This is a genomic window from Vibrio methylphosphonaticus (genome assembly GCF_023634655.1).
GTDB classification, from domain to species: domain Bacteria; phylum Pseudomonadota; class Gammaproteobacteria; order Enterobacterales; family Vibrionaceae; genus Vibrio; species Vibrio methylphosphonaticus.
In genome coordinates this window covers 230,686-288,356 of record NZ_JAMKMS010000002.1, presented here as the reverse complement: position 1 = coordinate 288,356, position 57,671 = coordinate 230,686, and the positions used below count along the sequence as shown (strand labels likewise).

Genomic DNA, 57,671 nt, shown 5'->3' with positions numbered 1-57,671 from the left:
CGCTTTTTGTCTGAGATAGCGATAGTGCCTCGGAGCAAGTCACTGAGTTCAAAAATAAGCTCTTGAGCGAGTTCGGGACGTTCTGGGATCTCACTGTGTAGCAGGTTTAGCGTGTTGAACAGAAAGTGCGGATTGGTTTGAATGCGAAGCAGAGAAATCTCAGACTCTTTTAATGACATCTCAAGCTCCAACGCCCTTTGTTTAAGCTGCCAACTGTGGACGACCATAGTGTAGATGGTCACTTGCAGTAATAGATTCAAATGAGTAAGCAGCTTTAGCCGGACGAGTTGAAAGACGGTTACGGTGTCAAACGTCTGCGGCGTCGGGAGACCGCCGGAGGTAAAGGCAATCGCTAATGAAGCCAAAACCAAGTTGATCAAGATTTGATATGGCAGTTTGTGGCGATAAATGGCGCCAAATTTGGCATCAAATAGTCGTCGTAATAGCCAAAATAGGGCGCATATTGAAAAGATGCCTGTGAGGGCACGAAAGACCATGTTCAAGGTGAGTGGCTTATCCAACGCAATCATCACGTAGTACAGAGACGAGTAGAGAATCACAGAGTTGATGAGTGGCCATACAACCAACAACAGTAAATCCTGTCGTGAGAACGACAACTTGGATAACAGTGACTTTGAGAACAAAGACTTTAGGATAGGAGGTTTCAAAATAGACGCTCTAGGAACAAGATGCTGATAGTATAAGTGAAGCGACGCTATCTGTTGACCCACTCATAACCGAAATAGACCCAATCGTACATTCTACCATTTTTCGACACGCTCAACTCATTACTATGGCTCGAAATGAAGTTGTAATGGTTAACAAAATGAAAGTGTCACACAGTTATAAAAATGGATTGACTACCTTGATCGTCGCGCTGAGCCTATTTGGGTGTAGCAAAGATGAGGTACCACAAGCTAAGTCTGCGCCAATTAAACCGGTCAAGACGCTGGTCGTTAGTCAAAGACAGTATCAAGTACGGCATTTTACCGGGATCCTTGAAGCGAATAAGATCATCGACATGAACTTTCGAATCCAAGGTGAGTTAACAGACCTTCCTATCAAATCGGGTCAAAAAGTAGAAAAAGGACAGTTACTGGCGCAACTAGATAGTAGCCAACAGCTTATTAACAAAAAATCGAGTAAGGCTTCTTTAAAACAAGCGAAAGCAGAGTACGAACGAGCACTGTCACTTATCAATAAAAAGGCAATTAGCCAGGCGAACTTGGATGCGTTGGAATCGCAATATATTTCAGCCCAAGCCGCATTTGAGCGAAGCGTAAAGGATGTTGAGTATACCTCTTTACTCGCTCCCTTTTCTGGCATCGTAAGTCAGCGCTATATCGACAACTTCTCGAAAGTTACCTCGTCGACCAAAATCCTCACGTTGCAGGATGTTGAACAATACAAAATCACCATTACGGTGCCGCAATCGCAGTTTGTGAAAATTCAAACCGCAGACGCCGTGAAGCTAAGCGCAGAAATCGAAGGATTTTCACAGTCATTTCCCCTTAAAGTTGATGAGCTTAGTGTCAGCCAACAAAGCAGCCAGCAGCTACACGTTACCTTAGTGTTGCAACCTCCGTCTGAGCGCCGATTGTTTACAGGGACGTCAGTCAAAGTGAAAGCCGAAGCGTTGGGTGTCAGCAATGGGATGGTACTACCTAGTCATACCGTACTCAGCGATGGTGATGAGCATTATGTTTTTGTGGTACATCCAACAAGCAACATATTAGAGAAACGCATCGTGCGTGTCGACGGCGTCAGTGAGCAAGGCATCAACATTGTTGATGGACTATCGGACGGCGAGCGCATCGTGATTGCCGGAGTGAGCCTGGTTCATGACGGACAACAGGTAAGAGTGGAGGCAAAGTAATGTCGATGACTGCCTTTTCTATAAACAACAGTCGCATCACGCTGCTCATTATTGCGATATTGACGTTTTTGGGTATCCAAGCCTATACCACGATCCCAGAAGCGTACGATCCTGGCTTTACGATTCGAAATGCCCAGGTCATTACTCAGTTTCCTGGTGCCAGTCCAAAGAGGGTTGAAGATCTGGTGACGGATCCGCTTGAAAAAGCGGTGCTAGAGCTTGCGGAATTGGACTTTGTTAAGAGCCAATCTAAAAATGGTGTGTCGATACTCACAGTTGCTATCAAAGAGGATTACTCAGACCTTCAGCCAATTTGGGATAAGTTGCGGCGTAAGATAGATCGTGCTGCGAGTAAACTACCTGAAGGGGTTGGAGTGCCTGTAGTCAACGATGAATTTGGCGATGTGTACGGCATTGTTCTTGCGATTCACGGCGAAGGCTTTTCTTATCGTGAGCTCAAGCAAACTGCGGAAGATCTTCGTAGTGGACTGTTTCTGCTTGACGATGTGGCTAAGGTTGATCTTCATGGCGTGCAGCAAGAGCAAATTAAACTTAAATTCGATGCCAACGCGTTAGCGGCCTATGATTTAACGCCCAATCAACTCGCAGATATTTTGTCAAAACAGAATATCGTCTTGAGTGGGGGTAGTGTCGTCTTTGGGCAAGAACGCTTGCCGATTGAGCCGAGTGGTAACTACAACAGGCCTGATGAGGTGAGAAGCACGTTAATCACACTGCCAACGAGCGGAAAAACAGTAAGACTAGACGGTTTGGTAAGTATTGAGTCGGGTTACGAGTTTCCTATCAATAACCCAGTCTATTTTAACGGAAAGCCATCCGTTAACGTTGCGATTGCGATGGTCGAGACCGGTAATAACGTGCGTTTGGGCGAACAAGTCGACGCTTATGTAGAGCAGTTCACTCGTCAGTTACCGATTGGCTTGGAGATCAGCAAGGTCAATTTTGCGCCTAAGGAAGTAGAAGACAAGGTTAATCAGTTTGTCTCGAGTCTAGTGCAGTCAATGACAGTAGTTGGCTTGGTCATGTTTATCTTTTTAGGCTGGCGAACAGGGTTGATTGTGTCTCTACTGGTGCCTATCAGTATGCTACTCACTATTTTGGTGATGTCTAAAATTGGGGTTGGTCTGGATCAGATCTCTCTTGCCGCGCTTATTATTGCACTCGGTATGTTGGTCGATAATGGCATTGTGATGTCGGAAAATATTCTGGTTCGCATTAATCAAGGGGTGAGCAAAAAGGTCGCAGCCATTGAGAGTGCTAATGAGCTGAAACTTCCTTTATTAACGTCATCCTTAACCACGTCCGCCGCTTTCTTGCCGATCTTCTTGGCAAAGTCGACTATGGGTGAGTATACAGGCGCACTGTTTGTGGTCGTAACGATTACGCTTTTGGCCTCTTGGCTGTTGAGCTTGGTGATGATCCCATTGCTTTGTGTACTGCTTTTAAAGCCAACTAAACAGGTAAAGGAAAAGTCAACTACCCAACTCGCGTGGTATGCCAAATTACTGACCAAGCTTATCCGTTTTCGCTGGTTGACGGTTGTGGCGATGCTGTTGGCTACGGTGTTCGCTTTTCAAGCGATGAAGTGGTTACCGAATATCTTCTTCCCGCCATCAGAGCGAACCTTTTTCAAAATGGAAGTGACGATGCCAATGGGCACCTCCATTGAGCAGAACCAAGCCATGGTCGCTGACATTGAGCAGTACTTACTAACCCTAAAAGCTAAGAGCGCTTCGGATGCTAAACCGAGCGATAACTTGGGTATCAAAAACCAAGGAATAAAAAACTGGTCTGTGTATGTTGGCTATGGCGGCCCACGTTATATTTTGCCGCACAGTTCTCGAACGTCGAGCCCAGAGTACTCATTCTGGATTATTAACACGCATGACTATCGTGATAACTCAGAATTGATGCAACGCATAGAGTCTTACATCAATGAACATCACCCAGATGCCATTGCCACCACAAGGCTTATAGAAAATGGTGCGGCAATTTTAAACCCGGTTGAAATCCGATTAAATGGGTTGGATCAGGACAAGGTGTTTGCGATTACTCAAGAAATTAAGGCGAAACTAGCGAGCATTGATGGCCTTAAAGACATCAGTGATGACTGGGGGCAAAAAACCAAGACGATTCGTATTGTCATTGATCAACAAAAAGCCGCGCTCGCAGGCGTGAATAACCGAGATATCGCACTTAGCTTGCAAACGTCATTGGTTGGCAAAAACTTGAGTGAGTTTCGTGACGGCATCTTGAGTATCCCAATCGTGCTTTCTAATGAAGAGCGTGAGGAACTTAATGTTGAGCAAATTTTGGCGCTGCCAATCTATACTCCTGCAGGAAGCGTGACGCTCGCGCACATTGCCGACGTCGATATCGTATGGCAAAACGCCAAGATCTATCGTCGCAATAGTTACAAATCGGTCACCATTGGTGCTCAGTTGGAGCCCGGCTATACCGCGAGTGAAGGACTGAATGCGATTTTACCTTGGCTCGAGGCAGAGTCTCAAACTTGGCCAAACAGCATCTTCTATGAAATTGGCGGTGAAGAAGAGAAGTCGAAAAAGTCGACGGGTAGTATCAGTGAAAATCTGCCACTGGCGCTGTTTGTCATTATTGGTTTGCTGGTGGCGCAGTTTAACTCATTTAGAAAGCCCATCATCATCCTTTCAACGATTCCAATCGCGTTTGTTGGGGTGGTGGCAGGTCTACATATTGGTAATAGTTTCTTTGGCTTTATGACGTTCTTGGGCGTGATATCGCTGGCGGGGATCGTGATTAATAACGCCATTGTTTTACTAGAGCAAGTAGACATAGAGATTGCCTCTGGTAAGCGAGCGATTGATGCGTTGATTGCTGCGGGTAAGAGGCGTATGAAACCGATACTTCTCACTACCTTGACGACGGTACTGGGCATGATACCGCTGCTAATTACAGGTGGAGCGATGTGGCAGACGATGGCGATTGCCATTATCGCTGGGCTTACTTTCTCTACTTTACTGACGCTGATATTTGTTCCTGTACTGTACAGCATCTTCTATCGAGTAGAGGTTTAACACAACTCTCAGTTGGTTAAAGAATAAAGGGGGGAGTCAGTTCCCCTTTTTAAAAGAGATTAGATAAACAAGGGTTTCAAAATGAAAATACTAGTCACACTTTTTTTTACCTTGTGGTCGATGACGACGTTTGCCAATTCGACCTTGATTGAAGGTCTATGGCTGGCGGAAAACAAATCCACACACGTTGAAATTAGCCAAACCGAACCAGGGCGTTGGCAGGGAGTCGTGACAAGCGATCCGTTAAAACCGGAGTTGGAAGGTACGCAATTATTATCGGCCATAGTAGAAGCACCAGATGGTTATGAAGGAAAAGTGTACGCGATTAAGAAAGCGAAACACTATGATGCCGAGATCAAGCCTATGGATAGCACATTGCAAATAGAGGTTACGGCCGGATTTTTCTCGAAAACCATTATTTGGACACGAATTGAATAAAATCGTCGTTGCGATGCGTGTCAACTTGGAGGGAGTCATAGATAAATTGACCCATTGACTCCCGATTTGTACCCATTGGTACGTAAATATGTCGCGTTGTTGCTAGTAGAGCATTAGCTTGGTATTGAAAATAATATCAATAGGATACGCTCTCTATGAAACGGATTTTTACAGCTCTAGTCATGTTGAGTTTTCTCAATGTCGCCTACGGCGAAGAGACGTCAAGCTGCCAACTTAACCAAATCGATAGACTAAATGATGCCACAACATTAGGTGAGGTAAGACGCTACTGCAATAAAACAGACTCGGTTTCATCCATAGCAACGCGTGATAAGTCCCAATCAGGGGCGATCAGTCAGCGTTTGAGTCAGGAAAGAGAGGCCGAAAGAGGTGCTTTTGTTCTGACGCCTCATAGAATGAACTACCTATTACCAGTTTATACAACGTCGAGCCTTACCCCAACCAAAAACCAAAGTTCAAGCGATGTTTATCAGGGGCTCAAAACCGTCGAGGCGCAATTCCAAATAAGCTTAAAGTTTCCTTTGACGTTCGACTCACTCTTTGTGCCTGGGGATAAAATCTATGGAGCGTTTACGCTTGAAGCTTGGTGGCAAGTTTATGCAAAAGACATTTCCAGCCCCTTTCGAGAAACCAATTATCGACCAGAGATATTCTACGCGATGCCACTTGACTGGAATCCCTTAGGTGGCAATACCGGAATGGCGGTAGGCCTAGAGCATCAATCCAATGGTCGTGCTGGCGTTCAGTCGCGTTCCTGGAATCGAGTGTATCTAAATCTCGCTTATGAACGCGATCGAATCGTCGCTTATATTCGGCCATGGTATCGCTTGCCAGAAGATCCTAAAACGGACACAAACGGTGCTCAAGGTGATGACAACCCCGATATTGAAGACTACTTTGGTCACGGAGAGATTGGGGTCGGTTACGATCTAGATAAGTACAAAGTGTCGATGTTCGGGCGCGGAAATGTCAAAACTGGCAAAGGTGCGGTGACACTCAATGTGACAACCCCGCTTTATGGTAAGTTGCGTGGCTATATCAAGGTATTTCATGGCTATGGGGATAGTCTAATTGACTATAACCATAGTCAGACTCGCCTTGGTATTGGCGTGACGCTCAATGATCTGTTCTAAAAGGACATTTCATACCGGTTTAATACCCATTCATTCTCTACAAACTTACTCAATAGTTTGACTGCGTTAGAGTAGCAAGCTCTTTGAATATCACACATTGGAAGTAGAATGCGTACACTAATTATCATGGGCTTGATTGCGACACTCACGGCGTGCAGCGCTGTTTCTGAACGCTCTAAGCACAACGATTTCACTTATCAAGTTAATGCAAACACAGACTCTTGGCGATATGTGTGGTTGCCCGCAGAGTATTCTGATCAAACATTACTCAAAGAGAAGTTCTCCACGTATTCCAATTTTTATATCGAGCCAACACGATTGGAAGTTCAAGATTCTGAGTTTTCCGAGCAGGAGTTGAGAGAGTTCGCCGACTACCTTGAGTCTGAAGCGCAAATTACGTTGACTCGTTACAAAGTGCCAGCCTTTTCTCCTCAAGCGAATGGCCTGACCGTCCAGTTTGCAATCAGTAACGTTGCTACGCCAAATTCGATACTTGCAACAACGAGTTCAGTGCTTCCGATTGGACTTGCGATTTCTTATGCGTCTATGCTGACAACAGGGGAGCATACCAATGTAACGACGGCGAGGATCGAAGTTTTAATCTCTGATAGTCAAACTAAAGAGCCGCTCTTCTCTGCGATTGACATCACTGCGGGTGAAAAAAGCCTGGATAATATCCTAGAGCCAGAAGAGGAAATTAAAAACATACTTAGAGGTTGGGTAAATAAACTGGAACAAACGTTGAACCAAATACCCGAAAACGCCAAATAAGGATTACTTATCATGTATTTTGACTTTAAATCGATACTCCCTAAGGTGATAGATAACAACTATCAAGGAGCAAAGTTGAGCCAATATTTCTTCTATTGCTTAACTGCTGTGACGTTGTGGCGTAGTCAGCATCACTTACTGGCCGCAGATGGCGGTGCGCAAAGTATTGCAACGATCCCGCTAGACACGTTTAGTTCTGGGGCGGCGTCCACCATTGTAGGTGTCTTTGCATTGTGGGGGTTATCGCAACTGTTGATTGCGTTTATCTATCTTTTGGTTTCTATTCGTTATCGAAGCTTAATTCCTTTGATGTACATCATTATGATCGCTGAGTACGCAGGAAGATTAGCGATTGGCATGTATAAGCCAGTAGTGACTGCTGGGGATGCACCAGGAGCGTTGATTAATTTGCCTATGGTGCTGGTGTGCTTTGTTGCGCTGCTGGGTTCTATTTATCGCTGTGACAGCCGTTAGCTCACCATTGTTATTAGTAGCGACCACTTTGATGAACAGTGGTCGCTATCGCAGGCGCTATTTTTTCTTTCCATGTCCCTTACCTGGGTTATCTTTTCCGTGAACACTTCGATCATTCTTTCCTTTGCGATGCTTGCTATCACATTCTTCTGATTCAATTTTAACGCGTTTTGATTCATAGTTAATGCAGTCTTCACTTAGCTCAAGGTGATCGCCTTTAATAGAGATACTCGCATAGCTGATTGATACAGGAAGTAGCATGGCCGTTAGTATAAAGATAAGTTTGCGCATTGTATGGGTGCCTCATTGTGGTAACGATTGGATGAGGCGTAGTGTAGGGGAATACTTGATGGGGATTTGCCATTTTACGTCAGCATGCACAAGTGTTTAGGTTGTTATTGTGAATGGATGTATTTGTCCATGTAGCTAAAATGGCATTAGCCGAAAGTTCGGACTGTTGGTCATGGGTTCGTTACTTGTACTCAATGGATTTATTACGAAGTGGTCAATCGGTAAAAGAAGTTGCATTTACCTTGGGTTATAACCAAGCCAGTCCGTTTATTAGTATGTTTAAAAAGTACGCAGGCCAAACGCCTGAGCAATATAAGAGCAAACTGCTGTAAACGAACAGTTTGCTCTTATGGCAATACGTTGCTTTATGAGGTAGCAGCAAGTTATGCCTTAATGCCGCTTAGGTGCTGGTGGGCGTGTTATTGCGCTAAGTAAACCTTGGTACTAAGTCAACCTTGATATTAGGTAAACCTCGGTGCTAAATCTTCATGATTATTGAGAGTCTATCGCTATTCAGATTCTATGGTCATTCAGAGTATCGGGTGGTTAAGTACCGATGCTGGTTAAAGCCCATGCTTGTTACGAACCCAAGATACTCAATAATCTGTTATGTTCGGGCTCGACGGCGACCTAGCCCCAGCAGTAATAGACCCAATATCGCGAAGGGGTGGGCACTGCCACCGGCTCGGCTCACTGTTGATGTATCCTCTTCTCTTGAATAAATATCAGCACTCGTCGCCCCGTTTATGGGCATTAATTTCACGGCGACGACCGTCTCGGTCTCCGTACCTTCGCCGCAAGTGGCAAAATGGTCAGTGGTATCGTAGCCCGACGCACACTTGATGGCGGTAGCGGCAATCACCCCCGCATCGTTGATGTCGGACGCACTGGTAATGCGATAGGCATTGTTGCTGTTACTGTACTCACCGCCATTCGTTAGATCGTCAAGCCACCATGCTCGATTGTTCATGACTGCGCGGCGTTCTACGTCGCTGCCCGTTCCGTTGTAAGGGTAGATAAAACCACGACGACGACGTTGTTTACTGTCTATTTCCGAATGATTTTCCGCATCTACTTCGCCGACAATTTCATTGTAGTTATTGATTGCATTGACCTCACCCCCGGCGCTCGTAAAGAAAATACTCTGCGATAAACTGGAAAAGTAGACCGCTGTTGGTGAGCTTTGACTGGCGTCGGCGATAAACATTCTATTGGCTGCGGTTCCGCTTTCCGGCACGCTGCCGGATCGTTTTGCTTCACCAACCACCAATAAATGTTCGTTGATGTCTTTAGCAAGAGAGTTGCTATAAATATACGTATCGTCGCTTTCAAGTTTGGCGTTGTTAATAAATACGGATTCCCATGCATTTTCGGCGACGACAAAATTAGCGGTATCAATAGGACGAAATATCGCGGCTTGTATGAGCATATTGTCGTCGGCAAGTTCGGTATTAAAGCCAACCAACACCGGAAGCTGATCATAAACACTATTCTCGCTGTCAATGATGGCAGCCGCACGAATACTCGCTTGCGCTGTGGCATAGCTGTAACTGTCGTAGCTCGTCGCCCACGAGGTTGCTGGGAATCGGGTGTCGCCATTATCTTCTAATGACCAGATAAACGCTTGGCTTGAGAAACCAAAATTTTGACAAGCCGCATTGAGTACTGGCTGATCTAAATCAACACAGCCGCTAAGATCAAGCCCAGCATAGTATTTGGATGAATCGGAGTAATCGAACGTTGCGACAGCGGCATTACCTACGACATAGGTTTGGCTATCACTGCCGCTTGTTGGGTAGGTAAAGGTATCGAATGCGAGTGTGCCGCCCATTTCTTCGATGAGTAATTGCTCACCTTCGGAATCAGCAAAGCTTAAACTGTCATCTGCCAAAGGCAGTAGCGTCGTGACCGTCGCGCCGTTAATGACTATGCCCCGATGGCGATACGCTTGAGCGTAATAACCTTGGTAATCAAAGTAGCCGCTACTGGCATTCGCCAAGATATTTCCCTGAGAATCTTTTTTTAACACCTTAAACTCCATTGTGTCGAGGGCGATACTTAGCGTATCCGAATAATGGGCTGGCAGATAAGGTTCAACAGTCAATGTCGATTGGCTTTCATCGAATGAGCGGTAAAGTGGCGTATAACTGGCGGTGTAATAGGCATCACGTTCATTTTGTAATCCCCCGATGCCATTGCTTGAATCGCCATACCAACGACGACTCGTCCAAGCGTCACAAGTGGCGTAGCCGAGCTCACTGTAGCAGTATGACGACAGATCATCATAATCGAGATAGTAGAAATATTTATCGACACCAAACGCCACTTCTTCATCAAGCGGCAAGCCTTCCAACCCATTCATGCTGTAGCCAATCATTGGGTGATCGGTTTCGATGCATTGTTGCGAAAAGCAAGAATTGGAGTCTGAAGGAAGAATACTTGCAGCGTGAAATTCTGAAGCGGCTTCATAACTTGAGGTCTCGACCTCAACAATACGATAAAGCGCGGAGTGACTTGGGTACGATGTAATAATGCACAACGATATCACAGATAATGGTAAGCCTTTGAGCACAGGTCGTCCTTGGTTGTATTTATCAAGCTGGGAGATAGGGAGATAGGGATATGCGGGAGTGACAAAGTCATGACAGAAGCTAGGTCTCGCTGCTTGTGCAGCGATAGAGATACATATCACTAACTTCCTGACTGCCTTCCTTGAACCAACTCCCTTGAATGGCCTCTCTGGGTATCGATCAGTTGCGTTCGCGCTTTCTTTTCGGCTCAGGAAGTTCGTCCTCCGCTAGCGTACCGCTGCCATCACTATCAAATTGGTCAAAATCTTCTAACAATGGACCTTTGACTTCGTCTCGGCTTAACTCACCATCACTATTGCTATCTAACTCAGTAAATGAGGGAGGTCGACGGTGCTCACGTTCTTCGTTAGCTTGGGCGGGCAAGAGTGCGCTTGATAAAAGTAATGCCGTCACAACGAGGACGATTTTCATAATGAGTTCCTTAGTTCGGTCAGCACATTTTGTTAGAGCTAGGTGCTGGGTTATTCGAAGTAGGTGACATTATTGGTGACTAAATTGGAGGAAATATGGATAAAATGTGGAGAATGGGCCTTAGTTGAGAGGTTGTCGTCAGTGGGCTTGGTTAAGTCCTAATTCTTGCTGCATTTTCTTTGTTAAACCAAGAGAGACCAATCGGTGAGACTCTTGAAGGTAATACGCCAGTTCTTCATCCAATTCTGCGTGACACTCGATACACTGGATCCACTTCATACCTCGCGAAGCAAAATATGGGGCTGGAATATAGCCAGATTTATCACTCAAAAAATCGAAGTTTAGAGTTGATGTTTTAAACGTAATTGCAGGGACGTCCCCTTTGTTACTGCCATTCTGCGTTGGTTGTTTACCCAACCCGCTGATGGCAAAAACTTTGCCGCCTACTTTCCAAACATGGGAGTTATTCCACTGTACAACATAAGTTGTGGCAGGAAGGTTTTTACAAAACTGGTTAAATTCTTCATTTGTCATTGTCAATTCCTTCCGTGCTTTGAGCAGAGCTCACATTCGTGTGCGGTGGTGCCCGTAGGTTTTAGTTTATCAGTCGTTTTTAGGCTGGCCCCTAGGTTTATTTTACCAGTCGTTGCTAATAAGTAAAAAAAACACTTTACCTCAACTTAACTTGAGGTATTAGAGTTGAGATAAACCCAAGGCATACCACGCTGGTTGTTGATTATCGTTGTGATCATCGTTGATGCAATTGATGTGAATGCGTTGGAATACTCGGTCAACAATAAAAAGGAAGATATTATGAACAGTTATGTAGAACACGCCAATATTGCCGTTATCAACGTAAGAAAAACCGTCGATTTTCTTATGGCAGCCATTCCAGAGTGGACGATTCGCGGGCAGGGTAAATATGAAGATTCATCTGGTCATGACGTGGAATGGTTTCATGTTGGAACGGATGACTCTTATCTTGCTTTAGCTTCCAATGGCAAAGGCCAAGCGCCCGACTGGCAGACCAATTACACCGGCGTAAAGCATGTTGGTATTGCGGTTCCGGATCTTGAGTCGCTTGAAAAGCGCTTGGAGGAAGTGGGGTATCTGTTGGATCATCGCGGTGCCGATCATCCTTACCGCAAAAACGCCTACTATATGGAAGATCATAATCTGCAATTTGAGTTCATTGAGTATTTATCTCAACGGCCTTCTGAGAAAAATGACTACAGCTTATGATGGCGCTAATAAATTGGCCGCTTAAAAATCAGCATTAATGCCATGGTTTAAGAGGAATGGTTTAAGGGGATAGACTACGGCTTTACGCTGGTATTGAATACGATTTTTAGGTCTTGTTTACCGCTAGATCTAAAAATCAAATTTATATCCGATCCCGTAAACAGACTTAATGTAATCGCATTGTGAGTTCACATGCTGAAGTTTCTTTCGCAAATTTTTGATATGGCTATCAATGGTGCGGTCGAATACTAGCCGGTTGTCTGGATAGATATGGTTCATGAGTTGTTCTCGGCTGTAAACAAAACCGGCATTATCATGTAAAAAAGCCAGTAGCTTGAATTCAGCTGGGGTAAGCGATAGCGGATGTTGCTGATAAGTCGCGACCATTTTATCTGTGTCTATATGAAGCGCAGCTAACACGGGCGTGGTTTGTGACGCTTGTTGAGAACGTCTCAAGACATTTTTAACGCGCACGACAACTTCTCTAACGCTGTAAGGTTTACAAATATAATCGTCCGCCCCTAATTCTAAGCCAAGAAGTCGATCTATTTCATCAACACGCGCCGTTGCCATAATGACAGGGACTTGCGTAAACGTCCGAAGTTCTCGATAAATGTCTAAGCCATCTCGATGCGGTAGCATTAAGTCTAAAATGATGAGGTCAGGTTGGTGAGCTTTGACCCAATCAATCACGTCTAATCCATCAGAGATGAGTTGTGTCTTCATACCCGATTGCTGTAAGTATTCACACACTATTTGCCCAAGCGTGGGTTCATCTTCAACGACTAATATTTGAGTGTTATTCATGATCATTTGGCTTATGTTTATTCAAAGACACGATGACAATAATGCCACCAAGTTCAGATGGCTTAGCACTGATTTTCCCATTATGCATGTGCACAATGCTGGCGCAAATGGAGAGCCCTAACCCAGCGCCGCCATACTGCCGACTGCGTGATTTGTCGATTCGAAATAAGCGGTCAAATAAATAGGGTAAGGCATCCTTGTCTACTGAAGGCGAGGAGTCTTCAATGTGAAACTCTACACGTTGATCAAAGTCTTGCATCGAAATTCTAATTTGACCATTCGCGTCGGTATAGCGAAAGCTATTCTCTAGTAAGTTACCTATCAACTGTGACAGGCTTTTATCATCTCCCCAAACGATGACTGGTGATTCTGCGTGGTACTCTCTTGTTAGTTTTAGCCCTTTATCTGAAATTCGGTGCTCGTAGTTCCTTGATTGCATTTCTAAAAGGTGGGTCAGGTTAGTGTCGGAGAAATTCATTCTAAATGCGCCTGAATCAGATAGAGAAAGTTGGTATAAGTCTTCCACTAACTTACTGAGAACACGAACTTGATGATGCATTGAGTCGATGTGCTTTGGCTCTGGTTGTCGAATACCATCTTGAATCGCCTCCAGCTCCCCTTGTAAAACCGAAAGAGGGGTACGAAGCTCATGAGAGATATCGGTAATCCATTGCTCTCGGGTCTTTTTTTGTTCTCTTAAGCTGGTGGTTAATAAGTTAAATGCTCGACTTAGTTTGGAGAACTCATCATGGCCTTGAGTGGGGATCTGACAGGTGAAATCACCTTTAGTCAGAGCGACTGCGGTTTTATTTAATTGCTTAAGAGGCATCAAAAAATGGCGAACAAGCAAAATAGCAATGATGAATGAACCAAAGCCTGCTAACGAAATAATCCAAACCATATTCTTCATTTGCTGGGCATAAAAACTCTCGACCAACCTATCGGTGATGGTATTAGGGTGCTGAATGTTGAGCCACCCGATCGTAGTGCCAGACTCGGTGATAGGAATGGATGTGACTGGGTCATCGTTAGAAGTGGGGGGAGAGTCATGACCAATTACCCAATCATGGCTCTGGTCGGTTAAATAGACGCGATGGCTGAGTGGTCTTTGGGACACTGATGGTTTCTGACGATTTGGTCTAGGTTCATCGAACTCCATGAAGGGGCGGCGACGAGGGGGTGGTTCGCCAATTGCAATGAACAGCTCATGCCATAAGTAAGGATCAGACTCTAATTCACGCCAGCCAGCTTGTGAGTCGTAGTACTGAGGGAGAGCAGTGGCAATGACAGCAATTTTTTCGGTTTCTTTTTCATTGATGTACGACTGAAGTCCGATTTTAAAACTGTGATTGATCATCCAAGACATGCCGATGACCATGAACAGGCTGCCCAATAAGATAGAAATAAAAAGCTTTGAAAATATCGTTATTCGCACGGGTAGTCCTTGGTATAAAAAACCATTCGGTATCACTATATATGGCATTTTAGCGAAAAAATGTGGAGAAAAAATGGAAAAAACGACTGAACTGGTTATATAGATTGTGTGGATACGTTGTAGGTTGATAGTTTTGACAATTATATTGACAGAAATAATGGTTTTGTTGCGCTGAGTTAAAGAATGTTCACACAATATTGGTATAAAAGAATTCAATGACAAATTGATACAGATATTTATGCCGATTAAAAAGACGCTTTTCAATGTTTTTCTGATTATGATTTACACTTGGCTGCTTGGTTCTATTTATCATGTAATGACATTTCGAGATAACTTGAGAGATGATGTAGAGCAGATTGTGACAAGAATTGACGCCCACCTTTCTACTGTCGAGCAAGAGTTGCGACAATTACCAGTATTACAACAGTGCGATTCAACTTATATGACTCTACTTCGGGAGCGAGTGTTTAATAGCGTGACATTACGCGGTCTGATAGTGGGAGAACTTCAAGGGCCATTCCCTAATTTGTGTAGTAACTTTGGCTTATATAGCCGTCATGTAGATGAAAGAGATTGGGACTATTCATCACGAGGTGACTTGCTGTTTGGCAAAGTTAAATTTTCTAAGTATCGGCGAGACAGCTCTTTTGCGCTGGCGGTTAGAAGAAACGATGGATTGGTCATCGCGTTGGTTAATCCAAAGGCGATTCTAGGTTGGTGGATTGGCCCCAATAATAAAAAGTCGAATATTACGCTCTCGTTTACCGACGAAGAGGCTATTCGAATAGAACGGTTTGGTTTTTCACAAAGTGATTCGACATTAACCTATTCGTTTGGTTTGTCGTCCGATGTATTCCCTTATCAAATTTCGGTGCACCGTTCTTCGACAGAGTTTCTTAGTCAGTTAGTGACATTTTCGTACCGTTTGATTGGGTTATTCACCGCAATATACGGCGCGTTATTAGGGTACTTATTAATGGTTAAGCATCGTAATCGGGGAGACAATGTTGAAAGGTCCATATAGTAAGGTAGCGTTGATACTACTCGTGATCTTGGCTGTCGCAGTAATAAGCTTTTTTCATGCAAACATGATTGTAAAAAGAGAAATGAAGCACAGTGCAGAATACAGCTTGGATAAAATAGAAAGTCATATCAGTGCTATTTCTCATGCCATTATCTCTCTGCCATATAATCCTAATTGTCCTTTATCCTTGCAGAGAGAATATGCAAATCTGACCTACGAAAATGAGGAGGTGAGGGCGTTAGGGGTTGTTGAAGAGTCCTCAGGTTCATGGTCGGCTTGTAGTATTTTTGGACCGGTTAATAGTAAAGAGCAATATTGGCAAGGTGATCAATTTGCGGATCTTTTCTTAGGGTGGTCAAAGCATACTGACTATTTCCCAGAAACATCATTTGTGATCTCGATTCAGGAGGGAGAGCGTCACTCGTTTGCGTATGTGAATCCAAGAAGAATGGTTGGGTCTTGGATTGCGCCACGATTGGACTTTGCTGATTATGAAATAAGGCTGCCGAACCAACGCGAGCAACGTGCTTCCATGGCACGTCACAACGACCATGAAACTTGGTTTGGTGCACCTGTGCGTCAACAGGTGACTTCACAGGCCTATGGTTTTGATATCACACTTACCACCGCTTATAGCACGGTGATCAGGAGAGCCTGTGTTTACTTTTTGCGAGGTCTTTTGTTAGTCACATTTATTGGGTTCACGATTTGGATGTTAAGTACACCCTACGCCTTATTGAAAGCGAAGAGTATTCGTGATCAACTTTAATTATTACGAGTAAGTTTAACTATTTCTAGCAAATATTCGCTTCTAGCAAATATTAGCCAAAGTGAGCGAATTTATTGAGTTCGCTCCCTTTGACTGACACATCTTAGCGCTTCAAATCTGAGTTATTGAGATCGTAGCATACGGGGAGATTTCAGGTTTTTGCCAAATACATTGATCATGGCGCCCATGACAATCAAAGCGCCGCCCGCATAGGTCCAGAAGGAAGGCGTTTCACTAAAGAAAATAGCACCAAGGATGATGGAGAAGACAATTTGCACGTACGCATACGCAGAGGCTTTACCTGCCGCTTGCGTTTGCATTGCTTTGGTTAAGCCTAATTGCCCAATCTGAGTAAATATTCCCACCAACACCAACAAAAACGTCAGCGTGAGATCTGGCATAACAAACTCATCACCAATCAGCAGTATCGACAAAGGGAGCGCCACCAATGGGAAGTAAAAAATAATGACTGAACTATCTTCTGTCACACTTAGCTTTTTGACGATGACATAAGCGATAGCACTGCCAAATGCTCCTAAAATGGCGATGCCGACGTTAAATAGTGGCAGGTCACTGACACCATTTGAGCTGAGGGTTGGATACACCATCACGTACAAACCCAGCAGACACAGTAAAATACATAAGACGGTTGAGAACTGGACGCGTTCTTTTAAGAAAATAAAGGCGAGAAACGCGGTAAATACTGGGTGGGTATATTGTAAAATGGTTGCTTCAGCAAGAGGTAGTGTGGTGATGGAATAGTACACGCACATTAACGCCATGGTGCCTACCGTGCCGCGTGCAAGGAGGAGCTTTTTATTGTTACCCCACACCGAAATCTTTTTACGTTTTACATCACCATAGCTAATGATCAATGACACTAACGCTCGCGCAGCAACAATTTCAAAAACGGGCAGTCCAAAAGTGCTGACGTACTTAACGCATGCTGACATTAAGGCAAAGCCCAGAGCCGACAGCAGCATAAAGCGGACACCAACAGGGAATAATTCAGCTAGACGAGAGTTCATAGGGCGCTCTTAGTTTAAAGTACACGTTTCGTTAAAGGTGTATTCCGTTTAATAAAGAATTCGATTTAATTTCAATTACTACTGTAACGTGAATTAACTTTGCATCTCAGCGTATTTACGTAAGAAATTATCAACAGACGCTTTCGGTGTTTTGGATAGTTTCTGTATTAACTCAAAACTTGGCGTGGTGATTTGATGCTGCTGGTGTAGCGTATTGAGCAAGACCATCCACAAAGAGGCGGTGACTTCCGCATCTGCCAACGCACGGTGAAATACTCCATCGTTTTCAATATGATGGTAACGGATGAGATCACCCAGTTTATGTGATGGTGCATCTTGCGTTAATCGACGTGAAGCCAGCAGCGAACAGGCAAATGTACCCTGATAGTTGGCTTGAATTCTATCCAGTTCTGCATCTAAGAAGCGTTGATCAAATGATGCATTGTGCGCCACGAGGTTACTATGCTGAATCCAATCTGAAAACTCTCGCATGACCTCTTCACAGCTTGGCGCACTCGCCAGCATGTGGTTGCTGATTCCCGTGTAGTTTTCGATAAAGCCACTGACCCTAAAGCCCGGATTCATCAAAGATTGAAAGCGATCAACGGCAATGCCATTTTCGAGTTTCACTGCACCAATTTCTATGGCTCTATCGCCTTGATTTGGGGATAACCCCGTGGTTTCAAAATCGAGCACAATAACGGAATGGGCAGGTGAAGACATCAATAAATCTCTAATAAACAAGCAAGGTGGCAAAGTCTAACTTGAAGTACGAAGTAGGGGAATATGTTGGAGCGGAATTCTGACATAAAAAAAGAGGAATCTACTGATTCCTCTTTCATAATGATGCTGTGACTATCTAAGGCGTGATTGCTTATAGTTTCTTAGAAAGGAAACCTGTTAGCGCAATGATACCGATACCCACTAACATGATTGGACCTTTACCACTGTCAAAGCCGCTTGAAATACCAGCAAATGCTACGATTGCTACTGCTACTGGGATAACGTATTTAACTAGGTTGTACCAAAGACCAAATAGTGGGAATTTTACTTCGCCATCGTTGGTGATTTCTTTCTCTAGCTCTTCGCGAGTCAGTCTCCAGCCTGCGAAGATACATACCAACATACCGCCAACAGCTAGGAAGATTTTGTCAGTAAGCAAGTCGAAAATATCAAATGCACCGGTATCAAACAGCGTTGGACCTAAACCACCTAGTGATAGGGAAGCGAAGATACACAGCACAGCCATGACTGAAGCTGCAGAAAGTACTGCTGTAATACGTTTGAAGCCTTTCTCATCTATTAGGTAAGAAACGACAACTTCCATTAGAGAAACAGAAGACGTTAGTGCCGCGACTGACAAGCCAATGAAGAAGAGTAGTGCGAACACCACACCAACGCCGCCCATTTCAGCAAATAGCTGAGGAACAACAACGAATACTAGACCAGGACCTGCCGCTGGTTCCATGCCAAGAGCAAACATCGCAGGGAACATCGCGATACCAGCAAGGATTGCAACACCTGTGTCCATCGCAGTAACCATTGCAGTGGTTTGAACAAGATTTTCTTTCTTTCTAAGGTAGCTACCGTAAGTGATCATACAGCCCATACCTAGGCTTAATGAGAAGAAGGCTTGCCCAAGTGCTGCTAATACCACGCCGCTGTCTACTTTCGAAAAGTCAGGGCTAAACAGGAATTCAACACCCGCCATTGCGCCAGGAAGCATCAAACCTTTTATTGATACGATGATTAGAATCAGGAACAGGATTGGCATAAGAACCTTACCTGCTTTTTCAATACCACCAGAAATACCGCGACTTACGATGATTACGTTAAGTAATAGATAGCCGCCCATCCACATCAGTGGTTGGATTGGGTTAGTGATGAAGCCACCAAAGCTGTCGCCAATTGCTTCTGGCGTGCTGAGTAGACCGGTAGACACTTTCTGAACGTAAGCCAGTGCCCAACCACCTACAACTGGGTAGAAGCCCATGATTAGCAAGCCACTTAGAACGCCGATTACCCCAACGAACGTCCAGCGACCATCTGTTGACTTAAAAGCACCAACGGCACTGCGACCGGTCTTACGACCTACCGCAAACTCAGTTAGCATAACGCTAAAGCCGATAAAAATAACAAAGGCTAAGTAGATTGCGATGAAAGCACCACCGCCGTTTTCGCCTGCTGTGTAAGGGAACTTCCAAATGTTCCCCAAACCTACAGCAGAACCTGCTGCAGCCATAACGAAGCCTAGCTTCGATCCCCAATTATCACGGGGCGCTGTGTTTGTATTGCTCGTTGCCACGGTAACTCCAAAATTATTCTGTTGTGTTTGTTTATACTAGGCGCCGAAAAATGTGATGTAATTTTTTATATACACTTTCTAAAGTTTTACTAGGCGCTGTAATCGTGACAAGTAAACCAGTTTGTGGTTATAGATGGAAGTGTGAATAGTGCATTTTTCTAACATTTGTCATTAAAATGTTGTTAAGTGCTGATTTTTTGCTCTTGTTTTCATTGGGGAGCTGTTTTAAGCGTAATATCCAGAAGCTTAACTGGTCGGATTTTACTCGTTTAGATGCATATTTTACAAATTGAATCGATACTTTACGTTATCTAGTGATATGAATGGATAGCTATTCTTGTCTGTGACTTTGCATCAAAAAACGTGGCTTCGTACATTAGTTGTGCGACTTAGCGAAGCAATTTACGTTTTTTTGTTAATTTACGTTTTTTTGTTAATAGGTGTCGTGCATTTTAATGAGCTGGTTGTCAGTTTGGTTCTGTCAATGGGTAGCGCCAGTTTATGTGGGATGTTAGGTGTAAGGTTTTATTGTCACCTATTGTTTTCAAAGATCGTGCATGGTTTAAAACGCATTGACAAAATAGAGATAACTAGAGAGGCTTAACGGCAGAAATCGTATGAGCGATACCTGTATTTTAAGAAGATAAATGAAATGACCGATCTTACCGAAGACCAAGAACACGCACTAGCCACATTCAAAGCGGCCCTTCACCTCCCTAAAGGCGGGTTTCATGTCCTAATTGTCGAATTGTGCAAACAGTATCAATTGCCTTTTCAAACGTGTCGTTCGGTACTAAAGAAAGCACAAAAATCGATAGAGTCAAAGATACGTCTGAACTTCCAAGATATCGACAATAGCGATCTCACTCAGAAGAATTGGTTGAGCCTAATTCACGCGACCCTGACCGATCTGGCTAAAGACAATCAGCCATTGATGGAAAGTATGACTGGCGGTACACGCTATCGAAAATTGATCAGTGACATGCAGCAATCTTCTGACGACAGCGATCGTGAGATGCAGCGGGATAGGCTCCTGACGATCTATGAGCAAGAGGTTTACAAGTCTTTGGCAGCGATGCTACACACTTCTGCACTCTATTGGGAATTGAGGGACGATCTATTTGAAATGAGTGATGAGCGGTTGGCAAAGTTTGCCGACTATACACAACACGTTGAAGCCATTAGGCATCTACAACAATTATCACTGCAGATGAAAGCCAGTTGACCTGCTAAGTTGGCGATCAATAGTCTAAAAACCAAATAAGCAGCGCTACCACTATCGCTGCTTATTTTTATCGCTCTATTTGTTACTGAACTGAACTGAACTCAATCGAAGTGAGCTTAGATAGGTACAACTAGAATATCGATCGGAGACTTATTAATTAGGTGTCTAGAATAAGAAACAATACGGCTCCAGAAATCATGGTGATGACCGCAAATCAAGAGGTCAATCTCGTTTTCTGTGACCGTATCTTCAAGTTTATCACCCAAGTCACCAGTGCCGACTAAGAAGCGTTTGATAGGGAAGTCTGTGTACTGTTTAAAAGCGATGAGCTTTTCATTTGAAGTCGCGCTTAGCGGTTGACGTTCAGGCTCTGCTTGAATATCGACTAAATCTGGGTAGATTTCTCCATGACTCCCATCAATATGAATAAACGACACTTCAGCATCCAGAAGCTTGGCAAAGGATACTGCTTTATCAATGACTACATGGCTATCATCCGACAGCTCTAACGCTACTAAGATATGCTTATATTTCATCACTATACCCTCATGTTTTTGTGCCTACCTTAAGCATAGTTTTGGATCGGCATAAAAACTATCTCAGTGATCGCATAATTCATAAATGACGGCAACTTTGCTGCCTAGTGACGGCTTTACTCTGACGACTGCGCCGTCATCGCTAGGCTATGCTTACTTAATAATGTGATTAGCTAGTCTAGGTTTTGCGAGTTCACACCTCAAAAAAAGGTCAGTTGCCTTATTGGTCTATTTGGGTTTAGAATTTAGCCATCATATCAAGCGGAGCGAACGCCATAATGAAGTACTAACATCCTGACATCCATTTTCTATCTAATTAATTGGACTCTCGGGGTTAGTGGGCGTTACTTCGTCATTTCTATCTGCATCATTGTATTATCTTGGCTGGTTAGCCAAATCCATTGTCGTTGTACTTCGTGTGTTTAGATACTTTGCGCTTAAAGTGGCGTTATGGTTCTTTACAATATAAACGTGTTCGAGCGAATTTGGACGTTGTGATAATACGGTCAAAGTAACGTTTAGCCATTCGGTTCGAAAGGCGCAACCCCTTTTGCATTTATCGTAAAAGGAGGCGGATATGCCTGCACGTAATACACGTCAAAAAACAACGAAAACGCACCCATCATCAATGCAAACTCTACCATCGAGTTCGTTGTTGGTGGCGCAACAACTGTCATTCCAACTGGATACGGGTGAATGGCTATTCAAAAATATACATTTTTCATTGGCAGATCGGTTTACCGGGTTGGTGGGGAGGAACGGGGTAGGTAAATCAGTATTGCTGTCGTTGCTACTGGGAAAGAAGCAACCGACGGAAGGCCAAATAATACGCCATGGCCAATTTTCGTATTATTCACAACAGCCTTCGATACTGTTAAATCGTGACGTGAGTGTTGTTGAATTCCTAGGTATTTCGAAAAAGCGTCAAGCGTTACGTGCTATTAGCCAAGGGGAGTGCGAACAACGCTACTTTGATATCGTCGGTGAAGACTGGTCACTGGAAAGTGATGCCCAGGAGGTACTGAAGTCACTTAGAATTGAGCCTGACTTAGACGCGTATTGCCACTCGTTAAGTGGTGGGCAAATAGCGAGGTTGCAATTGCATCAGTGTTTTCAATCTGGCGCTGACGTGCTTTTGTTGGATGAACCATCCAATCACCTCGATGAAGACGGTCGACAATGGCTGATTGAACAGTGTCACCATTTTGATGGTCAGATATTATTGGTTACCCATGATCGAAATTTACTCAATCAGGTGGATGCTATCGTACAAATGACGCATTTAGGGTTGGATTATTTTAAAGGAAACTATGATCATTACTTGGCGCAATCGACATTGCAGACGACGGCACTCAACAAGAAAATTGCTCAGGTGAAATCTGAGCAAAAAAAGTGTGAGCGTCAGGCACAGCTTAGCCAAGAAAAAGCGCAGCAGCGCGCTGCACAAGGAAACCGACTAAGGCGTTCAGGGAGTCAGCCGAAAATACTGTTAGATGCCATGAAAAATAAAGCCGGACAAAGTCAACGCTCGGCAGTCAAACAACAAAGAAACCAGCAAGATAGCCATAAATCGAAGTTGCAGTCCCTAAAGGCGGAACAGGTGAGTGTCGCTCCTCAAGCGTTCTATTTCTCTTCCTTAACATCCTTTAAGAAAAAGACCTTACTCAATATCGAAAACTGCGTATTAAAGTATGGCGGTATGGGACCGTACTCTTTTGCGGTCAAGCAGGGCGAACGCTATCACTTACAAGGCAAAAATGGATGTGGAAAGTCGACCTTGCTAAAGGCGATACACGGAAGTCATCCTCACCTGTTGGGCACTATCTCTTGCCATGTTCAAACCGTATATCTTGACCAACATTTCAGTTTACTTAACGAACAGCAGTCAATTCTGGACAGTTTGCTCACATATACTCGCGGTATCACGTTAGGTGAGGCGAGAACGCTCCTCGCTGGAATTGGGTTTCGTCGAGATAATGTTCATCGCAAAGTGGCGCACCTAAGCGGTGGAGAGAAGATGAAACTCTCCATGTTGATCGTGACACAAAACGATGATGAGACGGTTTTGTTATTGGATGAACCAGATAATCATTTAGATATTGAATCTAAAAGCTTACTGGCAATGGCACTTCAAGAATATAAAGGGGCATTTATTCTCGTCAGCCACGACTCTAGCTTTGTTTTGGATGCGAATGTTAGGGACGTCATTGCGATGGAATAGAAGTTGATCGTGAAGGTGAAGGTGAGTATTAAATGGAACAAGATTAATGATAATAGAGTAAATAATGCCTCTGAGCGTAGAAATATAACCTTAAATAATCAATGGATTAAAGCAATGATGTTGTTAATTAAATAAAGCGGGTTTTCACGAAAAAAATTATGTGTCGTGGTTACATGGCTCTATTTGGCATTAAACATCTTACGACGTTATCATCCTTAATGCCGAATGTTAGTAGGGTGTAATTGCGTTTAAATACTAACCTAATCATAGGGTTATGGTGGTTTGGTGAGGGTTTTTTAACACAGTAGTATCGTTGTTATTGGACGATAGTGTCAGTCTAATCTTACGCTATCGCCTCAATTACGGGATGTTATGTTTGATGTGTGTATATTGCTGATTTCACAAGGCTGATCTATCTTTTCTGTGTCTCATATAAGAACCATTAATAAAGTCATTCAGGTAAATAAAAACATTTACTACTAGGAGTAACGAAATAATGCCTCTTCATAATAAAGATTCAGTAAGAAATGATCTATTAGATGATATTTACTCATCTCGCGATCTGTCACTTTCCATGCCTAAATATAAAATTCCTGAGCAAGAACATGCACCTAAGCATGCTTATCAAGTGGTTCATGATGAGTTATTTATGGATGGCAACTCTCGTCAGAACCTAGCCACGTTCTGTCAGACATGGCTTGAAGATGAAATTCATCAGTTAATGGATGAATGCATTGATAAAAATATGATCGACAAGGATGAGTACCCACAAACAGCAGAAATTGAAGCACGATGTGTGCACATGCTCGCTGACTTATGGAATTCACCAGACGCAGAGAATACGTTGGGCTGTTCAACGACAGGCTCGAGTGAAGCGGCGATGTTGGGCGGCATGGCTCTGAAATGGGCATGGCGTGACAAAATGAAAAAATTAGGTAAACCAACGGATAAACCTAATTTGATTTGTGGCCCAGTGCAGGTCTGTTGGCACAAGTTTGCGCGTTATTGGGATATTGAATTACGAGAAATCCCCATGGAAGGTGACCGCTTAATTATGTCGCCGGAAGAAGTTATTAAACGCTGTGATGAGAATACCATCGGCGTTGTGCCGACGCTGGGAGTGACGTTTACGTGTCAGTATGAACCCGTGCAAGAAGTACATGATGCCCTTAATAAACTGCAAGAAGACACCGGTCTAGATATTCCAATGCATATCGATGGCGCGAGTGGTGGTTTTCTTGCTCCATTTTGTGAACCAGACTTGGTGTGGGATTTCCGCCTACCTCGAGTGAAGTCCATTAATGCTTCTGGGCATAAATTTGGTTTAAGCCCATTAGGAGTGGGTTGGATTGTTTGGCGTGATGCCTGTGCACTTCATGAAGATCTTATCTTTAATGTCAACTATCTAGGTGGCAACATGCCCACCTTTGCTTTGAATTTTTCAAGACCGGGCGGGCAGATTGTTTCCCAGTACTATAACTTCTTACGATTGGGTAAAGAAGGCTATCGAAAAATCCATCAAGCTTGCTACGACACGGCGGCCTATTTGTCAGATGAGATCGACAAGCTCGGCATCTTTGACATTATTTACGATGGGCGTGGGGGAATACCTGCAATGAGTTGGTCGTTGAAAGAGGGGGTTGACCCAGGCTTTAATCTCTTTGATCTGTCTGATCGTATACGGTCACGTGGTTGGCAAATTGCCGCTTACGCTATGCCGCCGAAACGCGAAGACCTTGTCATTATGCGAATTCTCGTTCGCCATGGTTTCAGCCGCGATCAAGCCGATATGCTCGTATCGGATCTAAAACATTGCGTAGAATTTTTCGCACAACACCCAATTAGTCATGGTAGTGATGCGAAAGAGTCATCTGGCTTTAATCACGGTTAACTCCATCAAGAAACCGTCCCAAGGGCGGTTTCTTAGCTAACCTTTGAACGCATCATTCTACATGGTGCTTTTCACTTCGACGTTATCTCATTTTACGGGAACGTGAGTATGAATATTACAGACCTACCATTTTCGGTTATTCACTATATTGCCGAAAACCCATTTGTGTTTTTGTTCTTGTCTATTGGGATTGGTTACCCGTTAGGGAAACTGTCAGTCAAAGGAGTCAGCTTAGGTTCTACAGCGGGCACCTTGATTGTAGGAATAGCCATTGCGCTGACGGCATATTCTGTCTATGGGCTTCATATCAATGAACCGGGGCTAGTCTCCGACATCTTTTTGATGATGTTTATGTATGCGATCGGAATGAAAGTTGGACCACAGTTTTTTTCTGGTTTGGCTAGAGGGGGATTAGATTTTGTTGTTATTGGACTGATCGTTGTATGCAGTAACTTCATCATTGTCTATTTCGGCTCTAAGCTTCTTGGCTTAGCGCCTGGTTATGCCGCAGGGATCATCTCTGGAAGCTATACGGTGACGGCGGTGATGGGTGTGGCGCAGTCGGCGATTACGTCTGGAGCATTTAAAGCACCAGACGGCATGACGCTTGATCAAGTGAGCGCCAATATCGCAGCAGGTTATGCGATAAGTTATGTTCTTTCTACTGTGTTTATTATTCTACTCATTAAATATTTACCCGCGCTGTTTAAAATAGATCCGGTCAAAGCTGCAAAAGAAGCGGAAGCCGAGTTTGGCGCTGGTGGCGATGCTGAGCCTCTGCCAAGTACGACTGGTTTCTCAAACCTTGGTGTTTTGCCATTGGATATTCGCGCTTATCAAGTCCAGCACCAAGAGTTAGTTGGGCAGGATGTTCAAGCCCTATTTCATCAATTCCCTCATGCCGCAATACTCAAAGTGGTGAGAGGTGAACAGGTATTTGATGCGTCTGAAAACCCGACACTGCAATTGAACGATATCATTGGCGTAAGAGGGAGTTATCATGCGCTGATCACGGGCGGCGATGCCGAGGTTGGCATTGAAGTTGACGAGCCTCGTGCGAGAAATGTGGATATTGAGGTGGCCGATCTTCATCTTGGAAAGTCTCAATACATTGGAAAAACATTAGAAGAAGTTGGCACGGAAGTGGGCTTTGGTATTTATATTAAAGCGTTGTTCCGACAAGGCCACCAAATGCCTTTGCTGGCGAAAACAGTGATAGAAGCGGGTGACGTACTTCGAGTGGCAGGCTCTGATTGGTGCGTTCAGCAAACAGCCAAAAAATTGAATAGTGCACCGATCGTGGAAAGTACCATAACGGAAACCTTTTACCTCGCGATTGCTTTGTTGATTGGTTATGTATGTGGTCACTTTAGTGTGACGCTTGGCGGCATTCCATTTGCTTTGGGAACCTCGGCTGGTTGTATGCTTACGGGGATTATCTTCTCTTTTCTACGTACAAGAAACCCAACCTTTGGTGGGCCGATGAGCGAAGGTGCTCGTAGCTTCTTGCAAGACATTGGGTTAAGCCTCTTTGTGGCGGTACTTGCTGCGACCGTCGGACCTAAAATACTTGCGTCGTTCCAAGGTATCGTCGTGATAAAAATTGCGGTGTTGGGCTTGATCGCCGCATTACTTCCACCATTATTGGCATGGTTGTATGGGCTTTATATTCGTAAGATGAACCCTGCTATTTTAGCTGGCGCATGTGCCGGTGGACGTAATAGCACACCAGCAATGAAAGGTGCACAGGATGCCGCTCAGAGCGCAATTCCAGCGGTTGGGTACCCGGTTCCATACGCGCTTACCTCTATGCTAGTGCTGATTTTTGGTTACTTAGCGATGGTGATTTAGTAATGGTCATCTAACGAGAGGTACTTACCGACGCTTTGGATTTTTAGATACCGGTTTGTCATCGTCTTTAAATACAACGCAATAAGCCCATAGGTCAGGACCTATGGGCTTTTTTATGGGTTGCTGTTGCACACGGTATCTTCTACACCGCGTGTATTTGGTTTAGCACTAAGCTGTTACGGGTGTATTGCCTACTTTTGCATTGTGGCGGGCACCTAGAATAATCGTTAGGCCAAACGCAACGACAAAAGCGATCAGCATACCAACGACGTAGTACATAATATCGTTTGGACGAATGGAGATAATGCCAGGCAAACCAGCCGCTCCCAATGCAGAGGCTTTGACGTTGAACATAGTGACAAAGGCACTAGAAACGGCAGCGGCGCAAATAGCAGCAATGAACGGATAACGTAGTTTTAAGTTCACCCCAAACATTGCCGGCTCAGTAATACCGAGTAATGCTGTGACGCCAGATGGCATTGCTATTCCTTTTGTTTTGGTATCTTTGGTGGTGAAGGCAACAGCAAGTGCTGCACCGCCCTGAGCGATATTAGACATTGCAGCGATAGGGAAGATAAAGGTTCCTCCAGTAATTGCGATGTCAGCGAGCAATTGAGTTTCAATAGCAATAAAGCTGTGGTGCATACCCGTGATAACAAACGGTGCGTAAATGAAGCCAAATAAAGCGCCGCCGATAAAGCCTGCAGAATCGTAAAGCCAATTAAGGCTATCGCCCAATAAGAAACCAATATCACGGGTGAAAGGGCCGACGATGGTAAAGGTTAGGAAGCCAGTGATAAAAATGGCGAGCATTGGCGTAAGTAAATTATCAAGTACTGACGGGATAAATTGACGTAGTCCGTTTTCTACTTTCGCCAAGATAAAAGCGGAAACCAAAACAGGCAATACCGAGCCTTGGTAACCAACTTTTTGGATCTCGAAGCCAAAAATGTTCCAAGTAGGGATCGTACCAGAGACACTCGCACCACCGAAACCCCAACCGTTCAAAAGATCAGGGTGAACCATTAACATCCCCAGCGCCGCGCCAAGGAAAGGGTTTCCACCAAACTTTTTAGATGCTGAAAAAGCGAGTAAAACAGGTAAATAAACAAAAGGGGCATTGGCAAATGTGTTGATCATCCCTGCTAAGTCAGCCATGCCAGGGTAGGCTTCAATAAGCGATAGCCCGTCAATGAATAGCCCTTTAGCCGTAAGAAGGTTGAATACACCCATTAATAGGCCACCCGCCACAATGGCTGGGATAATCGGTACGAATATATCAGAGAGCCCTTTGACCGCTTTTTGGACCACATTTTGTTTTTCGGCACCTGCGGAAGCGACTTCACTGGTTGACATGTCGCTCATTCCAGTCAGCTTAGCCATTTCAGCGTAGACTTGATTGACAATACCAGAGCCGAAAATGACTTGGTATTGGCCTGCCACTTTAAACTGGCCTTTTACGCCTTCAAGGTTATCGATCGCATCTTCTTGAAGTAAGGACTCATCTTTAACGGCAAGGCGTAATCGTGTCGCGCAATGGGCGAGTGCGGTGAGGTTATCTTTACCTCCAATGAGTGCTAAGAGTTCTTTTGCTACAGCAGGGTAGTTCATAACGGGCTCCGGATATCTTGGGTATACCCTAAATCGCTGGGTATCGTAATGACTATTTCTTATTATATTAGGAATAGACTGTTAATTGTTGGGAACGTTTGCAAAATGGATTTTTCGGGAAAAAGGGTATTTAGTCAAAATTAAATGCAGAAAAGTATGACGATGATCGACTTATTTAACCGGATCTGGCGGTTAGTGTGATCACAAAGCACTATCTTTCATGATTATTAGTTGTCAAACTTGCAAACAATTGCAGAAAAGAACAAAAGGCTGAATATTGCATGGCAAGTTTGCATGACGTAGCGAAGCTCGCAGGGGTTTCAAAGTCCACCGTGTCTCGCGTTGTTAATGACGAGTACGGAGTAAAAGAAAGCACTAAGCTCAAGGTCAGAAAGGCCATTGAAGAGTGCGGCTACTTTGTGAATCAAGTCGCTAAGGATCTAAAATTACAGCAGACCAATTTGATAGGCGTCATTGTGCCAACCGTGTCTTCAGGCGCAGTGTCACAAGGGGCTGACGGTCTAAGTCGGGTGTTTGAGCAAGCAGGGAAATACGTACTATTGGCGAATAGCCAGCATAACAATGACAAAGAAGTTGAGTTCATTCGGTTGTTCAATCAAAAACGGGTCGAAGGCATTATTCTCTATGCGACTCACCTTGATAGAGAGCTGGTTAAAGTGATTGGGCAGTCCGACGTACCAGTTGTTCTCGTGGGTCAAGATGGTTCTTTGTTTGATATACCAAGCGTGATTCATGATGACAGCCGGGTTGGGTTTGTTGCTGGTCAAAGGTTGGTTGAGGCAGGGGCAAAGAAAATCGGCTTTATTGGCGTGAATAGTCAAGATATCGCTGTTGATTCAATGCGTTACCAGGGATTGCTTCAGGCCACGGAATTTGCGGGACTCGGTGAGCCTTTATTCCACAGCCGGGGAGAATTTTCTATTGAGTCGGGTTTTGAGCAGATGACTGATCTACTCAATACTTATCCAGACGTTGATGGCGTATTCTGTGCAACCGATCGTATAGCTGTTGGCGCAATTAATGCGATTAAACAATCTGGAAAATTGCCTGGTCAAGATATCAAAATTCTAGGCGTCGGCGATGATGAGCTAGGTAGTGTGTGCTCACCTACGCTGTCGACATTTCATTATTCATTTGACTCGGCTGGTGAGGCGTCTGCGCAAGTGCTGTTGGATTTAATTAATGGAAAACAACAGCATATGAGCAAAATGGTACTTGGCTTTAAGAGCGTGGATAGGGAAACATGCTAGGAAGGTAATATCTGGGGGGGCTGAGAAACGGGTATAAAAGCAGTGTTCAATGCGCCTGTTGTTGATTCCGTAAGTGGTTATTTTTCAGGTGCGCTCACAGATTTACTGTTGGTGGACGATTCGAACTTGAATTTTTAGACACGCTACACTAAAGTTGCAAACGTTCCCAAAATATTAACTGTGAGTGTGACTATGTCGTTAGCCTGTTTTATTACAGACTGTGGTGGAATCCAGAATGTAACCCGAGTACTTATCCCTGATGATGATCTGGTGTTTGAAGTCAGAGATATGGATCTAGTGACCGCGGCACAGCAGTTACCTTCAATGGATGACGTTGAAGAGAAAGTATGCATTGAGATTAATACATTACTAAAGCAAGTGCGTTACAAGAAGCCCGCAACCTTAGCAAGCGCCGATCTGCTTGCCGTTGGGAAGCAGATAGCGAGTCAACAGCGTGTAATGGCGCAAGCATGTGAAGTGCCAACAGAGTGTGAGTTCCGTCCACAGTGGCACATCGCGCCGCCACAGGGTTTGCTTAACGATCCTAATGGCTTCGTATTCCACAATGGACAGTATCATTTGTTCTACCAATGGTCGCCGTATTCCTGTGAGCATAAAGACAAGTATTGGGCTCACATAGTGAGCAAAGACTTGCTTGGCTGGCAGCGACAACCCTTAGCGCTGACACCCTCTGACTGGTTCGATTCTCATGGGGTGTTTTCGGGACATGCTGTAAGCAATGGTGATGAGTTGATGCTGTTTTATACTGGCAATACACGAATTGGCGAGCAACGAGATCGTCACACGACTCAATGCCTTGCCGTGTCAGCCGACGGCGTTACCTTTGATAAAAAAGGCCCGGTTGTAGCAACGCTTCCTCCCCAAGTCACACCACATTGCCGTGACCCTAAAGTGTTTTACCATAGCAATGAATGGCTAATGTTGCTTGGCGCACAGAGAGAAGACATGCGAGGACGTCTCGCGGTCTATAAATCGAATAATCTTCATGATTGGCATTATCACGGCTTGTATGGCGAAGAGATGGGGGATCTCGGTTACATGTGGGAGTGCCCCGATATGTTCCAACTTAATGGTCGTTGGGTGGCACTTATCGGCCCGCAGGGAATTGAGTCAACTAGCCCTCATCACACGGTACCTCATCATAATGGGTATTTTGACGTTGAATGGTCTGATGGACAAAGCATGACGTTCTCTGGTTTTAAAAATCTTGATCATGGCTTTGATTTTTATGCACCACAGACGCTAGCAACGCCAGATGGTCGACGTGTACTGATTGGGTGGATGGGACTACCGGATGAAATCAATCAACCTAGTATTGATAATGGCTGGGTCCATCAACTCACGTGCTTGCGTGAGTTGACGTATCAAGGCGATCGCCTAATACAACGTCCGCTTCAAGAGCTGAAATCAATGCAAGGTGCTGTTGAGGAGTTCGAACTTAATGATGCATCAAGAGATTTAGGCACAAAGTCGTTTGAGTTAAAGGTGGAACTTCAGTGGGGCAGTGAATTAGCCTTGTTCAAAGGCAGTCATCACGAGCTTAAGATAACTCTAGATGCTGACATTCGCTCGTTACGGCTAGATCGAAGCCAAACCTTAATCAGAGAAGGCGACCAAATAAGAGAGCTGCCTCTTTCTAGTTCTACAGTGACACTACACATTTTGGCGGATTCATCGTCGGTAGAACTCTTTATTAATGATGGTGAATACGTCATGAGTAGCCGCGTATTTACGCCGCTTAACGCGACCAATATAACGCTTTCTGGGTGCGCGACATTTTCATTTTGGAGGTTGGCTTTACCTAAGTTGAACTCTGCAAGTAGTAATCTAAAAGGGTGTGAGTAATGAACAGAGTATGGTTGTCTGGTGATGCCGTTGTTGATTTGATTCCTGAAGGGGACACGAGCTATTTAAAGTGTCCCGGTGGTGCGCCGGCCAATGTTGCGGTCGCCATTACTCGCTTAGGTGGGGACAGTGCTTTCTTTGGCCGTGTAGGTGACGATCCACTTGGGCGATTCATGAAGCAAGTACTAAGTGATGAGGGAGTGAGTACTGAGTACATGATATTAGATGCTCAGCAGCGCACCTCTACCGTTATCGTTGATCTTGATGCTCAAGGAGAGCGAAGCTTTACTTTTATGGTAAAACCTAGCGCCGATCAGTTTCTTGTCCAAGAGGATATACCAAAATTTGAGGCTAAACAGTGGCTTCACCTTTGCTCCATTGCATTGGCTAATGAACCTAGTCGAAGTAGCACCATGTCAGCGATGGAGAGTATCAAAGCCGCAGGGGGCTTTGTGAGCTTTGACCCGAATCTTCGTGAAGAAGTGTGGGCAAACCCTAATGAGATTCGAACCGTGGTTCTCAAAGCGATTGAAATGGCCGATGTGGTTAAATTTTCCGATGATGAATTGTTGTATTTGACTAATACCGAGACATTGCAAGAGGGTTTAGCCCGTATCGCACCACTTAATATCCCTCTGGTTCTTGTAACTCAAGGAGCAAAAGGTGCTTTGCTTATCCATCAAGGGTGTCAGCAGCTGATCTCCGGTCAAAAAATGCACCCGATCGATACAACAGGAGCCGGCGATGCATTTGTTGGCGGGCTGCTGGTTCGGTTGGCACAAAGTGATGAGTGGAACAACATCGCCACCATCATGGAAGCCGTCCAGTGGGGTAATGGCTGTGGGGCGCTAGCAACGACTAAAAAAGGTGCAATGACTGCACTGCCTACTCAGTGCGAATTAATGGCGTTTATTCATTAATCATTGATGAATCGGCCGTAATGAAAAGAGAGAAGCCGAGTGGTGGTTGAGCCCTTTTACCCACTGTTCGGCTTATTTAGTAGCGATGTTTTATCGTAATGTCTGTTGTACTTAACCTGTGACCTTGCATTGAATTCATTTATTGAAAAGTTACTCGCTAACGAAGAAAAGACCCATTACCATACCGAGTAGATTCATTAACAGAAGTATCACAGTATGTCACTACCACCTTGCCTCGCATGCCAATCCGAATATGTTTATCAAGACCAAGATCAGCTCGTATGCCCTGAATGTGCGTATGAATGGAATCCCCAGCAATTATTGGACGAACGGTTTGTTGTCCACGACGTAAATGGCGCGCTGTTGGAGCAAGGGGATAAAATCACAGCGATAAAAGATCTCAAGGTAAAAGGTAGCGCTATGGTGGTTAAGATAGGCACAAAGGCGGTGATTAAGCGAATCATTGAAGGTAAGGATCATCAACTTGACTGCAAGGTCGATGGTGGGGGGGAAATTTTAATTACCGCGAAGTACGTAAAAAAAGCGCAGTAGGAAACGAATCTATCATTGAAAACGGTCATTATTGGAGGTGGTATAAAAGCAATCGTCTCCGTTCTCAACTAAGCTCATCAAAGTCTCTTATAACAAGAAACGCTTAATTAAAAGCGGCTGACCATAATACACATGGAATAAAGGATGGACTATGAGCAAGCCGATTATCGCCAATAATGTACCGATCAAAACCGAGCTGACTAAAGACAAAGAATATTACTACTGCACGTGTGGTCGCTCGTCTAATCAACCTTTCTGCGATGGTTCTCACGCGGGAACGGAGTTTAAACCTAAGAGTTTTGTTGCGACGGAAAGCGGCGATGCTTATCTATGTCGCTGTAAACACACCCAGAATCCACCGTATTGCGATGGTTCTCACAAGCAATTTAACCAACAACAAGTTGGGCAAGAAGGACCGGGTGTTCAAATTCAATCGACAGACAGTATGCCTATTGCAACGGTCACAATCGAAGAACCCACGGTTGAATTTATCCACCAATTAGCACGTGATGGTTTACAAAAAGTGGGTCACCATGGCCCCATGACTTCTATGGGGGTTCCTCGCCATCTGTTACCACACTGGGATGACTTGCAAATCATGGTGGCACAAATGGCGACTAAGCCTTTGCTGGAAGATATACCCGTGGCGACGGAGCTGGTTATTGGTCCAATGGCGAAGAAACCGCTGTCGCTAAAAATCCCATTATTTGTATCCGATATGAGCTTTGGCGCGTTGTCTGAAGAAGCTAAAGTCTCTCTTGCGACAGGTGCAGAGTTGGCTGGTACTGGCATTTGTTCAGGTGAGGGGGGAATGCTGCCGGAAGAGCAAGCGGCAAACTCGCGCTATTTTTATGAATTAGCAAGTGCGGGTTTCGGATATGAAGAGTCAAAATTAAAAACGTGCAAGCTTTTCATTTCAAAGGCGGGCAAGGCGCGAAAACAGGCACCGGCGGGCACCTTCCGGGCAGTAAAAATATAGGGAAAATTGCGCAAGTTAGAGGGATTGAAGCCGGCACTGCTGCAGTGTCCCCACCCACATTTAAAGACCTGCACACCGCAGAAGATTTTAAGCGTTTTGCTGATCGAGTTCGAGAAATCACGGGAGGCATCCCAATTGGCTTTAAACTAAGTGCCAATCATATTGAAGAGGATATTCAATTTGCATTGGACGCTAGCGCTGATTACATCATTCTTGATGGACGAGGTGGTGGCACAGGCGCGGCTCCAGCAATGTTTAGAGATCATATTAGTGTACCAACGATACCCGCATTAGCCCGAGCTCGAGCGTATTTGGATAAGCAGGGCGTCAGCGGTAAGGTAACGTTAATCGTGACCGGTGGTTTGCGAGTGCCCATGGACTTTGTTAAGGCGGTGGCATTGGGCGCTGATGGTGTGGCAATATCGAATAGTGCCATGCAATCTATAGGTTGTGTGGCGGCGAGAATGTGCAATACCAACAATTGTCCTGCAGGTATTGCTACTCAAAAGGCCGATTTACGACAGCGACTCAATGTCGAAAAAGCCTCGAAGCAACTCAATAACTTCTTTGAAGCCTCAACCGAGTTGATGCAAGTGATGGCGAGAGCCTGTGGGCATAATGACCTTAGCCAATTTAATCACAATGACCTTGCCACTTGGAACAGAGAAATGGCGCAGCTATCTGGAGTGCGGTATTCGGGCGTCACGTCGTTGTAGCTTTACTTGGTTTACTTACTTTAGTTGCTTTAGTTGCTTTAGTTGCTTTAGTCGCTTTAGCGGCTTTGTGAGTTACGACGCCAAGTACTTTGGTAGTTGTAGCGCGAGGGCACTCGCTGAAATGTTGTAGGACTTATGCGTTCGGAATCTGCGACAAAGCGATAAACGAACAGTGAGCTTGATGTGTTGTGATTGAGCTCACTGTCTTAATTGACGGGTCGCAAAAGCGCTTCGATATTTTCCGGGTGGGTCGGTTTACTAAACAGATAACCCTGTACAACATCGCATGACATTTGTTTAAGTAGCTGGGCTTGTTCTTGACGCTCAACACCTTCTGCTACAACGTAGTACCCTAGATTGTGTGCCATGCCTATCATAGATTCCACGAGGTACTGAGATTTTCTATCCACCAATATATCGTCGATAAAGTACTTATCAATTTTTAACACATCCACATCTAAATGTTTTAATGAGGCGAAAGAGGAATAGCCAGTTCCAAAGTCATCAATTGCGAGTTTTATGCCCAGTGCTTTTAGGCGCCTAAATACGAGCTGATTGGCTGGCTTAGTTTGAATGACCGTTTCAGTGACCTCCAATTCAAGATCGCTTGGGTCCATTTTTGTTTCGTAAAGAATCCGTTCAATCAATGGAATGAAGTCAGGGTCTAAAAAATGTGACGGTGAAATATTCACCGCTAGGCGTATTCGAGGATACCCTGCATTCTTCCACAAAACCGCTTGCTTGCACGCTGTCGCTAGAACGTATTCAGTGAGTGGTTTTATCATTCCAGTTCGTTCGGCGATTTGAATAAATTCTTCGGGGGAGACTTGACCAAGTTCTGGGTGATACCAGCGACAAAGTGCTTCGATAGTAATCACTTGTTGAGTGGTCAAATCTATTTGTGGTTGATAAACAATGGTGATGTCTTTGTTATCTAACGCGCTACGCAATAACTGTTCGACATTAGACTGATATTCTGCTGCTACCGTGAATGCCTTATCATAGCTGACATATTGGTTTTTCCCTGCATTTTTAGCTCGATACAAAGCGGTATCAGCCGACTTTAATACCGTTCTGACATCGCTACCATCTTCTGGGTAATGAGCGATGCCAATACTGCATGATTGCACAAATTCCCGGCCAGAAATATCGGTGGTTTGAGATATTTCACTTAGGCAACGTTGCGCGATTCGTTCACTGTTATGTGTCATTGCTGACTCTTTAACAACAATGCAGAACTCATCCCCACCTAGACGAGAGATTAAATATGAATCATTAATGATTGGTGTTAATCGACTGGCGATATCTTGAAGATAACGATCACCGACATCGTGTCCAAAGCTGTCATTAATATTCTTGAAGTTATCTAGGTCAATAAATATTACGCCAAAGCGTTGTTTGTTTTGTTGAGACTCCTTTACTAACGTTTCAAGCTTGAGATAGAAGTAGGCTCGGCTTGAAAAGCCAGTCAACTCATCGGTATAGGCTAATTCTTGGATGCGTTTTTGGTTTTTATCGCGCTCCATCACAATGCTGGCTAGCATCGCGGCGGACTTAAGGCTTTTGGATTCGTCTTTGTTTGGTGTTGCAGGGTAGTCGTAATACATACCAAATGCACCCAGCACTTCGCCACTGGAGCTTTTAATGGGTTCAGACCAGCAGCTTCGCATTCCATGAGGAAGGGCAAATTGCTTGATATTTTTCCATCTAGGGTCGGTCTCGATGTTTTCGACGATGACTCGTTTACCAGTATAAGTTGAAGTGCCACAAGAGCCGATATCCGGACCAATCTTTAAACCGTTGACGGCTTTGCAGTATTCTTCGGGCATACTGGGTGCACCACCGTGAATTAAAGTGTCTCCATGGAGCTCTAACATTGAGCAGCGTAGCCCGGGGTGACGAGACTCATATAATAAACCGATTTTATTATATATATCAGCAGCGGGGATGCCTTTGCCGATCATTTCTAGGATTTGGGTATGTTTTTTATTAAAGTCGCGGCTATTGTGGCGGCTCACACGTCGATAATTTGTACGAATACATCTCGCGATGTGAGCGGGTGGTTTCCAAACCCTTTTAAGCAGCTGTGGTGCGATTATTTTTGAGAAATTCATATGAAATCCACATACAGCTCGATGGTATCAGTGGTGTAAATGAGACCACTGACAATAATAATTTCAATTATACATATTTGCCGCGAGCGAGAAAGTAGAATCTACAAGTGGCGTTCGTGGTCGGAGTAGGGAATAATGTACAGCGGATAGAACGCGTTAAACCACGATAATTAACGCGTTCTATAGATATTGTGAATAGTTCCAATACTGAAAGAACAACGCTATCTAGGTTTCAATAACGCCATCAGTTTACCCTGTTTCCACATCGCTATTCCTGTTATTGCGACGACAGGAACAAGAATAAATAACACGAGAGTCATAAAGCTTTGGTTCGATTTCAGCGGCGAGTAAAGCGCCGTTCCAATAAGCAACGCGCCAATAATGTGCACCCATCGTAAAACAAGTCTTGTTGTTCGAGCATTCATGATTACTTCTCCCTTATGTTGTTTATAGCCACCATACAATGTGGATTGTTTGTCATGTCGAGATTGCGACGAATGGTTTCGCTGAATCTTGAACGGTGAAATAACCGGATAAAGAGATTAAGACACAAAGGATAATGAGTGTGGGTATAGCAAGGAGCTAATTGAAATTTTTCCTTTTTTGTGTTGTTTTTTCTGTGGTTTACTGTCTGATTAATATTTGGCTTGAAGGTTCTAGCCGCATCTATGACCGTGTTGTACCATTAATGAGTCTCTACGAAGAGTGTTGTTAGAATATGGATGATAACTTACTAAGAAAACTGGACTTTAATTCCCTCAAGTTACTTAAAATCATTGGGGAAGAGCGCAATACCAAACGTGCTGCAGCGCGGATGTTTCTCTCGCAACCGGCAGTAAGCAAACAATTAAAGCGACTACGTGATGATTTTGGTGACGAACTGTTTGTACGCAAGCAATATGGTTTAGAGCCCACACCATACTGCTTAGAGTTGCTGGCGAAACTGCCTAGCGTATTTGAGTTAATGGAGGATATTTTCTCACGCAATCAGCAATTTGATCCAAGCCAGTATACTGGGGATATTAGTATTGCGATTAATACATCGCTTTATCGACCCGTTTCTCGACAACTCTATAGCCATCTTCGACCGTTACTGCCGCACGCGACGTTAAAACTCATTAATTGGGGGCAAGACACAGAGCACGATCTTACCTTGGCACGCCTGCATATGGGGATTAACTACCTACCTTTAGACATTTCTAAGCAGGTGATACAAAAGCATCTCGGGCACTGTTATTTCAAGCTTATTTGTCGAGAAGGACACCCGATATTAGCGACTGAGCGAACCACTCAAGATATAGGGCAGTATCCGCTTGCTCTGCTTCAGTTACCGGATTTTAATAAAAAAGAGAATTTAATCGAAACCACACTTCGCCAAGCAGGGATAGCGCCCAAAGTCAGTATACGTGCTGACCAACTGAGTATTTGTTTGCATGTGGTTGCTGAATCTGACTCGCTATTACCTTGTGTCGATATTTTTGATGTTGATTTGCCAGAAGGAACCAGGTTTTTTTCGGTACATCATGACCATCGCCTCGACAGTGATATTGGTGCTTTTATACCTAGTAAACTATCAAGAACGCCATTAGTACAATGGCTCCATAAAGAAATAAACGATATCTTTTTGGCACAAGGTAGTTAAAAGATATCGGTGCCGTCCCTGGCTGGTATCACCTTTTTAGTTTCCGTAATTAAACGTTGCTTTAGGCGTCATTAACGTTTCTAGTGGTGAGCCTTTATAAATAATATTTTGCACGGTGTTGCCTGCTAGCCCTTCTTGAGGAAGGTAGTAGCGGGCGATGAAGTAATAGTCTTCACCATCGACGACGGGCATCCAGTAGGTCCCGTTCTGAGGGTCGTCACTTGAGAACGTGATGGTAATGTTACCATTGGAATCTGGAGTAGTGTTGCCTCCTGCCCAAACTTGGCGGTCTGAGCCTTTGATCGTCGCTGGATCAAGTGGTAAACGAGTTTCGTCAGAATAACGGGTGATAGACCAAAATTTACCTACAGCTTGCTGGTGAGGCATTGTCAGAACAAAATCTTCTGAGCCATTTAGTTTTTGACCTTCAGGTGTCATCGGAATCATTTCATAGTATGCATGTTCGGCCGGGAATCCTAGGTGCCCTAAGTGCGTAAGTAGCGAGCGTCTTTTCTCATCACCTAGATCGTCGGCATGACCCGGATGTTCAAAGCCAGAGAGGTTGTTTACCACTAAGCCTGATGAACCTAAGTTATGTACGTATTCACGAACGTCACTGAGCCTGGTTTGATCAAATGCTTTATCAGCGATGATAGTCTGCATATTGTCATGAGTTTGTGGCCATCCGTCTGAAATTTGATCGGCGAATTGAATGACCGATTGTACATTTTGACGATCGGGTAGTGCGATGTCTGATATTGGCGCTTTATTATCAATGACAAGCTGTTTACGCCATTCATCTGCTACGCCGTTATCACGATATTCAAACGTCTGTACGCGAATAAATGCGAAAATCAGGTCGTCGTTAACGTCGATTGTATCGATGTATTTGCCTTCAGGAATGTCGTAATCCGCGCCAGAGCGAACCAGAAGATAAGTGCCACCTTCCGCTGGGGTGACTTCATGGTATGCGGCAAAGTGCTCAGCATCAATTAAGTGAAAGGAAGCGTAACGCCCAGCATCGCGTGGTGGTACCGTTACCTCAACAGGACCGTTGGTCACATCTAACATGGCTTTGGCATATATATGGTCCAGCGCGGGTGTAATGACATCCCATGTATGATCAGCTAAACCGGGGAATTCAAAGTTATTCACGCCGTTCTTTTCCATAAAGCCCACCATATTATCCATATGATGGTAGACACGCTGACCAGTGAGTTCCGCATCTGTTGGTATCGTATTTTCAGCATGTGCGAGCGTTCCAATTGTGAGGGAACCAATTAGGATGGACATCATTGTTTTATTCATAATAATACCTAGTTTGAATCGTGTTATTCAACGCTGTATTGTTAAAAGTACAGCGTGTATTTAGAGTGGTTATTTAATATAATTAGAATTGATGGTTATATTCGACTCTGAAATCAGTACCATCGTTTGCTTCGCCAAAGTTCCAAAATGCTCGGATATTACTCTGACTGTTTATTTTATAGCTGGCTGCTATCTCGTGCTGCCAGCCATATAAATCACTGAAAGACTCAATACCACCTAATTGGGAAGTGTACATTGGGTTGTAGTTAAGCCAGATATTGTCTGTTAGCTCAATCTTTGAATATAACCCCAACAATGCAAAGCTTGATGGAATGGTATAACCAATCGAACCTTCATAGCCGGTCTTCGCCTCCGGATCAATCAATGAAGAGTGAATATCTGCGACGTTAATGCCAATGCCTGCTAGGGGATAAAGCTGCACTGCCCCCATTTTCGGTAAGGCTTGAATTATCGAGTAAGATGCCGAGCCAATCTTATTGTCAAAATCCCAGTTTACATCTATCTGTGCGCCAAGACCGCTCTCCGTATTGACATTAAAGTGTCGATAACGAAGTGAATCAAAACTATCATCACCTTTAAGGTTTAGGCTATCTGCAGCAAATCCTTTTGCTTCTAAAACATGCATTGCCATTGTGGCATCATTATTTGTGTCATACGATTGACCTAACTTAAAGTTTAAGCCTTTATTGGTTACACCAAATCCCGCTTGAGAATATACGGCCATCGGATCGGACATATCCTGATATTCATCGGCCAATACTGGTGTGATTGATAATGAAAATACAGATGCGAGTGCTACCGCTGTGATTGTTCTACTTACATTCATTAAAGTCATAATTACTCTGCTCTATTTATTATGCCCTCCTTAGCAAGTATTAATTTGTAGTTGATTTATTTATCTTATTTAAATATTCGAAAACATAAATGCTAATGACTTTGTTCCTTTGTTTTCGATAAGGTGATAATAATGAATATGGATGGGATTCGGAAATGAACGATGAAATTTCAATTATTACCTGTAGTAATAACTGATGGAATAGGAGTGGGGATAATGGGGTTACTTAGTCTCTGTGTGGTCAACGATGAGTGTTACAGATACTGGGTTCGTTTTGTTTTTGGTTGTCTGATTTTTTCGTTATGAACTATGGTTAGTGGGTCGCCTTACAATGTAGGGCGAATCTGCAAGTGTGTATTGAACGGATAGGATATAAGGAGGCGCTTTTGTCACATATCGCCGATAGTTCAGACAACGCTCAAAGTACTACCAGCTCGTTACTGGGCTATGATCACCTGATGAGTTTTAGCGAGTTTATTAGTCAAGTTCAAGATGCAAGAAGACCACTCTCTTTGGCGGTTATTCGCTTTCTCCTCGATAATGTTACGCTTAGTAAAGACGAGGTAAAATCGCTGGCTAGCTTCGAACAAGACCACTACAGTCGTAAACGACTGTTTCGTAATGAGCACTGTGAAATTCTTATTTTAAGTTGGCTTAGCGGGCAGCGAAGTAAAATTCATGACCATAGGGGCACGGCATGCGGAGTGAAAATATTACTGGGTGATGCGACAGAAACCGAATTCCAAATCGCGGCGAATGGTCATATTTACGCGACTCAATCTGCGTTATATCGAGAAAATACTGTGACAGTAAGCCGCGACCAAGATATTCACCAAATCTCAAACTTGCAATCAGACAGTCAACCATTAGTGACATTGCATATTTACTCACCGCCCTTAAAGACTTTTTACCTCTACGAGCTGGATGGAACTGAACCAGAGTTACTGGATGTGCAGGATGAGTCGTGGTTTTACGAAATATAGTGTGGCAAAAGCAGTGCGGTTTTTTAACTGCTGCTTAATGATGAGAGAAGAAGTCGATTAAGGGTTAGTGTTGCCCAGACGTAACTATCATAAGTTTGATGTTACCGAGCCTGCACTCTACTGGGCAATGCTTGTAAGTTAAAAGCCGAGTAGAGTGGCTAGCAATGATGCAGGCTAAACCATTACCGTATCACTGGCATTGTTTGGACCATTATCCCGTTTTGCGATATGCAGCCCCCACATAGCGAGTAGTGCCATGACCAACATAATGATACCGAGGGGTAATTGGCTTGTCGCAGGTATGACTGAAGCACCTAAGGTCGTTAGACCCGCACCCAGATTTTGCATACCTCCTAACACCGCGCCCCCTGTTCCGGCGTGATTTGGGAATGGTGTTAGTGCCCCTGTGGTGGCCGCAGGAAATAGAACGCCCGCCCCAAGAAAGTAAACCGTAGAACCAATCGTTAACGTCCAAGCATCGGTCGAGCCTTGCATGCCGGGAATCAGCACGATAACCGAGCCGATCATAATAGCAATCAGTCCGAATTTAAACGCAGAACGGTTACCGTAGCGTTTGGCAATGACCGATGAGAACCCTGCACCGAGCAAATAGCCTGGAATCGGCAATACAAACAAAATGCTAACCGTGAATGCAGAGAGCTTGAGAACACCAGCAAATAGTACCCCCGCCGCAGCTTCAAATACGGCGACGCCAGCAAAGGTGGCTACCAAGCAGATAACATAGCCTTGGAATCGCTTATCCGACAGAACAAAGCGATAGTTTTCCATTGCGGAGCTTTTTGTTCTTCTTTCTGCAGGCAATGTCTCCGCTAGTTTTGATGACATAATGATCACCACAGCAACCGCAAATAGGGTTAAAAACAGGTAGCTTGAGCGCCAGCCCATCGTTTCTGTTAATACGCCACCTAATACTGGCGCAAGCAGCGGTGAAAAAATAACGCACATACTAATAATGCTGTTTGCTCGATGTAATTCTTCACCAGAAAAACAGTCACGAGAAAGCGTTCTAGACATCGCGCCGCCACTTCCTATTCCAGCACCTTGAATGAAACTACCTAACAAGAAGAATTCAAATGAGTGTGCAAATAGGCTGATGAGAGCACCAATTAGATAGATCCCTAACCCTGCAATAATAATAGGCTTACGGCCCAGTTTGTCCGACAAAGGGCCATAGATAAACTGAGATAGTCCATAAGGGATAAGGTAGCACGCCATTACCGCTTGAAGCATCGCTGGGTTGACACGAAACTCTTGCGCCATCTGGCCTATAGATGGCACATACATCGTTTGTGTCATTTGTCCTACAGCCGTTAAGATAGCGATGAGAAAGGTCAGTTTAGCTAATGGATATTTCGGTGCCATTTTTTTTGGTTCTCGTGGTAATAGCGTGGAACTTATTTAATGATATAGAGCCATAGCGGCTTTTAGGCGCAGATAGTAGAGTTTCAAAGATATTCTAGCAATAGAAAAATGTGATATTAATCACGATAAATCTTTAAGTTAACCATTATTAAAAGTAATGCGAATTGTGGTGGTGATAGGTGTGTTATTTTAGTCGTTAGTGTTATCAGAGGCTCGAAGGGCGACTCAGTCCGGGATAGGGTATTCGCTAGGAATGGCTCTGTTATTAACCCCGTTTAGCCGAATTGGAGCAGTTCAACATTTCCCGTTAGACCCGTTAGACCCGTTAGACCCGTTAGGTATGAGGTCTATCAAGCTGCAAACTCGCTATCATCCTCACTCAGATATAAATACTATTAATTTATCATCTTAAGTCGGCTTTGTTTATTCCTAGGCTTCACCATTAAATAATCTCCAGTACTTGTTAATAGCGAATAATACTGGAGAAAATCATGAAGTTGTCTCGTTTACTTCTCTTGTCTCGGTTGCGTGGAATTAATGCAGCCTACTCAACATCAACCCAGAAATATTTAGAACGAAACATAGCCTCTGCATGGTTAATGACGGTATTTGTACGCATGACTATTTTAGAGGTGCCATCAGCGGCGGATTCATCACGTTAGTGGGCTGCTCTGATCTAGCCCTGCCACTTTCCAAGCTAATAAGTAAGAAGTGACGTTCTCTCCTTCAAGCGGCTTGTTTCCTAAAGGAAAATATTATGAAAAGCGACTCCTTACATCAGAAAGTGCTCAAGATCGGCGCCGTGATCAGTATCACCCTGTTATCTGTCTTTCCTACTTTAGTCTCCGCTCACACCTTAGTGTTTGATGAGTCGATTTACGACCCTCAACAGTTTCCGTTGGATCATGCCGAATGTTATCAATTACTCGATAATGTTGGCCAACAAGAGGGGCAAGGAGCGGTAGAACAAGGCGTGAAAAGGGGATTGCGCGGTGCGGCCGCTGGAGCGATAGCGGGCAGTGTTTCAGGAAACTCGGGAAGCAGCGCTGCCAAAACTGGTGCGGCAATCGGAACCACAGTGGGCGTACTGTCGGGGGCGGGTTCGAAAAACGCAGCGAAACAAGCCAACCAGCAAGAGCGCGATAGCTTAATGCGTAATTGCATGAGTGGGCGTGGTTATGACGCTCTAAATTAAGACCATGAATAACCAACGAGGAACAAGCAATAACACGAGTGTCTAATATAAACGTTATTTATGTTTTAACGTAAGTCGTCGGTCTGCATTCTCTTGTTCAATAGCAGCATAATTGATACCTAAACTAAGCTCGGACTGAGTCATAGACTTTTCAGCTTGCGAATAAAGCCACACGGATGTGATTTCCTGAATCCAAAATAGGAGCTCATTGATGAATGATACACGTATAGTTTCAATCATTGCACTTGTCTCAGTCGCCCTAGCGGCGATCACGAACCTCTGACGAAAAACCATTAACAACGTATGTTAAATAGACCCACCCACAGAGCTAGCTAATGTGCGAAACATGCACATTGCTCATCAAGCAACTACCGAGGAATCGTCAGTAGTTGCGAAATCTGTAACAATTTCAATCTTCCCCAATTGTGCAACAGCGTGTTGCACAATTACAAAACAACTTGTTTTGTCGATTATTTCTGCCCAATTATAAACCAGTGCAAAATTGGATTAGATTTCAACTTCCGCAATTAGACTTATTTTTCCTCATCGCTAGAACTCTAACTATGTGGCCAATTTGGCGATCTCAGTACATACTAAATATGTAGTTCTTTAATCAACTCATATTATTTTGGCGTAATATGACCTATTTTAAAATGAGGTGCACTAGTATTATTCCTACCACAGCACAGGGAGTTACTTTCAAGCGGAATTGAAATCTACGAGCAAAATTGTTGTTGATGCTGATCCTATTTAACGCTTTGGAGAAAACCATGCAGATTAAATTTAGTGCATTACTCGTGTTGTTTATCAGCTTTCAATCGTTTTCGGCGAATCTGATTGAGTGGCAGGATTTGATTCCAGCACCGATAAAGACCATTGAGTTGCCAGCACTAACTCAACAGCAAGTAACCCATCTTTACAGTGTGTTGAAATACGACGATAACGCCAAGAGTCGAGATATGACGGCTGAGGAAACCAAGGAGTATTTGCTGAATAAAAAGGTATTGCAGGATGCAGGGTTTGATGCAGATGAGTTGTTAGCAAAGCGAGAAGAAGCGTTAGAAATAGAGCGTATTCGTTTGACCACCGTCAATACCGATTTGAACCTGGACGACGTCACCATACCTGGGTTCGTTGTTCCCTTGGAAATGGACGGGATGTTAACCACTCAATTTTTGCTTGTGCCTATTGCAGGAGCTTGTATTCATACACCACCTCCACCGGCCAATCAAACCATTATTGTCGATATCGACTCGGGCTTTGCACTTCAAGATCTTTACAAAGTGGTGATGGTGTCTGGGGACATTGAAGCCTATGAACAAGACCTGCCAATTTCATTTATCGATGGCACAGAGGTTGTGAGCACTGGCTACACGATGTCTGCACAAAAAGTAACCTACCTTTAAGTCCTCAAATCACTAGATTTTTAATAGGAAAACCAGATGAAACCAACCATACGTTCAATTGTGCTGCCAATAGCACTCCTCGTGTCGACAACGAGTGTATACGCAACTCAATACGATATCGTTATTCAAGGCGGTCATGTCATTGACCCTGAAACGGGGCTGAGCGACGTGCGGAACATTGGCATTAATAAAGGCACCATCGAGACGATTACAATGGATGCGATTGCCGGCAAACAGGTGATCGATGCCAGTGACCATGTTGTATCGCCAGGGTTTATTGACTTGCACCACCATGGTCAAAACATTGCTGGCTACCGCATGCAGGCTCAGCAGGGCGTAACTACAGCACTGGAGCTAGAGTCAGGCATATTGCCTATTGGTGAGTGGTATCGGGTTCAGTCTGAGAAAAACTTGCCAATAAACTACGGCGCATCAGCTGCGTGGACATTTGCCCGCATCGCGACGTTTACTGAAACCGAGCCCGTGGCAAACCTTGAGTATTTCCAAAGCATGCAGGGCGAAAACAACTGGAAACAAGAAATCGCCACTCCTGAGCAACTAGAGAAGATCATGGCGTATGTGCAGCAGGGTTTGGATGAAGGTGCAATTGGTATCGGGATCAATGCCGGTTACGCGCCAGGTTATGGCCAAAAGGAGTATTACGCCTTGTCTAAACTGGCCGCGGAGCAAGATGTCGCGACCTACACGCACGTGCGTTATGCCAGTATGCTTGAGCCAGGCAGCAGTTTCGAAGCGATCCAAGAGCTTATTGCTAACTCAGCACTAACTGGCGCGAAAATGCACATCAATCACATCAACAGTACCTCTTTACGAGATATTGACGCGACATTAGAGTTGTTTGATGAAGCCACCGCGAATGGTTTCCATGTCACGGCAGGGGCATACCCTTGGGGGGCAGCAAGCACCGTTGTTGGCGCGGCTATGTTCAGTGGTCCCGAATGGAAAGAGCGTTTGGGTTACCAAGAAGAAAGCATTCAAATGGGGACGGAGCGTCTAGACAATACTGAGCTGCTTCAGGCGCAGAAAGAGCAACCGGGGTCGATCATCAACTGGCACTTCCTAGATGAAGCGATTCCGAGTGAACTCTCTGCACTGGACCGATCAATCATCCATCCTAATGTTTTGATTGAATCAGATTCGATGCCTTGGATGCTGATTGATGATGGCAAGGTCAGTTATTACGAAGGAGATGAGTGGCCGATTCCAAGTGAAGCGTTTGCCCACCCAAGATCGAGCGGCACGTTTACTAAAATTCTGGGTTCTTATGTGAGAGACCGTGGTTTATTAAGCATGGAAGAAGCGATTCGTAAAATGAGTTATATGCCAGCAACGGTACTCGATGGTTTTGTTCCTCAAATGAAGAAGAAAGGACGAATTCAGGTGGGTATGGATGCTGATATCGTTATCTTCAACCCGGAAACCGTGGACAACCAAGCGACGTATCAAGTGCCAGCTGCTATCTCAACAGGCATCAATACGGTCCTCGTGAATGGTCAGTTTGTCGTTCAAGACGGTGAGCTACTGACGGATGCCGCACCAGGCCAGCCGATTAGACGTAATATAAACTAGACGCAATTCACGTTAGATGTAATTCACATTAGACGTAATGAATCACGATAATGTAAACGCCAGTGTTCACTCAGGAACACTGGCGTTTTGCTCGTTCCGCTGTCCAATCTGGTAATTAGGTCAGGATGTTTTCTGGAACTGAGACGGGGTTTTTCCACTCCATGCTTTGAATGCGCGATTAAAATTAGATAAATCGCTATAACCACATCGCCACCCAGTTTCAAAAGGAGAAACACCGTTTGCCAGCAGCTTTGTTGCAGCACTGTGTCGGGCTTGGTCTCTGAGTTCTCTAAACGTGAAGCCATGGTTAGCAAGTACCCTTTGCAGGGTGCGCGAAGAACTGCCTACAAGCCTTGATAGCCAATCGATATTAAACCAGGGAAGCACAGCATATGTGTTGATGAGCGCTGTGATGTTTTCTATCCACCTACTATTTTCCCGTTGAGATTCAATGGCGACAAATGCTTGCGGTAATGGCAGCTCAATCGCACCAAAGTCATGCCCAAAGCGAAATGTACTCTCTGTCTGTATTGGGGATAAATCGCGGACCAAATGCTGTGAGAAACTCATAAAGATCGAACGAGGTTCCCAACGGTTTCCTAGAAAAAGTCGAAAGAGTGAAATGAGCGCAAAGGTTCGAAACCATTCGGCTTGATCATACCCTGGAAGCGAGGGGTGATATGAGCCGCGATGGCACAAGTACCACTTTCCTTCGATCTGGCTAGGCCAAACCACAACATAGTTGTTGAATGTTGGCATGAGTTCTATCAAGCGCTGAACAGCATGCTCAACATCATTGCATTGTTTGAATTCTCTAAGTAGCTCTGGAGAAAGTTGGTCTAGGGTGATTAACCGGCCCACATCGACCCCAATGTTCTTTTTGGTGTTTTTCATCATGGCATGAAGAAAGGCCATCACTTGATGCGAAGAGAGCCAGATGTTCTCTTCGTCAATATTCTCGGGGAAGTTGTACTCTGTTGCGACACTTCGCCATTCAATGCCCTTGTCTTCGAAGTATTTAAGAAACGGGGCAAGATTATTCGAGTTACTGATGTTGATTGGGTTGGGCATAGTAATTCACTGACAAGATAACCATCACGTCTATAAATATACCTTGTTTCCAAGTCGAATGTGAGAATGAGTGGGTGTTTCTGGTTTCTAGTTTCTTGGCGTGTGGATAGTGGCCGTTGGTAGCGCAGGAAATAGCGAGGGTGGTAAAGGGACGTTAAAGGAGTGTAGCGAGAGAGGTTTATTGACCTGACGTTAATTTAAACAGGAATAAAAGCGTCCGTGCTTAATGAATCTAGTGGGGGAATGGGCGTCGTGATATTAAGGTTTCTGAGAGTAAGCTCAGAATATTAGAAAAAGACTTTATAGAAGACCCAGGCAGAGGTGTCATTGATGTCGATGGTATGAAGTGAGGACTTCATACTCCCATGGGTGTGTTCAATCTTGAATTGCCCCCAACGCTTTCCGTCACTCGATACCGGAGTTCCTATGGTAAGTGATGTTTTGAGTAAAGATGTATTAACGTCACCATCCATGTAGGTATATTCTGGAGAGAACATCAAGTAGGTGCCATCCGCCCCTGGTTTCCAAGAGAAGTAAGCCGCCGTCATACCACCGATCACGCCGTTGTCAGTCTCGCCCATTTGTGTGATGAAATCATCGTCGTATTGCCCAGCTAGCGCCCCTACGCGGCCAAAGATAGTGAGATTTTCGATATCGGGGTTGTACATAAATACACCGCCTAATGCGGCCGTGGTGAAGTTATCATTATCGATAATATCGATTGATCCCGCGGCGGAAGGTAGTCTTGGGTTTTCAAAGTGAAAAACATGGAAATATTGTAATCGGCTGTCATTGTATTTGCCTTCGGAGTCCATGCTGGCTTCGAGTGTTCCCATTGCCATTTGTCCATTTTGCAAACCATAACCAATGGACCCTGAGACTTTAACATCCCCCTGGTTGCTGAAGCCTAGATACGCAGAGGTATTCACCGAGGTGAGGTTGGATGGGTCAATGACGTCGTCGCCGTTGTTATTCTGAGCGAATGCGAGGCTTATGCTAGAGCTTAATGTTGTCGCTAATACAATTTTTGATACGGCGTTCATAATGGTTGGCCCTTGTTTGAAAGGGGCGCACTATAAACGTATGGGTGTCTATAAATAAGGTCATTTCACGCCACGTGCGGAAGGTGACCGATGATTTTTGTTAGCGAGAGAAATCGCTTGAAACGACACAGGGCTTTATTGCCTAATTCGAGTGAAGTAAATCCGGTTCTTACGTTCAGAACAGTGAAATCCACTCACTAATATGGCCTTATGCCTAAACCTTACTTCAAAACCAAAAACTGGGGCCAATACAACAGTTCATTGATTCATCGAGGCTCGCTCACATTTTGGATCGACGAAGAAGCGATAAGAGACTGGAAACAGTCAAAGTAAGGAACGTGTGGTAGACCTCGGATATTTAGCGATCTCGCCATCACCACTGCTGTTATGGTGAAGCGTGTATTCTCAATGCCTTTGAGGGCATTACAAGCCTTTACCACAAATTCGGATTTCCCTCTGCCGTTTTGCTCGCTTTACCGCTAGAATACCCACATCACAACCCACTCACTTTCCGAATTAATAAGGAATGCCATGAGCAGCCAAAACGCACTATCTAGCGATATAGTGATTGTCAGCAACTCTTCCGATAACCCATTTGCCATCGATGTCGCGTATGCGATGGGGCAGCACGAAGACATCTCAGATGTCATCAGTATGAAGCACTTCATGAACACCGAATTTTGCCCACGCTTTATTTCTGATGAAGACGACATGGACAACATCGGTAACGGTTTAGAAGGAAAAACGGTGGTGATCGTCAGTACCGGCAACCTGGTTACGAGCCGTCAAGAGCTGGCGATGCATAACTTTATTATTGCCCGTGCTGCTAAAGAAAATGGTGCCAGTCGAGTGGTGCTGGTGGAGCCGGATTTATTCTTTTCTGCTCAAGATCGTGGCGCACGCCCTGAACTTGGTGACACGGGGGGGGAGCGTTCCGTTTCAGACATCAAAAAATTTGATGGTCAGCCGTTTACGGCGCAGTTGTATGCGCAGTTATTAAAGCTTTCTGGCGTTGATGATGTGGTCACGGTACATAACCACTCTGATTCGGTACAGAAGATGTTTGGCGACGTGTTTGGCGGCCGTTTTTATAACCTCATTCCTTATCAGATTTACGCGCATTACCTACTCAACTCTAACATGTTGAACTACGGCCCAGACGGTGAAGGTTTGGTACTTTGTGCGCCAGACAAAGGAGCGCGAGACTTTGTCAAAGAGATGTACAACAGAATTGGTTTGAGCAAAGCCAAATTTATCATGTTGGATAAAGAGCGTACTGCTGAGCGTAAAGTGGAAATCACGCTGCATAAAGAAAGTGAAGATACTTTTGAGGGGCTGGAAAAATCGAGCATTGTACTCTTTGACGACATGGTGCGTACTGGCTCAACGGTGGTGAAATCGTGCCAGTTCCTACAGCAGCTTAAACCTGAGAATATGGTGTTTACCGTTTCACACTTCTACGCCAGTACGGAAGGGCGTGAGCGTATGTCTCACCCAGCGCTGGGTGAGATTTTAACACTGAATACCATGCCAACTATCCTTAACCGCGACGAGCAAGGCCGTCTACGCAAGAAGATGGTGGTGTTAAAAATCGAGAAGTACTTGGCTCAGGAACTCAGTAAGATTTTAGCGATCCCGCAGCGCTCAGAAGAAGAAAACCCATATAAGATAGATATGTCCTCTAAGAACCCACGTTTTCAGCGCAAGATTTGGTTCTCTGATCAGCTATCTGAACTGAATGGCTAATTGACGTATCATATTGAAGTAACATATCGACGGAACAAGGCCCAGTGATGGGCGAGTTAACAAATAAACGGCACATTCTTATCATTAGAATGTGCCGTTTATTTGTTTGAAAGCTATGAAACCTGGAGTAGCGCAAAGCGTAACGCACCGAGAACGATACTCCCGAATCAAAGATTAGCCTGCATACTATGTCGTCTTATTGATTATATTAAGTTGGTCGGTTGGATTGCCCGTCGATGTCGAAAAGGCAGAGCTAGAACAGATGATAATTAAAATTCATGTTAATGATTTAATTTAAATTGTTGTGAGGTTGTTGTGTCCGTCATACTATTTATCTATACACATGGCTCATCTTTAGGGATCTAGTATGACTTCAGAGCTTATTGCGTTAACTCTTGCTGGTGTCGGGGTACTCGGTTTATTTTGCCAGTGGGTGGCTTGGCAGTTTAAGTTGCCTGCTATTTTGTTTTTGCTTATCGCAGGCCTGCTTGTTGGCCCCATTTTCGGTGTTTTTTCTCCTCAAGATGCGCTAGGCGATCTGTTCTTCCCATTTATTTCCCTTGCCGTGGCCGTTATTTTATTCGAGGGTAGCTTGACCCTTAATTTCAAGCAGATTCAGGGAATAAGTAAGAGTGTGTGGAGCATTGTTACGATTGGGGCGGTGATCTCGTGGGTCATTACTTCACTGGCGACGCACCATTTACTCGGTCTAGATTGGACCATAGCATTTCTCTTTGGCAGCCTGACGGTAGTCACGGGGCCGACAGTGATCGTGCCGTTGTTACGAACAGTTCGACCAAACTCAAAGCTCGCCAATATTTTACGTTGGGAAGGGATCCTTATTGATCCATTGGGCGCACTCTTTGTTGTCATGGTATACGAATTTATAGTGTCGCATAGCCAAATGCATAGCTTGACCGTGTTTGGAATCATTATTGTCATCGGTTTCTCATTGGGGATTGCTGCCGGTGCACTGGTGGCAGCGATGATTCGACGCAATTGGCTACCAGAGTATCTTCAACCATTCGCTGTACTAACCCTTCTACTCGGGGTGTTCGCGGCTTCCAATTACCTCGAGCATGAGTCTGGATTGTTGACTGTTACCGTCATGGGGATCTGGCTTGCTAATGCAAAAGAGGTCAACATTAGCCATATTCTGCACTTTAAAGAAAACCTGACGATTTTATTTATCTCCGGCTTATTCATACTCCTTGCAGCACGCGTTGAACTTGCAGACTTTGAACAGCTTGGGTTTGCTGCGATAGTACTTTTTGCTGTCATTCAGCTTGTGTCTCGTCCGGTTTCTATTTTTCTTTCTACGTGGCGAAGCAATCTTGAAGTGAAAGAAAAAGCGTTTCTAGCTTGGGTCGCTCCGCGAGGCATTGTTGCGGCTGCGGTGTCTTCGTTATTTGCTATCAAACTGATGGAGCTAAATGTTGAAGGTGCAAACTTACTTGTGCCCCTTATCTTTATGGTGATCATCGGTACGGTAGTTCTACAAAGTGCAACAGCACGACCTGTCGCAGGTTTTTTAGGTGTTGCCGAACCTGCGCCTCGTGGTTTCTTGTTGGTTGGTGCAAATGACGTAGCAAGAGCGGTAGGTAAAGCGATTCAGACTTACGATTGTCGGGTGTTAATGTCTGACACTAACTGGGACTATGTGAGCAAAGCCCGGATGGGGGGCTTTGAAGGCTACTATGGGAACCCTACTTCAAGTCATGCAGACGAGTACCTCGATTTGATTGGTATTGGTCAGGTATTGGCTCTGACGCCAGATCAACATCTGAACTCCGTCGCCAGCGTCCACTTCTCCAATGAATTTGGTCATCGCAAGGTTTTTAGCCTTCAGGATAGAAAAACGCAGGAGTCGTTAGACAAGCATTCGCACAATGAAGAGCATGCTTACTCGCTGCTGCTTGGTGGAAATGCAAGCTACAAGAAGCTTGCGAGCTTGCTGAGCCAAGGCGCTGAAATTAAGCATACCAAGATAAGTGACAGTTTTTCTTTTGATGATTATCAAGCGCAGTATAAAGACGCGATTGTCGTGCCGCTATTCATTGTTGATTCAAAGAAACGTATTCATGTGATTACTCAGCCTGACAATGTTAAGCCCGCAAGTGGTGAGGTGATGGTTTCGTTGATTAAGGAACACGTCGTTAAGGAGCATATCGTTAACGAATAGCTCTCTATTTGATGGTTTGCTTCTTTGTGTGATTGATTAGCCGTTTGAAATTCGTAACGAGGTTTGTCCAGACACTGCCCAGTTGGCACTTGGCCACTCAGAAGCTCGCCATTTCTTGCTTCATCTTCGGATCAGGACATTTGTCATCCCCTTGAAAAGCGGGGGAACTAACAAAAAGTTAGTAACCTTGCAATTTTGCCACAATGTGGTTGCGTAATACCTCTCCAGCTCTGGTAAGCGAAAACTTCTTGCTCGTACAATATTTGATGAGACCTCTGCGGGTTAACGATCGGAATGTAACGGATACGTGACCAAATTCAGCTTGTTGCTCAGGGTATCGATGCCCATTAGCAATCCCCATAATTACGTCTTGTTGCTGTGGTGTGACTCCCTGAACAGCTTTGTTAGTCTTTTTCTCTACTTTCATAATCATTGCCTCTAGGTGAACACATTAACGGCTGAACGACGTAAATAGCGGTTTCACTTTGCTTATGACGAAGGAAATTGCGGCTGTGAGAAGGCAATAGGTTCGTAATATGCATGCTTTCGAGAGTGTTGCCTCAGCGCTTTCTTGTTCCCAAGATCGGAAAATAGTTATATCCCGATTGATAGGAAAGTTATCGACTATTTCACTGGGAATCAAGATAGATAGTATTAGTAGAGTAGATACATTGAACTTCCCATATTTATTCATTATTTTCTATTTTAACAAGAAAGTTAACAGAGTTATGCCCAGAAGTGCTGACGGCGTATGACATACGAAAGTCCCCCCAAAGTGACTAGTGATTACGTCGTGCAGCTCGATGATGCATATTGGGGTGGCAAAACAAAAGGTAAGCGTGGTCGAGGCTTTGTGAACAAAGTGCCTTTTATTGCTGCTGTAGCTCTAAATGAGGATTACAACCCTGTCTATATGCGAATGACGGTGGTTAAAGGCTTTCGTAAATACGAAGTTGAGAAGTGGGCTAAGAAGCACTTAGTACCGTCCACTCTCGCTATACCAGATGGGCTTTCATGCTTTGAAGCCCTGCCCAATGCGAACGTACACCATGATCGGGTTGTTAAAGATGGCGCACCTGATCTTGATGAAATCCAAGATAATTACTTCCATTGGGTCGATACGATGATAGGTAACATCAAGAACTCATTGAGAGGTACTTACCACGCTATCAGTAAGAAACATCTACCCAAATACCTAGGTGAATTTTGCTTTCGATTTAACTACCGATTTAGACTTGAAGAAGTGTTAGATGAGCTGCTGGGATCGTCAATGACAACACCTCCCATGCCATATCGGTTACTAAAATTAGCGGAATCCTATTAAGTGACTTATTTGAGCCACTGATATACCCATCCATCAGCGATTAAGGTCTGTTTGATTTTGGCTTTATCTTTGCGGCTGGCTCGATTGTAGATTGATCGGATCTCTTGCTCAAAGCTATCTTTGTTAAACCCACGTCTAATTGCTTTTTGATACCACTCATGCCCTTGAGCAACATCTCCCAAGATCATCTTACATGCGCCAATTAGAGTGCATGGGCGGTAGTCTTGTTTAGTAAGTTCATGAGCTTGAGTACCAAATTGGATCGCCTTATCAAACATGTTTAGATCACGCTTTGCCCCACCACTTGTGGTTAAGAGTGCCGATTTCAGACTCTTGTTTCCATTTGCGAAGTTAAATGGGAAGTTTTTGTTAACGAGATCGACCGCAATTTTGGGATTCCCAGCCTTTCTGTAATCAGCAATAGCATTCACGAGATTCCAAGGTTTCTTCGTATCTTCCCATTTGCGCCTTGCTAGTTCAGCTCGATTCAGGTAGTGCAGCCCACTTACATATTGATTTTCAAAACCTTTATCGATTAACCATAAGTAATCGCTCTCAGAGATTGTTTGCCCTTTGGTTAATGGTTCGAGGATTTTTGCTGCTCTGGATCGTCTCCGTACCTTAACTACCTCTATAGATGGAAAATCAATGTAGTCCCTCTCATATTGAGCTTTTCGTTCCGTAAACATCTTTTCTGATGCTTCACGCCTCGCTTGCAGCTTTTGCTCTTGAGTCTGGCGTTGTTCATTTCGTTGTTCTGCGGGAGTTTTGCTTCCGATAGAGACATGCTTTGAGAGCATGGATTTAATCATTTCACAATCACCTGCGAACTCACTACTATTAGTCGCTATCCTCTTTTTCGCTGAAAGTTTCAAAGGCATTAACTTCAGAGGTAACGAATAAGGCGATTCAGGTTGGGAATCAAGAAGCAACATCAAAGCCTCGGTGTACTCATCGCCCATCAGTTTGGATATGCCATTAATCTCATTCACTAGGTACTCTTGATCACTGGAAGCGTCAATGCTCTTTTCTACTAACTCTAACCAGCCGTAATGAAGGGGAAACTGAGAGCGAGAGAACAAATTTTTAACTTTGCTGATTGACATGTGAGTTAATTCCTTGAGTGAGTGATGAACTGCCTTTGTTCGCGTAAGTTATTATAAATTGGTAACAAAAAAGCACAACAAAGTGACTTTTCAATTTGGCTGAAAGCTATACGTAATCAGATATTCTAATGACCATTTGATGACATACCGAAACTTGGGTAGTCGAGTTGATGAAAATTCATTACTCACCAAACCAAAATCGCTTCAAGAAGTGTACTGACGAAGTATGAAACACGAAATTATTCGATTATGAACTCGGGTATTTATCTATCACACATTAAGGTTGGGTATTTGACCTACTATTTGTAATAAGAGTCGTGTCTAGTGAGGAAGGGGCCATCGCACCGATAGAATGCCAATGCTGGAAGGGAATAGGAATAATGCAGCGAAAAAAGGACACATGGGGTGTCCTTTAGTTCTTATGTTGTCATTTTATTACTTTGCATCTCGAACCAGGCGAACCCAATTATCAACCGAGATATAATCCGTTGCCATATCAGAGGCGAGCTCATAATCTGCCGGAGAACCGCTTTTGGGGTCACTGCGTTGAGCACCTGCACCATGCCAATCAAAGTACTCGCTAGCATCTGAGTTCTTCTTACTCCATGCCTGCCCAAAAGCAACGTATACCGCGGTATATTTAAAATCACCTTGTGTTGTACTTGTCCAAAAATAATAAGAATCTTGTTGTGATTCGAATTGAGTTGGGGTGACATCAAAGAACTCGGTGTTAATCGCAGGCAAATCCTTCTTCTCATAATCGATTAACGATTGAAGTTCTTTTGCGTTAGGCAGACGCCAGTCACCATACCCAGCAAGATTCGCGTTTTCTGCGAACTCTAACGCTTCGACCCAATCCATTCGTTCACCACTATCACTTTTCGCCCACATTAAACCTGTCGACTGGTCAGTGATGGTGTCATCTTGATTATCAACATACTCCATATCATAGAGCGTTGTTGTATTGCGGACAGCACGCACATAGTTACCAGGAACAAACATGTTATCCGATTTTTTAATGGCTGTGCCATCGAAGAACATACCGGTTTCGTAAGATTTGATATGACCATCTGCAAAGTTAAATCCAAAGCCACCTTCAAGACCACCGTGAGTGGTAAAGTTTTGTACATCCCCTTTGTTATAAACCGTGCTTGACCAGAATGCACCAGCAAATGGAACTCGCTTGTCATACTCGAAGTCGAAATACTCAGTATCAAGATATGGGCTACTTTTCTTGCCACTATCAGGTTTCATTAATTCACCGTCAAAATTGGCCAAAGAATAGAGTTCTTTGATTGTGGGCAATCGCCAATCATTGTGACCACCTAAGGTCATTGCCTCTACGACGGCTTCTGAATCGGCTAAATTTCTTTTGGTTGTATCGTGGCTT

At 44.3% G+C, this 57,671-nt stretch carries 49 protein-coding genes and 4 pseudogenes (2 of these 53 only partly in view); 30 read left to right on the top strand and 23 right to left on the bottom strand.

Annotated features, from left to right (window positions below):
* Positions 1-668 carry the 5' portion of a sensor histidine kinase gene (locus tag M9196_RS03615; RefSeq protein WP_250616157.1) on the bottom strand. The gene continues 406 nt to the left of window position 1, outside the view, so the window shows 668 of its 1,074 coding nt (coding positions 1-668); it begins with the start codon at positions 666-668; its stop codon lies beyond the left edge, outside the window.
* Positions 669-814: 146 nt separating this feature from the next.
* Here M9196_RS03615 and M9196_RS03610 point away from each other — a divergent pair, with 146 nt between their 5' ends.
* The 6 genes from M9196_RS03610 (at position 815) to M9196_RS03585 (ending at position 7,790) form a co-directional block, all read left to right on the top strand.
* Positions 815-1,876, top strand: a complete 1,062-nt coding sequence (locus M9196_RS03610; RefSeq protein ID WP_250616156.1) for an efflux RND transporter periplasmic adaptor subunit — start codon at positions 815-817, stop codon at positions 1,874-1,876.
* Positions 1,876-4,953: an efflux RND transporter permease subunit gene (locus M9196_RS03605; RefSeq protein WP_250616155.1), complete on the top strand. Its 3,078-nt coding sequence runs from the start codon at positions 1,876-1,878 to the stop codon at positions 4,951-4,953. The genes M9196_RS03610 and M9196_RS03605 overlap by 1 nt, the downstream gene beginning before the upstream one ends.
* Before the next feature lie 81 nt (positions 4,954-5,034).
* The gene (locus M9196_RS03600; protein ID WP_250616154.1) at positions 5,035-5,391 is read left to right on the top strand and encodes a DUF2147 domain-containing protein; all 357 of its coding nucleotides are present in this window, start codon (positions 5,035-5,037) and stop codon (positions 5,389-5,391) included.
* Positions 5,392-5,546: 155 nt separating this feature from the next.
* The gene (locus M9196_RS03595; protein WP_250616153.1) at positions 5,547-6,545 is read left to right on the top strand and encodes a phospholipase A; all 999 of its coding nucleotides are present in this window, start codon (positions 5,547-5,549) and stop codon (positions 6,543-6,545) included.
* A gap of 108 nt (positions 6,546-6,653) precedes the next feature.
* Positions 6,654-7,316, top strand: coding sequence for a DUF3313 family protein (locus M9196_RS03590; RefSeq protein WP_250616152.1), 663 nt, complete (start codon positions 6,654-6,656; stop codon positions 7,314-7,316).
* A 12-nt stretch (positions 7,317-7,328) separates the two neighbouring features.
* Positions 7,329-7,790: a hypothetical protein gene (locus M9196_RS03585; RefSeq protein ID WP_250616151.1), complete on the top strand. Its 462-nt coding sequence runs from the start codon at positions 7,329-7,331 to the stop codon at positions 7,788-7,790.
* A 57-nt stretch (positions 7,791-7,847) separates the two neighbouring features.
* Here M9196_RS03585 and M9196_RS03580 read toward each other — a convergent pair whose 3' ends face one another.
* Positions 7,848-8,081 (bottom strand): CG2 omega domain protein, encoded by a 234-nt coding sequence (locus M9196_RS03580; RefSeq protein ID WP_250616150.1) that lies wholly within the window; start codon positions 8,079-8,081, stop codon positions 7,848-7,850.
* A gap of 176 nt (positions 8,082-8,257) precedes the next feature.
* On the opposite strand from M9196_RS03580, the pseudogene M9196_RS03575 reads away from it, so the two are divergent.
* Positions 8,258-8,413 (top strand): annotated as a pseudogene (locus M9196_RS03575) (helix-turn-helix domain-containing protein); the annotation flags it as partial.
* 275 nt (positions 8,414-8,688) lie between these two features.
* Here M9196_RS03575 and M9196_RS03570 read toward each other — a convergent pair.
* From M9196_RS03570 to M9196_RS03560, 3 genes are all read right to left on the bottom strand, one after another.
* The gene (locus M9196_RS03570; RefSeq protein ID WP_250616149.1) at positions 8,689-10,773 is read right to left on the bottom strand and encodes a DUF3466 family protein; all 2,085 of its coding nucleotides are present in this window, start codon (positions 10,771-10,773) and stop codon (positions 8,689-8,691) included.
* A gap of 58 nt (positions 10,774-10,831) precedes the next feature.
* Positions 10,832-11,083 carry a hypothetical protein gene (locus M9196_RS03565; protein ID WP_250616148.1) on the bottom strand — a complete coding sequence of 84 codons (252 nt, stop codon included), beginning with the start codon at positions 11,081-11,083 and terminating at the stop codon, positions 10,832-10,834.
* A gap of 138 nt (positions 11,084-11,221) precedes the next feature.
* Positions 11,222-11,617: an MmcQ/YjbR family DNA-binding protein gene (locus tag M9196_RS03560; RefSeq protein WP_250616147.1), complete on the bottom strand. Its 396-nt coding sequence runs from the start codon at positions 11,615-11,617 to the stop codon at positions 11,222-11,224.
* A 279-nt stretch (positions 11,618-11,896) separates the two neighbouring features.
* Between M9196_RS03560 and M9196_RS03555 the strand changes: the two genes are divergently transcribed.
* Positions 11,897-12,325: a VOC family protein gene (locus M9196_RS03555; protein ID WP_250616146.1), complete on the top strand. Its 429-nt coding sequence runs from the start codon at positions 11,897-11,899 to the stop codon at positions 12,323-12,325.
* A gap of 129 nt (positions 12,326-12,454) precedes the next feature.
* Here M9196_RS03555 and M9196_RS03550 read toward each other — a convergent pair whose 3' ends face one another.
* A complete protein-coding gene (locus M9196_RS03550; RefSeq protein ID WP_250616145.1) occupies positions 12,455-13,132 on the bottom strand; it encodes a response regulator in 678 nt (225 codons plus the stop codon).
* Positions 13,125-14,567 (bottom strand): ATP-binding protein, encoded by a 1,443-nt coding sequence (locus M9196_RS23605; RefSeq protein WP_250616144.1) that lies wholly within the window; start codon positions 14,565-14,567, stop codon positions 13,125-13,127. The genes M9196_RS03550 and M9196_RS23605 overlap by 8 nt, the downstream gene beginning before the upstream one ends.
* A gap of 277 nt (positions 14,568-14,844) precedes the next feature.
* Here M9196_RS23605 and M9196_RS03540 point away from each other — a divergent pair, with 277 nt between their 5' ends.
* Positions 14,845-15,591, top strand: coding sequence for a hypothetical protein (locus tag M9196_RS03540; RefSeq protein ID WP_250616143.1), 747 nt, complete (start codon positions 14,845-14,847; stop codon positions 15,589-15,591).
* Positions 15,572-16,360, top strand: a complete 789-nt coding sequence (locus M9196_RS03535) for a hypothetical protein (protein ID WP_250616142.1) — start codon at positions 15,572-15,574, stop codon at positions 16,358-16,360. The genes M9196_RS03540 and M9196_RS03535 overlap by 20 nt, the downstream gene beginning before the upstream one ends.
* Positions 16,361-16,482: 122 nt before the next feature.
* On the opposite strand, the gene M9196_RS03530 is transcribed toward M9196_RS03535, so the two are convergent.
* The 3 genes from M9196_RS03530 to M9196_RS03520 form a co-directional block, all read right to left on the bottom strand.
* On the bottom strand, positions 16,483-17,388 hold the full coding sequence (locus M9196_RS03530; RefSeq protein ID WP_250616141.1) for a DMT family transporter: 906 nt from the start codon (positions 17,386-17,388) through the stop codon (positions 16,483-16,485).
* 93 nt (positions 17,389-17,481) lie between these two features.
* Complete coding sequence (locus M9196_RS03525; protein ID WP_250616140.1) at positions 17,482-18,114, bottom strand: 3'-5' exonuclease; 633 nt, start codon at positions 18,112-18,114, stop codon at positions 17,482-17,484.
* Positions 18,115-18,262: 148 nt separating this feature from the next.
* Entirely contained in the window at positions 18,263-19,693 is a 1,431-nt protein-coding gene (locus tag M9196_RS03520; protein ID WP_250616139.1) for a sodium-dependent transporter, read from the bottom strand.
* A 652-nt stretch (positions 19,694-20,345) separates the two neighbouring features.
* Here M9196_RS03520 and M9196_RS03515 point away from each other — a divergent pair.
* The gene (locus M9196_RS03515; protein ID WP_250616138.1) at positions 20,346-20,918 is read left to right on the top strand and encodes a hypothetical protein; all 573 of its coding nucleotides are present in this window, start codon (positions 20,346-20,348) and stop codon (positions 20,916-20,918) included.
* Between the two features lie 116 nt (positions 20,919-21,034).
* Here the strand turns inward: M9196_RS03515 and M9196_RS03510 are convergent, their stop codons facing one another.
* On the bottom strand, positions 21,035-21,454 hold the full coding sequence (locus M9196_RS03510; RefSeq protein WP_250616137.1) for a universal stress protein: 420 nt from the start codon (positions 21,452-21,454) through the stop codon (positions 21,035-21,037).
* Positions 21,455-22,082: 628 nt separating this feature from the next.
* Between M9196_RS03510 and M9196_RS03505 the strand changes: the two genes are divergently transcribed.
* The 3 genes from M9196_RS03505 to M9196_RS03495 all read left to right on the top strand — a co-directional run bounded on the left by M9196_RS03505 (position 22,083) and on the right by M9196_RS03495 (position 27,417).
* Positions 22,083-23,675 (top strand): ABC-F family ATP-binding cassette domain-containing protein, encoded by a 1,593-nt coding sequence (locus tag M9196_RS03505; protein ID WP_250616279.1) that lies wholly within the window; start codon positions 22,083-22,085, stop codon positions 23,673-23,675.
* A gap of 496 nt (positions 23,676-24,171) precedes the next feature.
* Positions 24,172-25,566 (top strand): glutamate decarboxylase, encoded by a 1,395-nt coding sequence (locus M9196_RS03500; protein ID WP_250616136.1) that lies wholly within the window; start codon positions 24,172-24,174, stop codon positions 25,564-25,566.
* A 108-nt stretch (positions 25,567-25,674) separates the two neighbouring features.
* A complete protein-coding gene (locus M9196_RS03495) occupies positions 25,675-27,417 on the top strand; it encodes an aspartate:alanine exchanger family transporter (RefSeq protein ID WP_250616135.1) in 1,743 nt (580 codons plus the stop codon).
* 168 nt (positions 27,418-27,585) lie between these two features.
* Here M9196_RS03495 and M9196_RS03490 read toward each other — a convergent pair whose 3' ends face one another.
* Positions 27,586-29,028, bottom strand: coding sequence for a sucrose-specific PTS transporter subunit IIBC (locus M9196_RS03490; protein WP_250616134.1), 1,443 nt, complete (start codon positions 29,026-29,028; stop codon positions 27,586-27,588).
* 281 nt (positions 29,029-29,309) lie between these two features.
* Between M9196_RS03490 and M9196_RS03485 the strand changes: the two genes are divergently transcribed.
* From M9196_RS03485 to M9196_RS03465, 6 genes and pseudogenes are all read left to right on the top strand, one after another.
* On the top strand, positions 29,310-30,299 hold the full coding sequence (locus M9196_RS03485; protein ID WP_250616133.1) for a LacI family DNA-binding transcriptional regulator: 990 nt from the start codon (positions 29,310-29,312) through the stop codon (positions 30,297-30,299).
* A 192-nt stretch (positions 30,300-30,491) separates the two neighbouring features.
* Positions 30,492-32,165 carry a glycoside hydrolase family 32 protein gene (locus M9196_RS03480; RefSeq protein WP_250616132.1) on the top strand — a complete coding sequence of 558 codons (1,674 nt, stop codon included), beginning with the start codon at positions 30,492-30,494 and terminating at the stop codon, positions 32,163-32,165.
* Positions 32,165-33,085, top strand: a complete 921-nt coding sequence (locus M9196_RS03475; protein WP_250616131.1) for an aminoimidazole riboside kinase — start codon at positions 32,165-32,167, stop codon at positions 33,083-33,085. The genes M9196_RS03480 and M9196_RS03475 overlap by 1 nt, the downstream gene beginning before the upstream one ends.
* Before the next feature lie 216 nt (positions 33,086-33,301).
* Positions 33,302-33,637: a zinc ribbon domain-containing protein YjdM gene (locus M9196_RS03470; protein ID WP_250616130.1), complete on the top strand. Its 336-nt coding sequence runs from the start codon at positions 33,302-33,304 to the stop codon at positions 33,635-33,637.
* Between the two features lie 151 nt (positions 33,638-33,788).
* Positions 33,789-33,992, top strand: a pseudogene (locus M9196_RS23665) (CDGSH iron-sulfur domain-containing protein); the annotation flags it as partial.
* A 90-nt stretch (positions 33,993-34,082) separates the two neighbouring features.
* Positions 34,083-35,332 (top strand): annotated as a pseudogene (locus M9196_RS03465) (FMN-binding glutamate synthase family protein).
* 206 nt (positions 35,333-35,538) lie between these two features.
* Here M9196_RS03465 and M9196_RS03460 read toward each other — a convergent pair.
* Positions 35,539-37,446, bottom strand: coding sequence for a bifunctional diguanylate cyclase/phosphodiesterase (locus tag M9196_RS03460; protein ID WP_250616129.1), 1,908 nt, complete (start codon positions 37,444-37,446; stop codon positions 35,539-35,541).
* A 221-nt stretch (positions 37,447-37,667) separates the two neighbouring features.
* A complete protein-coding gene (locus tag M9196_RS03455) occupies positions 37,668-37,871 on the bottom strand; it encodes a hypothetical protein (protein WP_250616128.1) in 204 nt (67 codons plus the stop codon).
* Positions 37,872-38,164: 293 nt separating this feature from the next.
* On the opposite strand from M9196_RS03455, the gene M9196_RS03450 reads away from it, so the two are divergent.
* On the top strand, positions 38,165-39,088 hold the full coding sequence (locus M9196_RS03450; RefSeq protein WP_250616127.1) for a LysR family transcriptional regulator: 924 nt from the start codon (positions 38,165-38,167) through the stop codon (positions 39,086-39,088).
* A 36-nt stretch (positions 39,089-39,124) separates the two neighbouring features.
* On the opposite strand, the gene M9196_RS03445 is transcribed toward M9196_RS03450, so the two are convergent.
* Positions 39,125-40,396 carry a DUF1254 domain-containing protein gene (locus M9196_RS03445; protein WP_250616126.1) on the bottom strand — a complete coding sequence of 424 codons (1,272 nt, stop codon included), beginning with the start codon at positions 40,394-40,396 and terminating at the stop codon, positions 39,125-39,127.
* Between the two features lie 82 nt (positions 40,397-40,478).
* Complete coding sequence (locus tag M9196_RS03440; RefSeq protein ID WP_250616125.1) at positions 40,479-41,252, bottom strand: hypothetical protein; 774 nt, start codon at positions 41,250-41,252, stop codon at positions 40,479-40,481.
* 458 nt (positions 41,253-41,710) lie between these two features.
* Between M9196_RS03440 and M9196_RS03435 the strand changes: the two genes are divergently transcribed.
* A complete protein-coding gene (locus tag M9196_RS03435; protein WP_250616278.1) occupies positions 41,711-42,235 on the top strand; it encodes a cysteine dioxygenase in 525 nt (174 codons plus the stop codon).
* A 174-nt stretch (positions 42,236-42,409) separates the two neighbouring features.
* Here the strand turns inward: M9196_RS03435 and emrD are convergent, their stop codons facing one another.
* Positions 42,410-43,618, bottom strand: coding sequence for a multidrug efflux MFS transporter EmrD (gene emrD, locus M9196_RS03430; RefSeq protein ID WP_250616124.1), 1,209 nt, complete (start codon positions 43,616-43,618; stop codon positions 42,410-42,412).
* A gap of 491 nt (positions 43,619-44,109) precedes the next feature.
* Between emrD and M9196_RS03425 the strand changes: the two genes are divergently transcribed.
* Complete coding sequence (locus tag M9196_RS03425; RefSeq protein WP_250616123.1) at positions 44,110-44,280, top strand: hypothetical protein; 171 nt, start codon at positions 44,110-44,112, stop codon at positions 44,278-44,280.
* Between the two features lie 95 nt (positions 44,281-44,375).
* Entirely contained in the window at positions 44,376-44,813 is a 438-nt protein-coding gene (locus M9196_RS03420; RefSeq protein WP_250616122.1) for a glycine zipper family protein, read from the top strand.
* 54 nt (positions 44,814-44,867) lie between these two features.
* On the opposite strand, the gene M9196_RS03415 is transcribed toward M9196_RS03420, so the two are convergent.
* Positions 44,868-45,053 carry a hypothetical protein gene (locus M9196_RS03415; protein ID WP_250616121.1) on the bottom strand — a complete coding sequence of 62 codons (186 nt, stop codon included), beginning with the start codon at positions 45,051-45,053 and terminating at the stop codon, positions 44,868-44,870.
* A 530-nt stretch (positions 45,054-45,583) separates the two neighbouring features.
* Here M9196_RS03415 and M9196_RS03410 point away from each other — a divergent pair.
* Both M9196_RS03410 and M9196_RS03405 read left to right on the top strand, forming a co-directional pair.
* On the top strand, positions 45,584-46,219 hold the full coding sequence (locus M9196_RS03410; protein ID WP_250616120.1) for a DUF3299 domain-containing protein: 636 nt from the start codon (positions 45,584-45,586) through the stop codon (positions 46,217-46,219).
* Positions 46,220-46,255: 36 nt separating this feature from the next.
* Positions 46,256-47,809, top strand: coding sequence for an amidohydrolase family protein (locus M9196_RS03405; protein WP_250616119.1), 1,554 nt, complete (start codon positions 46,256-46,258; stop codon positions 47,807-47,809).
* A gap of 120 nt (positions 47,810-47,929) precedes the next feature.
* On the opposite strand, the gene M9196_RS03400 is transcribed toward M9196_RS03405, so the two are convergent.
* Together M9196_RS03400 and M9196_RS03395 are read right to left on the bottom strand one after the other, a co-directional pair.
* A complete protein-coding gene (locus M9196_RS03400; protein WP_250616118.1) occupies positions 47,930-48,880 on the bottom strand; it encodes a helix-turn-helix domain-containing protein in 951 nt (316 codons plus the stop codon).
* A 287-nt stretch (positions 48,881-49,167) separates the two neighbouring features.
* Positions 49,168-49,923 (bottom strand): hypothetical protein, encoded by a 756-nt coding sequence (locus M9196_RS03395; RefSeq protein WP_250616117.1) that lies wholly within the window; start codon positions 49,921-49,923, stop codon positions 49,168-49,170.
* Between the two features lie 210 nt (positions 49,924-50,133).
* Between M9196_RS03395 and M9196_RS03390 the strand changes: the two are divergent.
* From M9196_RS03390 to M9196_RS03380, 3 genes and pseudogenes are all read left to right on the top strand, one after another.
* Positions 50,134-50,358 (top strand): annotated as a pseudogene (locus M9196_RS03390) (transposase); the annotation flags it as partial.
* A 96-nt stretch (positions 50,359-50,454) separates the two neighbouring features.
* Complete coding sequence (locus tag M9196_RS03385) at positions 50,455-51,669, top strand: phosphoribosyltransferase family protein (protein ID WP_250616116.1); 1,215 nt, start codon at positions 50,455-50,457, stop codon at positions 51,667-51,669.
* 367 nt (positions 51,670-52,036) lie between these two features.
* Positions 52,037-53,851 (top strand): cation:proton antiporter, encoded by a 1,815-nt coding sequence (locus M9196_RS03380; RefSeq protein ID WP_250616115.1) that lies wholly within the window; start codon positions 52,037-52,039, stop codon positions 53,849-53,851.
* Between the two features lie 178 nt (positions 53,852-54,029).
* Here the strand turns inward: M9196_RS03380 and M9196_RS03375 are convergent, their stop codons facing one another.
* Positions 54,030-54,278 (bottom strand): hypothetical protein, encoded by a 249-nt coding sequence (locus M9196_RS03375; protein ID WP_250616114.1) that lies wholly within the window; start codon positions 54,276-54,278, stop codon positions 54,030-54,032.
* A gap of 324 nt (positions 54,279-54,602) precedes the next feature.
* On the opposite strand from M9196_RS03375, the gene M9196_RS03370 reads away from it, so the two are divergent.
* Positions 54,603-55,175 (top strand): IS1595 family transposase, encoded by a 573-nt coding sequence (locus tag M9196_RS03370; RefSeq protein ID WP_250616113.1) that lies wholly within the window; start codon positions 54,603-54,605, stop codon positions 55,173-55,175.
* Between the two features lie 5 nt (positions 55,176-55,180).
* On the opposite strand, the gene M9196_RS03365 is transcribed toward M9196_RS03370, so the two are convergent.
* Complete coding sequence (locus M9196_RS03365) at positions 55,181-56,281, bottom strand: hypothetical protein (RefSeq protein WP_250616112.1); 1,101 nt, start codon at positions 56,279-56,281, stop codon at positions 55,181-55,183.
* 435 nt (positions 56,282-56,716) lie between these two features.
* A protein-coding gene (locus tag M9196_RS03360) for an Lcl C-terminal domain-containing protein (protein ID WP_250616111.1) crosses the window boundary here: on the bottom strand, positions 56,717-57,671 show its 3' portion. It continues 260 nt past the right edge of the window; only the last 955 of its 1,215 coding nucleotides appear in the window; its start codon lies beyond the right edge, outside the window — the gene reads right to left on this strand; the stop codon is at positions 56,717-56,719.

What these genes read in the sequence shown, in the direction of transcription:
- M9196_RS03610 (WP_250616156.1), top strand. Translation starts at nt 815, where the DNA reads ATGGTTAACAAAATGAAAGTGTCACACAGTTATAAAAATGGATTGACT.
- M9196_RS03605 (WP_250616155.1), top strand. Translation starts at nt 1,876, where the DNA reads ATGTCGATGACTGCCTTTTCTATAAACAACAGTCGCATCACGCTGCTC.
- M9196_RS03600 (WP_250616154.1), top strand. Translation starts at nt 5,035, where the DNA reads ATGAAAATACTAGTCACACTTTTTTTTACCTTGTGGTCGATGACGACG.
- M9196_RS03595 (WP_250616153.1), top strand. Translation starts at nt 5,547, where the DNA reads ATGAAACGGATTTTTACAGCTCTAGTCATGTTGAGTTTTCTCAATGTC.
- M9196_RS03590 (WP_250616152.1), top strand. Translation starts at nt 6,654, where the DNA reads ATGCGTACACTAATTATCATGGGCTTGATTGCGACACTCACGGCGTGC.
- M9196_RS03585 (WP_250616151.1), top strand. Translation starts at nt 7,329, where the DNA reads ATGTATTTTGACTTTAAATCGATACTCCCTAAGGTGATAGATAACAAC.
- M9196_RS03580 (WP_250616150.1), bottom strand. Translation starts at nt 8,081, where the DNA reads ATGCGCAAACTTATCTTTATACTAACGGCCATGCTACTTCCTGTATCA.
- M9196_RS03565 (WP_250616148.1), bottom strand. Translation starts at nt 11,083, where the DNA reads ATGAAAATCGTCCTCGTTGTGACGGCATTACTTTTATCAAGCGCACTC.
- M9196_RS03560 (WP_250616147.1), bottom strand. Translation starts at nt 11,617, where the DNA reads ATGACAAATGAAGAATTTAACCAGTTTTGTAAAAACCTTCCTGCCACA.
- M9196_RS03555 (WP_250616146.1), top strand. Translation starts at nt 11,897, where the DNA reads ATGAACAGTTATGTAGAACACGCCAATATTGCCGTTATCAACGTAAGA.
- M9196_RS03550 (WP_250616145.1), bottom strand. Translation starts at nt 13,132, where the DNA reads ATGAATAACACTCAAATATTAGTCGTTGAAGATGAACCCACGCTTGGG.
- M9196_RS03540 (WP_250616143.1), top strand. Translation starts at nt 14,845, where the DNA reads ATGATTTACACTTGGCTGCTTGGTTCTATTTATCATGTAATGACATTT.
- M9196_RS03535 (WP_250616142.1), top strand. Translation starts at nt 15,572, where the DNA reads ATGTTGAAAGGTCCATATAGTAAGGTAGCGTTGATACTACTCGTGATC.
- M9196_RS03530 (WP_250616141.1), bottom strand. Translation starts at nt 17,388, where the DNA reads ATGAACTCTCGTCTAGCTGAATTATTCCCTGTTGGTGTCCGCTTTATG.
- M9196_RS03515 (WP_250616138.1), top strand. Translation starts at nt 20,346, where the DNA reads ATGACCGATCTTACCGAAGACCAAGAACACGCACTAGCCACATTCAAA.
- M9196_RS03510 (WP_250616137.1), bottom strand. Translation starts at nt 21,454, where the DNA reads ATGAAATATAAGCATATCTTAGTAGCGTTAGAGCTGTCGGATGATAGC.
- M9196_RS03505 (WP_250616279.1), top strand. Translation starts at nt 22,083, where the DNA reads ATGCAAACTCTACCATCGAGTTCGTTGTTGGTGGCGCAACAACTGTCA.
- M9196_RS03500 (WP_250616136.1), top strand. Translation starts at nt 24,172, where the DNA reads ATGCCTCTTCATAATAAAGATTCAGTAAGAAATGATCTATTAGATGAT.
- M9196_RS03495 (WP_250616135.1), top strand. Translation starts at nt 25,675, where the DNA reads ATGAATATTACAGACCTACCATTTTCGGTTATTCACTATATTGCCGAA.
- M9196_RS03490 (WP_250616134.1), bottom strand. Translation starts at nt 29,028, where the DNA reads ATGAACTACCCTGCTGTAGCAAAAGAACTCTTAGCACTCATTGGAGGT.
- M9196_RS03485 (WP_250616133.1), top strand. Translation starts at nt 29,310, where the DNA reads ATGGCAAGTTTGCATGACGTAGCGAAGCTCGCAGGGGTTTCAAAGTCC.
- M9196_RS03480 (WP_250616132.1), top strand. Translation starts at nt 30,492, where the DNA reads ATGTCGTTAGCCTGTTTTATTACAGACTGTGGTGGAATCCAGAATGTA.
- M9196_RS03475 (WP_250616131.1), top strand. Translation starts at nt 32,165, where the DNA reads ATGAACAGAGTATGGTTGTCTGGTGATGCCGTTGTTGATTTGATTCCT.
- M9196_RS03470 (WP_250616130.1), top strand. Translation starts at nt 33,302, where the DNA reads ATGTCACTACCACCTTGCCTCGCATGCCAATCCGAATATGTTTATCAA.
- M9196_RS03460 (WP_250616129.1), bottom strand. Translation starts at nt 37,446, where the DNA reads ATGAATTTCTCAAAAATAATCGCACCACAGCTGCTTAAAAGGGTTTGG.
- M9196_RS03455 (WP_250616128.1), bottom strand. Translation starts at nt 37,871, where the DNA reads ATGAATGCTCGAACAACAAGACTTGTTTTACGATGGGTGCACATTATT.
- M9196_RS03450 (WP_250616127.1), top strand. Translation starts at nt 38,165, where the DNA reads ATGGATGATAACTTACTAAGAAAACTGGACTTTAATTCCCTCAAGTTA.
- M9196_RS03445 (WP_250616126.1), bottom strand. Translation starts at nt 40,396, where the DNA reads ATGAATAAAACAATGATGTCCATCCTAATTGGTTCCCTCACAATTGGA.
- M9196_RS03440 (WP_250616125.1), bottom strand. Translation starts at nt 41,252, where the DNA reads ATGACTTTAATGAATGTAAGTAGAACAATCACAGCGGTAGCACTCGCA.
- M9196_RS03435 (WP_250616278.1), top strand. Translation starts at nt 41,711, where the DNA reads ATGAGTTTTAGCGAGTTTATTAGTCAAGTTCAAGATGCAAGAAGACCA.
- emrD (WP_250616124.1), bottom strand. Translation starts at nt 43,618, where the DNA reads ATGGCACCGAAATATCCATTAGCTAAACTGACCTTTCTCATCGCTATC.
- M9196_RS03425 (WP_250616123.1), top strand. Translation starts at nt 44,110, where the DNA reads ATGAAGTTGTCTCGTTTACTTCTCTTGTCTCGGTTGCGTGGAATTAAT.
- M9196_RS03420 (WP_250616122.1), top strand. Translation starts at nt 44,376, where the DNA reads ATGAAAAGCGACTCCTTACATCAGAAAGTGCTCAAGATCGGCGCCGTG.
- M9196_RS03415 (WP_250616121.1), bottom strand. Translation starts at nt 45,053, where the DNA reads ATGATTGAAACTATACGTGTATCATTCATCAATGAGCTCCTATTTTGG.
- M9196_RS03410 (WP_250616120.1), top strand. Translation starts at nt 45,584, where the DNA reads ATGCAGATTAAATTTAGTGCATTACTCGTGTTGTTTATCAGCTTTCAA.
- M9196_RS03405 (WP_250616119.1), top strand. Translation starts at nt 46,256, where the DNA reads ATGAAACCAACCATACGTTCAATTGTGCTGCCAATAGCACTCCTCGTG.
- M9196_RS03400 (WP_250616118.1), bottom strand. Translation starts at nt 48,880, where the DNA reads ATGCCCAACCCAATCAACATCAGTAACTCGAATAATCTTGCCCCGTTT.
- M9196_RS03395 (WP_250616117.1), bottom strand. Translation starts at nt 49,923, where the DNA reads ATGAACGCCGTATCAAAAATTGTATTAGCGACAACATTAAGCTCTAGC.
- M9196_RS03385 (WP_250616116.1), top strand. Translation starts at nt 50,455, where the DNA reads ATGAGCAGCCAAAACGCACTATCTAGCGATATAGTGATTGTCAGCAAC.
- M9196_RS03380 (WP_250616115.1), top strand. Translation starts at nt 52,037, where the DNA reads ATGACTTCAGAGCTTATTGCGTTAACTCTTGCTGGTGTCGGGGTACTC.
- M9196_RS03375 (WP_250616114.1), bottom strand. Translation starts at nt 54,278, where the DNA reads ATGAAAGTAGAGAAAAAGACTAACAAAGCTGTTCAGGGAGTCACACCA.
- M9196_RS03370 (WP_250616113.1), top strand. Translation starts at nt 54,603, where the DNA reads ATGACATACGAAAGTCCCCCCAAAGTGACTAGTGATTACGTCGTGCAG.
- M9196_RS03365 (WP_250616112.1), bottom strand. Translation starts at nt 56,281, where the DNA reads ATGTCAATCAGCAAAGTTAAAAATTTGTTCTCTCGCTCTCAGTTTCCC.